Genomic DNA, 57,259 nt, shown 5'->3' with positions numbered 1-57,259 from the left:
AGCCGCGCAGAAGGACGGCTACCGCGCGCGCGCCGCCTACAAGCTCAAGGAGATCGACGAGCAGTTCGGCCTCATCCGGCCCGGCCACGTGGTGGTGGACCTGGGCAGCAGCCCCGGCGCCTGGAGCCAGTACGTGCGCCGCCGCCTCGCGCCGGGCGGTGCGGCCGCGGGAAGGCTCGACGGAGCCATCATCGCGCTGGACATCCTGCCCATGGAGCCCATCGAAGGCGTGACCTTCCTGCAGGGCGACTTCCGCGAAGAGGAGGTGCTCGCGCGCCTGCAGGAGGCGGTGCAGGGCCGCGCGGTGGATGTGGTGGTGTCCGACATGGCGCCCAACCTCTCGGGCGTGGAGTCGGTGGACGCGGTGCGCATCGCGCACCTGATCGAGCTGGCCGTGGATTTCGCCGTGCACCACCTCAAGCCCGAGGGGGCGCTGGTCGTGAAGCTGTTCCACGGCAGCGGCTATACGCAGCTGGTGCAGCTCTTCAAGGAGACCTTCCGCGTGGTCAAGCCCGTCAAGCCCAAGGCGTCGCGCGACAAGTCCTCCGAAACCTTCCTGGTGGGCATCGGCCTCAAGCACCCCGCCTGACCATGGCCCGGGGCGGGGTTAATCGCAGGGCCTGCCGGATTGAAAAGCCTAAAATGCGCCCCAAATGCCCTAGGACGCCGCCGTGACACTGTCGTGGCTGTCCATCCGTTTCTGAAATCTGGAGTTCCGCTTGAACAATCAGTGGTTTTCAAAAGTCGCCGTCTGGCTGGTCATCGCCATGGTACTGTTCACGGTGTTCAAACAGTTCGACACCCGTGCCACTGCGGGCGCCGGAGCCGTGGGCTATTCGGAATTCCTGGAAGAAGTGCGCAGCAACCGCATCAAGAGCGCCACCATTCAGGAAGGCCAGGGCGGCACCGAGATCGTCGCCACGACCAACGACGATCGCAAGATCCGCACCACGGCCACCTACCTGGACCGCGGCCTCGTGGGCGACCTGATCAACAACAACGTCAAGTTCGACGTCAAGCCGCGCGAGGAAGGCTCGCTGCTCATGACCTTGCTCGTGAGCTGGGGCCCGATGCTGCTCCTGATCGGCGTGTGGGTCTACTTCATGCGCCAGATGCAGGGCGGCGGCAAGGGCGGCGCATTCAGCTTCGGCAAGTCCAAGGCGCGCATGCTCGACGAGAACAACAACACCGTCACCTTCGCCGACGTCGCGGGCTGCGACGAGGCCAAGGAAGAGGTGAAGGAAGTCGTCGATTTCCTGAAGGACCCGCAGAAATTCCAGAAGCTCGGCGGCCGCATTCCGCGCGGCCTGCTGCTGGTCGGCCCTCCGGGTACCGGCAAGACGTTGCTGGCCAAGTCCATCGCGGGCGAGGCCAAGGTGCCGTTCTTCTCGATCTCCGGCTCCGATTTCGTGGAAATGTTCGTCGGCGTGGGCGCGGCCCGCGTGCGCGACATGTTCGAGAACGCCAAGAAGAACGCCCCCTGCATCATCTTCATCGATGAAATCGATGCCGTGGGCCGCCAGCGCGGCGCGGGCCTGGGCGGCGGCAACGACGAGCGCGAGCAGACGCTGAACCAGATGCTCGTGGAGATGGACGGCTTCGAGACCAACCTCGGCGTGATCGTCGTGGCTGCGACCAACCGGCCCGACATCCTCGACGCGGCCCTGCTGCGTCCCGGCCGCTTCGACCGCCAGGTCTACGTGACGCTGCCCGACATCCGTGGCCGCGAACAGATCCTGGGCGTGCACATGCGCAAGATTCCCGTGGGCCAGGACGTGAACCCCGGCATCATCGCGCGCGGCACGCCGGGCATGTCGGGGGCCGACCTCGCCAACCTCTGCAACGAGGCAGCGCTGATGGCCGCGCGCCGCAATGCGCGCACCGTGGAGATGCAGGACTTCGAGAAGGCCAAGGACAAGATCATCATGGGCCCCGAGCGCAAGACCATGGTCATGCCCGAGGAGGAACGCCGCAATACGGCCTACCACGAGGCGGGCCACGCGCTGATCGGCAAGCTGCTGCCCAAATGCGACCCGGTGCACAAGGTCACCATCATCCCGCGCGGCCGTGCGCTGGGCGTGACCATGAGCCTGCCCGAGAAGGATCGCTACTCCTACGACAAGGAGTACATGCTCAACCAGATCGCCATGCTCTTCGGCGGCCGCATCGCCGAGGAAGTGTTCATGCACCAGATGACCACGGGCGCTTCCAACGACTTCGAGCGCGCCACCAACCTGGCGCGCGACATGGTCATGAAGTACGGCATGAGCGAGGCCCTGGGCCCCATGGTCTATGCCGAGAACGAGGGCGAGGTGTTCCTGGGCCGCTCGGTCACCAAGACCACCAACATGAGCGAGCAGACCATGCAGAAGGTGGACGACGAGGTGCGCCGCATCATCGACGAGCAGTACGCACTGGCGCGCAAGCTCATCGAGGACAACCAGGACAAGATGCACGCCATGGCCAAGGCCATGCTGGAGTGGGAAACCATCGATGCCGAGCAGCTCGACGACATCATGGCCGGCCGCGAGCCCCGTCCTCCGAAGGACTGGACGCCGCGTACGCCGCCCTCTGGCGGCGACGGGACGAGCGGCGGCACGCCTGCCGTGAAGCCCGATCCCGCGCCTTCGGCGGCCTGATTCGCCGCCAGCACCATGGAAACGGGGCCTGCGCCCCGTTTTTCTTTCCTCCTTTTCCGACGACCATGCTCTGGCAGACCTCCCGCTTCGCCGTGGACCTGGCGCGCCCGCAGGTCATGGGCATCGTCAACGCCACCCCCGACTCCTTTTCCGACGGCGGGCAGCATGCCGGCGCGGCGGCGGCGCTGCGGCACTGCGAGCAGCTACTGGAAGAGGGCGCCGACATCCTGGACATCGGCGGCGAGTCCACGCGCCCCGGCAGCCCGGCCGTGCCTCTGCAGGAGGAGCTGGCCCGCGTGCTGCCGGTGGTCGCCGGCGCCGTGCGGCTCGGCGTGCCCGTATCGGTCGATACCTACAAGCCCGAGGTGATGCAGGCCGCGCTGGACCTGGGTGCCGACATCGTGAACGACATCTGGGCCCTGCGCCAGCCGGGCGCGGCCGAGGCGGTGGCGCGCCACTCCGCCTGCGGGGTGTGCCTCATGCACATGCACCGCGACCCGCAGACCATGCAGGCGGCACCCATGGAAGGCGACGTGGTGCCTCAGGTGCTATCGTTTCTGGAGCTGTCCGCGCAGTCCCTGCAAGCGCTAGGGGTCGATAAGGCCCGCATCGTGCTGGACGGCGGCATCGGCTTCGGCAAGACGGTGGCGCAGAATTTCGCACTGCTCGCCCGCCAGCGCGAGCTGCTGGACCTGGGCTACCCGCTGCTGGCCGGCTGGTCGCGCAAGTCGTCGCTCGGCGCGGTCACCGGCCTTCCGGTCGAGGAGCGCCTCGTGCCCAGCATCGCCGCCGCCGTGCTGGCGGTGGAGCGGGGCGCGCGCATCGTGCGCGTGCACGACGTGCGCGCCACCGTGGCCGCGCTGGCGGTGTGGCGCGCCATGCAGCAAGAAGAACCTACGACAACGACACGAGGAGCCCTCCCATGACACGCACCTACTTCGGCACCGACGGCATCCGCGGCACGGTGGGACAGCCTCCCATCACGCCCGACTTCGTGCTGCGCCTGGGCCATGCGGTGGGGCGCGTGCTGCGCCGCACGCAGGAGCGGCCCACGGTGCTGATCGGCAAGGACACGCGGGTGTCCGGCTACATGCTGGAGAGCGCACTGGAGTCCGGCTTCAACTCCGCCGGGGTGGACGTGGTGCTGCTTGGGCCGCTGCCCACGCCCGGCGTGGCCTACCTCACGCGGGCGCAACGCGCCAGCCTGGGAGCGGTCATCAGCGCCAGCCACAACCCCCATCCGGACAACGGCATCAAGTTCTTCAGCGCCCAGGGCACCAAGCTGCCCGATGCCTGGGAGGCGGAGGTAGAGGCCATGCTCGCGCAGCCGCCCGCGTGGGTGGACTCGGCTGCGCTGGGCAAGGCGCGCCGGCTCGACGACGCCGCAGGCCGCTACATCGAGTTCTGCAAGAGCACCTTCGCTTCGGATCTCACGCTGCGCGGCATCAAGATCGTGGTGGACGCGGCCCATGGCGCCGCCTACCACATCGCGCCCAAGGTGTTCCACGAACTGGGCGCCGAGGTGATCGCCATCGGCTGCGCGCCGGACGGCTTCAACATCAACGACGGCGTGGGTGCCACGCACCCCGAGGCGCTGGTGCGTGCCGTGCGGGCCAACCATGCCGATTACGGCATCGCGCTGGACGGCGATGCCGACCGCCTGCAGATGGTGGACGCCACCGGGCGCCTGTACAACGGCGACGAACTGCTCTACCTCATGGCCTCCGACCGCCTGGGCCGCGACGAGCATGTGCCCGGCGTGGTCGGCACGCTGATGACCAACATGGCCGTGGAGCAGGCCCTGGTGCGGCGCGGCGTGAAGTTTCTGCGCGCCAAGGTGGGCGACCGCTACGTGCTGGAGGAGCTGGCGCGCCAGCGCTGGCTGCTGGGCGGCGAGGGCTCGGGCCACCTGCTGGCGCTGGACCGCCACACCACCGGCGACGGGCTGGTGAGCGCGCTGCAGGTGCTGCAGGCCTGCGTGCGCAGCGAACGCACGCTGGCCGAGCTGCTGGCCGACGTGCCGCTGTTCCCGCAGGTGCTGCTCAACGTGCGCCTGGCGCCCAGCCAGGACTGGAAGGCCAACCCCGTGCTGGCCCAGGCCATCCGCGACGTGGAGGCCGAGCTGGGCGACCACGGCCGCGTGCTGGTGCGCGCCAGCGGCACCGAGCCGCTGCTGCGCGTCATGGTGGAGGCGCGCGATGGTGCGCAGGCCAGCCGGTGTGCTCAGCGCCTGGCCGACGCGGCAAAAGCCGGTTGATGCATCGCTCCTGAAAAGTGAGCTGCTTGCGCTTGCTGGATAAGCGCTAGAGGCCGATTTGGCTTGGATTCATCCGCGCCGCTGGAGCAGGTAGCTCTCCACGTTGGCGGCCGGCAGCGGCGGGCTGAAGTAGTAGCCCTGGGCCTCGTCGCAGCCCTGGCTGCGCAGGTAGGCCAGCTGGTCCGCCGTCTCCACCCCTTCGGCCGTGGTGCGCATGCCCAGGGCCTGGGCCATGCGGATGATGGCGCTGACGATGGCGCGGTCGTTGCCGTCGTGGTCCAGGTCGCGCACGAAGGACTGGTCGATCTTCAGCTTGTAGAGCTGGAAGCGCTTGAGCTGGCTCAACGACGAATAGCCCGTGCCGAAATCGTCCATGGCCAGGCGCACGCCCTTGGCATGGAGCTGCTCCATGGTGGACATGGCCGAATGCGGGTCGTCCACCGCCACGCCCTCGGTCAGCTCCAGCTCCAGCAGATGAGGCGGCACCGAGAATTCCTGCAGCAGGCGGTCCACCAGGTCCAGGAACTGGGGCTGGCGGAACTGTACGGCCGAGAGGTTGACCGCCATGGTCAACCAGGGCATGCCCGCCGCGTGCCAGGCGGTGAGCTGGGCCAGTGCGGTGCGCAGCACCCATTCGCCGATCTGCAGGATCTGCCCGCTGTCCTCGGCCACGGGGATGAACTCTCCCGGCGACACCTGGCCCAGGTCGGGGTGGTTCCAGCGCAGCAGGGCCTCCACGCTGCAAACCGAGCCCGTGGCGATGGACACCTGAGGCTGGTAGTGCAGCGTGAACTGCCCGCGCTCCAGCGCGCGGCGCAGGGCGTTGTCCAGCAGCAGCGCGCGCGTGGACTGGGCCTGCATCTCGGGCGTGAAGAAGCGGAAGGCGTTGCGCCCGTCGGCCTTCGCGCGGTACATGGCCGTGTCCGCCGCCTGGATCAGTGTCTCGAAGTCGCTGCCGTGCTCGGGGAACAGCGAGATGCCCATCGAGGGCGCCACGCACAGCTCGTGGTGCGCGATCTGGAAGGGCTGGCGTGCCGCCTCCTGCACCTTGGCCGCCACGCGGGCCGCGCCCTGGGCGTTGGCGCCGGGCAGCAGCAGCACGAACTCGTCGCCGCCCAGGCGCGAAACCGTGTCGCGCTCGCGCACGATGCCGCGCAGGCGCTTGGCGATCTCCACCAGCAGCGCGTCGCCCACCCGGTGGCCCAGCGAATCGTTCACGTGCTTGAAGTTGTCCAGGTCCAGGAACATCACGGCCAGCGGGCTGCAGCTTTCCTGCGCGCGGCGGATGGCCTCCTGGCTGCGCTCGGCCAGCAGCACGCGGTTGGGCAGCTGGGTGAGCGCGTCGTAGTGCGCCAGCCAGTAGATGCGCTCCTGGTCCTGCTGGCGGTCGTGGATTTCGCGGTGCAGGTCGCGCACCGTCTCGCTCAGCTCGCGCGTGCGGTCGCGCACCTGCTGCTCCAGGTCGCCGTGCATCTGCGCCAGCGCGGCCTGGATGCGCAGGCGCTCGCTGATGTCCATGGCGATCCAGATCGAGCCCTGGGCCACGTTCTGCGGGTCGATGGCCTTGCTGCGCACCTCGCACACGATGGCCCGGCCGTCCTTGGCGCGCAGCGTCATCTCGCCCTCGAAGCTCAGGCCCTGGGCCAGGGGCGCGTAGCACTTGCGGCCGGCCTCCTCCCAGTCGGCGTCGCTCAGATACCAGCGCCGCGTGGACAAGCCCAGCAGCTCGCCCGGCGCGTAGCCCAGCATCTGCTCGAAATGGCGGTTGCAGCGCGTGAGGCGTCGCTCGCGCAGGAACACGATGCCCACCATGGCGTGGTCGAACAGCACCTGCTTTTCCCGCAGGGCGGCATGGAGCAGGGCCTGGGAGCGCTTCTGCTCGTCGACGTCATCGACGATCCAGATCGAGCCTTCGGAGGTGTCCAGCGGGTTGATCAGCCGGCCCGTGAGGTGGGCCCAGAACAGCTGCCCGTTGCTGCGCCGCATCTGGCGCTCGGTGCGGAAGGCTTGCCCCTGCGACAGCACCGCGAAGGCGGCCCGCCCCAGTTCCCGGAAGGCGTCGCGGTTGGGATGCATGCCCTCGCTGCTGCGCCCCACGGCCTCGGCGGTGCAGGACAGCCCGAAGATCTCCGCATAGCGCTGGTTGCAGCGCACCACCACGCGGTGGCGGATGAAGACGATGCCCACCCCCGCGCTGTCCAGCAAGGTCTGCTGCTCGCGCAGGATGCGCTGCAACGCCATCGTGGAAGACTGCTCTGGCTCCAGCGCCAAGGCGTCCGGCAGGAGTGACATGGACCGGGCGTCCGTGAAAAGGAAAGGAATGGGGGAGGGTGGAGGAAAACATTAATTTGTACCAAATTGTTGCATCCGAGGCAAGAGGATTTACACCTTCCGCCGCGCGGCGCGGGCGGTCATCGAACGGACATGCGGCCGACACCGCCCTGTCACGCCCGCCCGGCACAGTCCCTGGCAAGAGGTGCGGGGCCTGGCGGACCGAGGGTCCGGGAGCGCCGGCCTTGCACACAAAGGAGTGCTGTATGAGTGACTTGCCCAATCCCACCATGCCCCTGAGCCCCGTCAGCCTGCCCAGGGGGTCGCTTCACCGCCCATGCGGCACGCCGGGTCTGGGCGTCGGTGCGCAGCCGCACGGCGGCGTGGAGGTGGCGTGGGCGCGGCACCTCGATGAAGTCCGCGAAGCGCAGCGGCTGAGGTTCCAGGTCTTCGCCCAGGAGATGGGCGCGCGGCTGCAGACGCCGCTGCCCGGGCACGACGTGGACCTGTTCGACGAGTACTGCGAGCACCTGCTGGTGCGCGACGCGGCATCGCGCCAGGTGATCGGCACCTACCGGGTGCTCACGCCCGCGCAGGCGCGCCGCGTGGGCAGCACCTACAGCGACACCGAGTTCGACCTGACCCGCCTGCGCGGCCTGCGCGAGCGCATGGTGGAGCTGGGCCGCAGCTGCGTGCACGCGGAGCACCGCCAGGGCGGCGTGATCATGGCGCTGTGGGGCGCGCTGGCCGACTTCATGGTGCGCAACCGGCTCGACACCATGATCGGCTGCGCCAGCATTCCCATGCTGCACGGCGGCATCGTGAGCGGCGACGTGGCCGCCAGCCTCTGGCGGCAGCTGCGCCAGACGCACATGGCGCCCATCGAGTACCACGTGCTGCCGCGCCTGCCCCTGCCGGTGGAGCGGCTGGACGACAGCCTGCACGTCGAGCCCCCCGCGCTCATCAAGGGCTACCTGCGGCTGGGCACCAAGGTGCTGGGCGCCCCCGCGTGGGACCCGGATTTCAACACCGCCGACCTGCCCATGCTCATGCGCCTGGCGGACCTGCCGCCGCGCTACCGCCGGCATTTCCTGGGCCAGTGAACCGGCGCCCGGCGGCGCCCTGTATGACAAACAGAAGTCCGTGTCATGAAGCTGTCACCAGAACGACCAATACTGGCGGCATCGCCCGTCCTCCGGTTTCCGACATGATGCCCCTGCTGCCCTCCTTGCCCTCCACTGAACATGCCGTGGATGCCGAGGCGGGCGCGGGCCCCGTGGCGTCCAAGCCGGCCCTGTCCACCGCGCGCGTGGCTCTGCTGGACCGGGACCGCAGCATCCTCGCCTTCAACGAACGGGTGCTGGACTGGGCGGTGCGCGAGGACGTGCCGCTGCTCGAGCGCCTGCGCTACCTGTGCATCGTTTCGTCCAACCTCGACGAGTTCTTCGAAGTGCGGGCGGCGGCCCACCTCGGCGCGGCTCAGGAGGGCAGCGCCAAGGGCGGCTACAGCGCCGGCTCCTTCACGGCGCTGGCGGCCCAGGCGCACGAGCTGGTGGCGCGCCAGTACGCGCTCTACAACGATTCGCTGGTCCCGGCGTTCGCGGCGCGCGGCATCCGCATCGTCTCCCACGGCGAGCGCACGGCGGCGCAGCGGCGCTGGGTGCGCGAGTATTTCCGGCGCGAGGTGCGCCCGCTGCTGATCCCCGTGGGACTCGACCCGGCGCACCCGTTCCCGCAGGTGGCCAACAAGTCGCTGAACTTCATCGTGCGCCTGCGCGGCGGCGACGCCTTCGGGCGCGAGAACGAAATCGCCATCGTCAAGGTGCCCCGGGTCCTGCCGCGGCTCATGCGGCTGCCGGCGCCGGCCGGCCGGCAGTTCGTCAGCCTGTCGAGCATCATCCGCACCCACCTGGCCGACCTGTTCCCCGGGCGGCAGGTGTATGAGTTCTCGCAGTTCCGCGTCACGCGCCACTCGGACCTGGCGGTGGACGAGGAGGACGTGCGCAACCTGCGCACCGCGCTGCGCCAGGGGCTGCAGCACCGCCACTACGGCCAGGCCGTGCGGCTGGAGGTGTCGGCCGGCTGCTCGCGCTTCCTGGCGGACTTCCTGCAGTCGCAGTTCGGGCTGCCGGCGGAGGCGCTGTACCGCGTGCACGGTCCCGTCAACCTGGTGCGGCTGGGGCAGCTCGTGGACCTCGTCAATGACCCGGCGCTGCTGTTCCCTCCGTGGCGGCCCGCGTGGCCCGCGCAGCTGCCGCAGGCCGGCGCCATCCTGGCGCGGCTGCGCCGGCGCGACCTGCTCATCCACCAGCCGTTCGAGAGCTTCGACGGCGTGCTGGCCTTCCTGCGCGAGGCAGTGGGCGACCCGCAGGTGCTGGCCATCAAGCAGACCATCTACCGCACCGGCGCCGATTCCGAGCTGATGGAGCTGCTGCGCGAGGCCGTGCGCCGCGGCAAGGAGGTGATGGCCGTGGTGGAGCTGAAGGCCCGCTTCGACGAAGAGGCCAACATCAACTGGGCCGAGGCGCTGGAGTCCATTGGCGCGCAGGTGGTCTACGGCGTGGTGGGCCTCAAGACCCACGCCAAGATGCTGCTGGTGACCCGGCGCGAGGGCGGCGGCCTGCGCCGCTACGGGCACCTGTCCACCGGCAACTACAACCCCCGCACCGCGCGCTTGTACACCGACCTGAGCTACCTCACCGCCGACGAGCAGACCACGGCCGACATGGACGCGGTTTTCGATCACCTGGCTAACCAGAACCGCCTGCCGCAGCTGCGTCGGCTGGTGCTGGCGCCCTTCGACCTGCAGCGCAGCATGATCGAGAAGATCGACGCCGCAGGGCTGGCGGCCGAGCGCGGCGAGGGCGGGCGCATCGTCGCCAAGATGAACGCGCTGACCGATGAGGCGCTGATCCACGCGCTGGTGCGCGCCGCCCGGCGCGGCGCCAGCGTGGACCTGATCGTGCGCGGTGCCTGCATGCTGCCGGCGCAGGTGCCCGGCGTGACCGACAACATCCGCGTGCGCTCCGTCATCGGCCGCTTCCTGGAGCACACGCGGGTGTTCTATTTCCGCAGCGGCGTGCAGGAGGATCTGTACCTGTCCAGCGCCGACTGGATGAACCGCAACATGCTGCGCCGCGTGGAGATCGCCTGGCCCGTCACCGACCGCAAGCTGCGCCAGCGCATCATCGACGAGTGCCTGGTGGCCTACCTGCACGACGACCGCGACGCCTGGACGCTGCAGAGCGACGGCCGCTACACGCGCGCGCCGCGCGCCCTGGACGGCACGGGCGCCCAGAACGCGCTCATGGCGCGCTACGCGCCGCCGCCCCTGAACCACGGACAACCATGATGGATCTCATACTCTGGCGCCATGCGGAGGCGGAAAACGCACCCGACGGGGGCGAGGACCTGGAGCGGCCCCTCACGCACCGCGGCGAGAAGCAGGCCGCGCGCATGGCCGTCTGGCTCGACCGCCAGCTGCCCGACGGGCTGCGCGTGCTGGCCAGCCCCGCGCGGCGCACCGAGCAGACGGCGCGCGCGCTGGGCCGCAAGGTCAAGCTGCGCGCCGAGCTGCTGCCGGGCGGCAGTCCCGACGAACTGCTGGAGCTGGTCCAATGGCCGCGTGCCCGGGGCGCAGTGCTCGTCGTGGGCCACCAGCCGCTGCTGGGCCAGACCGCCGCGCGCCTGCTGGGGCTGCAGGCGCCCCTGTGTGCCATCCGCAAGGGCTCCGTCTGGTGGCTGCGGCACCGCCAGCGCCAGGAAACCGAGGAAACCCTGCTGATGGCGGTGCAGTCGCCGGACTTCCTTTAGCTACTGAAAAAATAGCTGCTTGCGCTTGCTGGACAAGCGCTAGAGGCTATTTTGGCTGTTATTTGCGCGACGCCTTGGGGCGGCCGGTCTTGATCGCCGGCACGGCCTGCAGGGCTGCCAGCAGCGCCGCATCGTCCAGGCCGGACAGCAGCTTCAGGCCCGCGCGCAGCAGCTCGCTCTTTTTCGCGGGATGGGCCTGCGCCGTCGCGCGCTGCTTGAGCGTGTCGATGGCCGCGTACTCGTCCTTGGGGATCGTGAAACTGTCGCGCACCAGCTTGGGCTTGCGGGGCTTGGCGTCCTTGTCGGCGGGAGCGGGGGCCGGGGCCGGTGCGGGCGGGGCAGCCTTCTTGGCCGCAGCGCGCGGGGCGGCCTTGGGTTTCGCCCGGGTCTTGGCGGCAGGGCTCTTGGCTGCAGGGGTTGCGGGAGTGGCCGGCGCGCGCGGCGTTTCGGGTGTGGCGGTGGACATGGTCGAGGTGTTGAAAACGATATAAACAGTTTATACCGTTTTCAACCGGCGCGCCATCACGCCAGCTCGGCCACGAACTCCCAGGGCGTCTTCTGCCAGGCCTGCGCCTCCTCGCGCAGCAGGTGGGCCGACTGCGGATAGGCGGCAGCCCAGCCCTGGCGCGAGCGCACGGTGCAGCGGTTGCCGTCCAGCCGCAGGGCCAGCCCTTCCACGTCGGGCGCGCGGCGCGCGTGACACAGGGCGATGGCGGTGCGCAGGCACATGAGTTGCAGCGCGAACACCGCGTCGCCCAGGTCGGCCTCCAGCTTGCGCACCTTGCCGCGGTGGCCCAGCACCAGCAGGCTCAGGCGGTGCAGCTCGGGCAGGGCGAAGCCGGCGGCGTCGGTGTGGTCGAGGATGTAGGCGCCGTGGCGGTGGTAGTCGCTGTGCGAGATGCGGCAGCCGATCTCGTGCAGCCGGGCCGCCCATTCGAGCTTGCGCGCGGCGCGCTCGCTGCCGGCGGGCGCGGCCTGGACGAAGAGGCTGCAGGCCAGCTGCGCCACGCATTCGGCATGCGCCTCGTCCACCGCGAAGCGCAGCATGAGCGCGCGCACGGTGGCCGTGCGCAGGTCGGTGCCGGGCTGCTCTCGGTCCAGCAGGTCGTAGAGCGCGCCCTGGCGCAGCGCGCCCTGGGCCACCGTCATCTGGTCGATGCGCAGCAGGCCGAAGATCGCGCGCACGATGCTCACGCCGCCGCCGATCACCGCGCGGCGGTCCTCCTTGAGGCCTTCCATGCGCACGCGGTCGGCATGGCGTGCGCGCAGGAGCTGGTCGAGCAACCAGTCCAGCCCGTCACGCGTGATGCGCCCTTCCTCCCAGCCGGCCGCGGCGAGCACGGAACCGACGGCGCCCACCGTGCCCGACGAGCCATAGGCCACGTCCCACAGGTCGCTGCGGTAGGCCTGGGCGGCCTCGTCCAGCACCGCCTGGGCGGCGATCTCGGCGGCCTGGAAGGCCTCGCGCGTGAACGCGCCGTCGGCGAAATAGCGAGCCGACCAGGCCACGCTGCCCACGCGGTAGGAGGCCACGGCGCTGGGCGTGAACTGCTGGCCCAGGATCAGCTCGGTCGAGCGGCCGCCGATGTCCACCACCAGCCGGCGCTCGTCCGACTGCGGCAGCAGGCGTGCGACGCCCTGGTAGATGAGCCGCGCCTCCTCGGGGCCGGAGACCACGTCGATGGGAAAGCCCAGGATCTCGCTGCCGCGGCGGATGAAGTCCTCGCGGTTGCGGGCCTCGCGCAGCGTCTGCGTGGCGACGGCGCGCACGTGGCCGCGTTCGAAGCCCGACAGGCGCTCCGCGAAGCGGGCCAGGCAGTCCCAGCCGCGCTGCATGGCGGCGGGGGTGAGGTTGCGGTCTTCGTCCAGTCCGCCGCCCTGGCGGACGGTTTCCTTGAGGTATTCGACGCGGAGGATGTGCCCGTGGTCGAGGCGGCCGATTTCGAGGCGAAAGCTGTTGGACCCGAGGTCCACGGCCGCCAGCAGTGTTCCGTCTTGCATGGGTAGGCTGGTTGATTGCGGCGCAGCATAACGCAAGAAAAAGACGGTGCCGCGCACGCCGGCAGGCAAAAAAAAGCCCAGTCAGGCGACTGGGCTATGAAAGGATCCCTGAAACGGTGTTTCGAGAGGATCCAAGGAGACAACCGGAGTGCCTTGCGGGAACGCCGCAAGGCAGTTGATCAAATTATAGGGGTAAACCCTCGCGAATCAAGGTCCGCGGGGTTAACGCGATCAGCGCTTGCGGGGAGCGGCGGCAACGGCCGTCTTGGCGGCGTTGGCAGCGCTGCTGGCCACGGCGTTGAAGTTGGCTTCGGCCACATCGCTGGCTTGCTTGACGGCCTTCTGCACCGACTCCAGGGCGTTGTTGGCGGCGGAAACGGCGCTCTTGAACACGGCCACGGTGGTTTCGGAACCGGCGGGTGCGTTCTTGGCGGCGGTGTCCACCAGGTTGCCGAAGGTGCGCTGGGCTTCAGCGGCCTGGGCTTCGAAGGCCTTGCCGAACTCGGCGCCGGTGCCGGAGGCGATTTCGTACAGGTGGCGGCTGTAGGCCAGGGTCTTCTCGGCCAGGGGCTGGAACAGGTTGGCTTGCAGCGACAGCAGCTCTTGTGCGTCCTTGGCGGACAGCACGGCCTGGGTGTGGGAAGACACTTCCGACAGGGCGGCGCGGGAGGCGGTCACGTTCAGCTCGACGAGCTTTTCGACGCCTTCGAAGGCCTTGTTCGTCAGGCCGAACAGGGTTTCGAGGTTGGCTTTGTGGGCGGCCAGAACTTGTTCAGGGGTCAGCGACATGTCAGATCTCCAGATGGAAGGCCCTCGCGGGCGGGTTGAGACTTCTGCCCTGACTGACCTCTTGAGTCATGTTGCAGTGCAGCATGGAGCGAATTTTAGGGAAGCGGCCCGCAGATGCAAGCTCTTTTTGTTGCATTGCAGCATTTTTAGGGGCGACACCCCAATATGGCCCCTATGCCTGCTGGCGCAAGGCGGGCGGCCGCGCATGTCCGGCGCTGGCAGAATCCAGGGCCCATGAATGCGCCCCTCGCTCCTTCGCCCGCCGCGCCGCGCCCCATGGCGCAGCCGCGCGACGCCTACCGCGTCTTCCGCGCCATCGGCACCCGCTGGATGGACAACGACGTGTACGGCCACGTGAACAACGTCGTCTACTACAGCTGGTTCGACACGGCCGTGAACGCCTACCTGATCGAGCAGGGGGCGCTGGACATCCACCAGGGCGAGACGATCGGCCTGGTCATCGAGACCCAGTGCAACTATTTCGCGCCGCTGGCCTTCCCGCAGACCATCGAGGCGGGCCTGCGCGTGGCGCGGCTGGGCGAGAGCAGCGTGCGCTACGAGGTCGGCCTGTTCGCGCAGGGCGCGCCGATGAGCGCCGCCTGCGGCCATTTCATCCATGTCTACGTGGGGCGCGACGACCGCCGCCCGCGCCCGCTGCCGCCCCGGCTGCGCGAGGTGCTCGAAGGGTTGCGCATGCCCGCCTGAACGGGGGTTATGCGTTGGTGACAGAATCGGGGCAGAGAGACAAATCCCCTACAGCACCGCGGCCGCCGGCACGCGCGTATCCATGATCATCACCAGCCTGCTCGACACCGACCTGTACAAATTCACCATGATGCAGGTGGTGCTGCACCAGTTCCCCGGCGCCCAGGTCGAATACCGCTTCAAATGCCGCAACCCGGGCGTGCAGCTCGCGCCCTACGTGAGCGAGATCCGCGACGAGATCCGTGCGCTGTGCAGCCTGCAGTTCCAGGACGCCGAGCTGGCCTACCTGCGCTCCCTGCGCTTCATCAAGAGCGACTTCGTCGATTTCCTGGGGCTGTTCCGCCTCAACGAGAAGTACATCCGCGTGAGCGCGCTGCCCTCGGGTGAGATCGACATCACCATCACCGGGCCCTGGCTGCACACCATCCTGTTCGAGATTCCGGTGCTGGCCATCGTCAACGAGGTCTATTTCCGCAACACCCAGAAAGTGCCGGCCTTTCCCGAGGGCCGCCAGCGGCTGGACGCCAAGATCGCGCAGCTTCACGAGCACGGCCTGGAAGACCTCAAGATCGCCGACTACGGCACCCGCCGGCGTTTTTCCCGCGCCTGGCACGAGGAGGTGCTGCGCGTGTTGTGCGCGCGCCTGGGCGTGCACGAGCAGCGCAGCGGCGCGCCGGGGCAGTTCGCGGGCACGAGCAACGTGCTCTACGCGATGAAGCTGGGCCTGACGCCGCTGGGCACCATGGCGCACGAGTACCTGCAGGCCTGCCAGTCGCTGGGCCCGCGCCTGCGCGACAGCCAGGTCTTCGGCTTCGAGATGTGGGCCAAGGAATACCGCGGCGACTTGGGGATCGCGCTGTCGGACGTATACGGCATGAGCGCCTTCCTGCGCGATTTCGACCTGTACTTCTGCAAGCTGTTCGACGGCGCGCGCCACGACAGCGGCGACCCCTTCGCCTGGGGCGAGCGTCTGCTGGAGCACTACCGCAACAACCGCGTCGACCCGCTGACCAAGACGCTGATCTTCAGCGACGCGCTCACCGTGCCGCGCATCGTGGAGCTGCACCGCCAGTTCCACGGCCGCTGCCAGCTCGCCTTCGGCATCGGCACCAACCTGACCAACGACCTGGGCTACGAGCCGCTGCAGATCGTCGTCAAGATGACGCGCTGCAACGGCCAACCCGTGGCCAAGCTCTCCGACGCCCCTGGCAAGAACATGTGCGACGACGAGAAATACCTGGCCTACCTGCGCCAGGTGTTCGACATTCCCACACCCGCCTGAGGCTATTGTTTTCATAGCTACCCGCGCTTGCTGTGCGGGCGCTGCAAGCTTTTTTTCGAAGAATATGAAGACACTCCGTACCCCGCTGCTCGCACTGGCCGGCATGGCGCCCGCCCTGGCCCTGGCCGCCGACATCGACGGCAGCCAGCTCTCCGTACTGTGGGGCGTGCCCTTCGCCGGCATCCTGCTGTCCATCGCGCTGATGCCGCTGCTGGCGCCGGTGTTCTGGCACCACCATTTCGGCAAGGTGGCGGCGGCCTGGGCGCTGGCCTTCCTGCTGCCGTTCGCCGCTGTGTTCGGGCCGGGCGCGGCCGGCGCGGGCCTGGCGCATGCGCTGGTGGCCGAATACATCCCCTTCGTGATCCTGCTCACGGCGCTGTTCACCGTGGCGGGCGGCATCTACATCCGCGGCAACCTGCACGGCAGCCCTTTGCTGAACACCGGCATCCTCGCCATCGGCGCGGTGCTGGCGAGCTTCATGGGCACGACGGGTGCTTCGATGCTGCTCATCCGCCCGCTGATCCGCGCCAACGACAACCGCAAGCACGTGGCGCACGTGGTGGTGTTCTTCATCTTCATCGTCTCCAATGCCGGCGGCTCGCTCACTCCGCTGGGCGATCCGCCGCTGTTCCTGGGCTTCCTCAAGGGCGTGGATTTCTTCTGGACGGCGCGCTACATCCTGCCCGACACGCTGTTCCTGGTCGGCGTGCTGCTGGCGCTGTTCTTCGTGCTCGACACCTGGTTCTACCGGCAGGCGGGGGAGGTGGGCCGCAGCGATCCCACGCCCGACACGGCGCCCCAGGCCCTGGGCTTCGATGGCAAGGTGAATTTCGCGCTGCTGCTGGCCGTGGTGGCGCTGGTGCTGATGAGCGGCCTGTGGAAGTCGCCCGTGGAATGGTCCATCGCCGGCACGCCCGTGGGCCTGCCCGGCCTGGTGCGCGACGTGGGCTTGATCGCGGTTACATTGGCTTCGCTCGCCCTCACGCCGCGCCAGGTGCACGAGGACAACCAGTTCAACTGGGGGCCCATGCAGGAAGTGGCCAAGCTGTTCGCGGGCATCTTCCTGACCATCATCCCCGTGATCGCCATGCTCAAGGCAGGCGTGAACGGCCCCTTCGGCGCAATCGTCTCTGCGGTCACGCATGCCGACGGCTCGCCCGATCCGGCCATGTATTTCTGGGCCACCGGCGCGCTGTCGTCCTTTCTGGACAACGCGCCCACCTACCTGGTGTTCTTCAACACCGCCGGGGGCGACCCGGCCACGCTCATGACCACGCACGCGGCCACGCTGGCGGCGATCTCGGCCGGCGCCGTGTTCATGGGCGCCAACACCTACATCGGCAACGCGCCCAACCTCATGGTCAAGGCCATCGCCGAAGACCGCGGCGTGAAGATGCCCAGCTTCTTCGGCTACATGCTGTGGTCGGGCGCTGTGCTGGTGCCGCTGTTCGTCGCCATGACCTTCCTCTTTTTCTAACATCGCAAACACGCTCTAACCAGGAGACCTCCATGTCCAAGCCCCGCATCCTCGTCACGCGCAACGTGTTCCCCGAAGTGATCGACCGCCTGGCGCAGCACTTCGAGCTGGAGACCAACCCGCAGGACGACCTGTGGTCGCAGGAGGAACTGGCCCGGCGCCTGGCCGACAAGGACGGCGCCTTCACCACCGGCAGCCACCGCATCGACCAGGCCGTGCTGGCCGCCGCTCCGCTTCTCAAGATCGTCGCCAACATGGCCGTGGGCTACAACAACTTCGACGTGGAGGCCATGACCGCCGCCGGCGTGCAGGGCACCAACACGCCCGACGTGCTGACCGAGACCACGGCCGACTTCGGCTTCGCGCTGCTCATGGCCACGGCTCGCCGCATGACCGAGAGCGAGCACTACCTGCGTGCCGGCCAGTGGACGCGCTGGAGCTACGACATGTTCGCGGGCGGCGAGGTGCACGGCAGCACGCTGGGCATCCTGGGCATGGGCCGCATCGGCCAGGGCATCGCCAGGCGCGGCGCGCACGGCTTCGGCATGAACGTGATCTACCACAACCGTTCGCGCCTCTCGCCCGAGCTGGAGCAGGAGTGCAAGGCGCGCTACGTGGGCAAGGACGAGCTGCTCGCGCAGGCCGACCACCTCGTGCTGGTGCTGCCTTACTCGGCCGCGTCGCACCACGCCATCGGCGCGGCCGAGATCGCGCGCATGAAGCCCACGGCCACGCTCATCAACATCGCGCGCGGCGGCATCGTCGACGACGCGGCGCTGGCTGCGGCGCTCAAGGACAAGCGCATCGCCGCAGCGGGCCTGGACGTGTTCGAGGGCGAGCCCAGCGTGTACCCCGGCCTGCTGGAGGTGCCCAACGTGGTGCTCACGCCCCACATCGCCAGCGCCACCGTGCCCACGCGCCTGGCCATGGCCAACCTCGCGGCCGACAACCTGATCGCCTTCTTCGAGAAGGGCGCGCCGCTCACGCCCGTGAACACGCCGGCCAAGGTTTGAGTGAAATACGCCTCCAGCGCTTGTGCAGAAAGCGCTGGCAGCTACTGAAAAGATAGTGACCGAATGACCCTGGAGATCTACGCCGCGCTGGCCCTGCTGGTGCTGATCGCGGTGCTGCTCATCGTGCTGCTGCTGCGCCGCCCGCGCGTGGAGCTGCCGCCCGAGTGGCCGCAACGCCTGCAGGCGCTGGAAGCGGCAGTGCAGGCCACGCAGCTGGCCGTGGCCAAGAACGACGGTGCGCTCGACGGCATGGGCCAGCAGCTGCGCGGCTTCACCCAGGCCACGCAGGCCACGCTGGACGAACGTCTGGCGCAGTCCGCGCAGGAGTCGCGCACCAGCCGGGGCGAGCTGCAGGCGGCGTTCTCGGCCCTGCAGGCGCGGCTGGAGCAGCACCTGGCGCAGGCGCGCGTGGACGCGGCCGAGGCGCGGCGCGAGCAGTCCGAGCTGCTGGCGGCCTTCCGCGCCGACCTCACGCAGACGGCGCAGGCGCTCACCGCCGACAGCCTGAAGTCGCGCGACGCCATGGCCGACAGCACGCAGCTCTTCGGCCAGCGCATCCAGGAGCGCTTCGAGGCCCTCACCGCCGCCACGCGCGGCACGCTCGATTCGCTCAAGGGCGACCTGCACGGCCAGCTCGCCGCCATGTCGGCCGCGCTCAAGGACCAGCTCGACGCCAACACCCGCCAGCTCACCGGCCTCGTCGCCAGCCAGCAGCAGGACGCGCAGGCGCTGCGCGGCGCGCTCAACGAGCGCCTGGCCGCCATCCAGCAGGACAACGCCGCCAAGCTGGAGGAGATGCGCCGCACGGTCGATGAAAAGCTCCACGCCACGCTGGAGCAGCGCCTGGGCGAATCCTTCAAGCTCGTCAGCGACCGGCTGGAGCAGGTGCACAAGGGCCTGGGCGAGATGCAGACCCTGGCCGGCAGCGTGGGCGACCTCAAGCGCGTGATGACCAACGTGAAGACGCGCGGCACCTGGGGCGAGATGCAGCTGGGCGCCATCATCGACAACGTGCTCACGCCCGAGCAGTTCGCGCGCAACGTCAAGACCCAGCCCGGCAGCGACGAGCTGGTGGAGTTCGCCATCCGCCTGCCGGGCAAGAGCGACGAGCAGCCCGTGTGGCTGCCCATCGACTCCAAGTACCCCGTGGAGCACTACCAGCGCCTGCTGGACGCGCAGGAGGCGGCCGACAAGGGCGCCATGCAGGCGGCCGGCAATGCGTTCGAGGCCTCGATCAAGTTCGAGGCGAAGAAGATCTTCGCCAAGTACGTGGCCCCGCCGTACACCACCGACTTCGCCGTGCTCTACCTGCCCACCGAGGGCCTGTTCGCCGAGGTCATGCGCCGCCCCGGCCTGGTGGAGGCCGTGCAGAACGACTGCCGCGTGATGATCACCGGGCCGGCCAATCTCGCGGCCATGCTCAGCAGCCTGCAGATGGGCTTCAAGACGCTGGCGATCGAGAAGCGCTCCTCCGAGGTCTGGAGCGTGCTGGGCCAGGTGAAGACCGAGTTCGCCAAGTTCGGCGACGTGGTGGAGGCCACGCGCAAGTCCATCGACGCGGCGGCCAAGAAGTTCGAGCAGGTGGACGTGCGCACGCGCGCCATCCAGCGCCGCCTGCGCGGCGTGCAGGAGCTGCCGGCGCCGCAGGAGCAGGAGCCGCCGCCGCCCCAGTCCGGCCTGCTGTTGGAAGACGAAGGCGATTGACGTGGGCTGGACGCTCGCCCGCCTGATCGCGGCCCAGGTCTGCATCCACGCCACCATGGCCGGAATGCGCATGGCCGCGCCGCTGCTGGCGCTGCGCGAGGGCTACAGCGCGGCGGCCGTGGGCGTGCTGCTGGCGCTGTTCGCGCTCACCCAGGTGTTCCTGGCGCTGCCGGCGGGGCGCTATGCCGACCGGCACGGCCTCAAGCGCCCGGTGCGCCACGCGGTGGTGGCGGCCTGCGTGGGCGCGGGCGCGGCGCTGGTGTGGCCCACCTTCGCGGTGCTGTGCGCGGCGGCGCTGCTCACGGGCGGCGCCACGGGCGTGGCCACCATCGCGCTGCAGCGCCACGTGGGCCGCGCCGCGCACGACGCCACGCAGCTGCGCCAGGTGTTCAGCTGGCTGGCCATCGGGCCGGCGGTGTCCAACTTCCTCGGGCCGTTCTGCGCCGGCATGCTCATCGACCATGGAGGCGCGTTGTGGGGCATGCCCGCGGGCAGCGACGCGGGCTACCGCGCCGCGTTCCTCTTCATGGCCGTGCTGCCGCTGGCCACCTGGTTCTGGGTGCGCGCCGTGCAGGACATGCCCAGCGTGATCGCCGCCGGCGGCCCGCGCCCGCGCGCGTGGGATTTGCTGGCCGAGCCGGGCTTTCGCCGCCTGCTCATCGTCAACTGGCTGCTGTCCTCGTGCTGGGACGTGCACACCTTCGTCGTGCCGCTGCTCGGGCACGAGCGCGGGCTGCCCGCCTCGGTGATCGGCACCATCCTGGGCGCGTTCGCCGTGGCCGCCGCGGTGATCCGCGTGCTGATCCCGCTGGTGGCCGAGCGCCTGCGCGAGTCCACCGTGGTGGCCTGGGCCATGGTGGCGGCGGCGCTGCTGTTCGCCGTCTACCCGCTCATGCCCACGGCGCTGCTGCTGGGCGCGTGCTCGGTGCTGCTGGGCTTCGCGCTGGGCTCGGTGCAGCCCATGGTCATGAGCATGCTGCACCAGCTCACGCCGCCGCAGCGCCACGGCGAGGCGCTGGGCCTGCGGCTGATGACCATCAACGCCTCCAGCGTCGCCATGCCCATGCTGTTCGGCACGGCCGGCGTGCTGATCGGGGTGAGCGGCCTGTTCTGGATCGTTGGCGCCGCCGTGGGAGCGGGCTCACGGGTCGCGCGGCGGCTGCAGGATGCGCCGCCCCTTGCGCATCACAGCTCGTAGAAGGTGCGGATCAGCGACCAGGCTTCTGCCGGGTTGTCGGTGTAGTGGAAGAGCTTAAGGTTCTCGGGCGAGACCGTGCCTTCCTCCACCAGCGCCTCGAAGTTGATGAGGCGCTTCCAGAAGGCCGTGCCGAAGAGCACGATGGGCACCGGCTTGGCCTTGCCCGTCTGCACCAGGGTGAGCACTTCGAACAGCTCGTCCAGCGTGCCGAAGCCGCCGGGGAACACCACCAGGGCCTTGGCGCGCATCATGAAGTGCATCTTGCGCAGCGCGAAGTAGTGGAACTTGTAGCACAGCGATGGCGAGATGTAGCGGTTGCCGCTCTGCTCGTGCGGCAGCGTGATGTTCAGGCCCACGTTCAGCGCACCGGCCTCGTGCGCGCCGCGGTTGGCCGCTTCCATGATGCCGGGGCCGCCGCCGGTGCAGATGTACATGCGCTCAGGCAGAGGGCGGCTCTCGCTGTACTCGGCCACCAGGCGCGCGAACGTGCAGGCCTGCGCGTAGTAGTGCGCGTTCTTCACGGCGCGCTCTGCGCGCGCGATGCGCTCGGCGTCGCCGCTGGCCTGCGCGTCGGCCAGCTGCTGCCGGGCGTCCTCGGGTGCCACGAAGCGCGCGCTGCCGTACACCACGACGGTGTTCTCGATGCCCTGCGCCGTCTGGCCCAGGTCGGGCTTGAGCAGCTCCAGCTGGAAGCGGATGCCGCGCGTCTCGCGGCGCAGCATGAATTCGGGGTCGGCGAAGGCCAGGCGGTAGGCGTCGGCGTGCAGCGGGTTGCCGGCGACGGCGAAGTTGTGCAGCTCGGCCCAGGCGTCGGCCAGGCGGCTTTCTCGGAGGTTGGTATTGGCGTCCATGGGGAGAATTCTAGTGAAATTGGCCGCTAGCGCTTATGGAGCAAGCGCAGGCAGCTACGCAATTGATAGCTTCTTCAGGCGCGGCGCGCGAAGGTGGCAAAGCAGTAGGGCAGGCCGCCCGCGCCCACGTGGCGGCTGCGCGCCGTCTCCACCCATTCGGGGCCGAGCACCGGGGCGTGGGCGTCGCCCTCGTAGTCGCGGCCGATCTCGGTGACCTCCACGCGCGCGGCCAGCGGCAGGGCCTGCGCGTAGATCTGCGCGCCGCCCATGATCCAGGCGGTGGCTGCGCCGGACTGCTCCGCCAGCGAGAGCGCGTCATGCAGGCTGGCTGCGCGCTGCGCTCCGTCCGCATGCCAATCGGCCTGGCGCGTGACGACGATGTTCGTGCGTCCCGGCAGCGGCCGCAAGCGCGCGGGCAGCGAGTCCCAGGTCTTGCGCCCCATGATGACCGGGTGGCCCTGGGTGAGCGCCTTGAAGTGCGCCAGGTCTTCCGGCAGGTGCCAGGGCATGGTGCCGTTGGCGCCGATCACGCCGTTGGCGGCGCGGGCGTAGATGAGGGCGAGTTCCATCGGTGGCCTAGGTTGCGTCGGGGATGACGGCCAGCAGGTCCGTGACCCCGACATCCACCCCGGCCTGGAACAGCAGCGTGCTCGCCTGGCCGCGGTGGTGGGTCTGGTGGTTGAAGAAGTGCTGCACCAGCGCGCCCAGGGGCTTGGAGTGCGCCTGGCCCGCCATGTTGCGGTAGGTGAGCGGTGCGGCGAGCTGCTCCGGCGTGAGGGCATGGGCCCACCGGACGATGACCTCGTCCAGCGCCGCGCGGTAGGCCTGCAGGCCGTCCAGGGCCGGGGCCATCTCCTGCCGCAGCGAGGTGGGCGCGGGAAAGCGCGCCAGCGCCTCGCGTAGCGCTCCGGCCTCGGGATGCTGGGCGAAGCGGTGCAGCCAGATCGTGTCCCCGGCCGCGATGTGGTTCAGGGTGTGGAAGACCGAGCCGAAGAAGGCGCCCCGGTCGCGCATGGCCTCCCGCGGCGGCAGCGTGCGCGCGGCGTCGTACATCCGCTGGTTCATCCAGCGGTTGTAGCGGGCCATCAGCACGGCGGTCCCGGGCGTCATGGCGTGTGCGGCTACACGGCCACCGGCGCCTTGATCGCCGGATGGTGTTCGTATTCCAGCACCTCGAAGTCTTCGTAGGCGTAGTCGAAGATGCTGGGCGGACGGCGCTTGATGTGCAGCGTGGGATAGGGGTAGGGCGCGCGCGCGAGCTGCGTGCGCACCTGGTCGAAGTGGTTGCTGTAGATGTGGCAGTCGCCGCCGGTCCAGATGAAGTCGCCCACCTCCAGGTCGCACTGCTGCGCGAGCATGTGGGTGAGCAGGGCATAGCTGGCGATGTTGAAGGGCACGCCCAGGAAGATGTCGGCGCTGCGCTGGTAGAGCTGGCAGGAGAGCCGCCCCTCGGCCACGTAGAACTGGAAGAACGCGTGGCAGGGCATGAGGGCCATCTGGTCCAGCGCCGCCACGTTCCACGCACTCACGATGATGCGGCGGCTGTCGGGGTTGGCCTTGAGCTGCTCGACCACCCGCGCAATCTGGTCGATGTGCCCGCCCTCGGGGGTCGGCCAGCTGCGCCACTGCACGCCGTAGACGGGGCCCAGGTCGCCGTCGGGCCCGGCCCATTCGTCCCAGATGGTCACGCCGCGCTCCTGCAGCCAGCGCGCGTTGCCGCTGCCCTGCAGGAACCACAGCAGTTCCAGGATGATGGACTTCAGGTGCACCTTCTTCGTGGTGACCAGCGGGAAGCCCTCGCGCAGGTCGAAGCGCATCTGGTGGCCGAACACGCTGCGCGTGCCGGTGCCGGTGCGGTCGCCCTTCGGGCAGCCGTGCTCGTACACGTGGCGCATGAAGTCTTCGTACTGGGTGCGGATGGGGCGTTGCGTCATGTCGTGCATCGAAAATGGCTCCGGCGCTTGCAGAGAAAGCGCTGGCAGCTATGGTTATGGGAGCATGCAGCCCGGGTTCATGAGGCCCTGCGGGTCCAGCGCGCGCTTGATGGCGCGCATCATCGACAGCGCCACAGGCGACTTGTACTGCGCCAGCTTGTCGGCCTTGAGCGTGCCCACGCCGTGCTCGGCCGAGAACGATCCGCCGAACTGCGCCACGGCGTCGTACACCAGTTCGTTGACGCGCGCTTCCTGGGTGTCCAGGAAGGCCCGCGCGTCGCCGTCCTCGGGCGCCTGTACGTTGTAGTGCAGATTGCCGTCGCCCAGGTGGCCGAAGTTGACCAGGCGCACGCCGGGGATCTCGCGCTGCAGGAGCGCGTCGGTGTGCTCCACGAAGGCGGGGATGCGCGACGCGGCCACGGAGATGTCGTGCTTGATATTCAGCCCCTCCTCGGCCTGGGCCAGGGGGATGTTCTCGCGGATGTGCCACAGCTCGTGGGCCTGCGACAGGCTCTCGGCCACCACGGCGTCGAGCACGCAGCCGTCCTCGAAGGCCAGCTCCAGCAGCGTCTCGAAGCGCTGGCGCGCGTGCTCTTCGGACTCGCTGTCGCTGTTTTCCAGCAGCACGTAGTAGGGCGGCGCGCCCTCGAGGCCGGCGAAGGGCACGCGCAGCTGCGGCATGTGCTTGGTGACCAGCGACAGCGCGAATTGCCCCATCACCTCGAAGCCCGTGAGGCCCGCGCCCAGGTACCGGTGCGCCAGGCCCAGCAGGCGCACGGCCGCCTCCATGGACGGCACGGCGGCCCAGGCCGTGAGCTGCGCCGCTGGCTGGGGAAAGAGCTTCATGGTGGCGGCGGTGATGATGCCCAGCGTGCCTTCGCTGCCGATGAACAGGTCACGCAGGTCGTAGCCCGTGTTGTCCTTACGCAGGCCCGACAGCCCCTCCCACACCTCGCCCTGCGGCGTGACCACCTCCAGGCCCAGGCACAGCTCGCGCGTGTTGCCGTAGCGCACCACCTGCGTGCCGCCGGCGTTGGTGCCCAGGTTGCCGCCGATGGTGCAACTGCCCTCGGCTGCGAGCGAGAGGGGGAACAGCAGGCCCTCCTTCTCGGCCGTCTCCTGCAGGCTCTGCAGGATGCAGCCGGCCTCCACCGTCATGGTGAGGTTGTCGCGGTCGATGGTGCGTACGCGGTTCAGGCGCGTGGTGGACAGCACCACCTGCGTGCCTGTCTCATCAGGCGTGCTGCCGACCGACAGGCCGGTGTTGCCGCCCTGCGGCACGATCGAGGCCCCGGCCAGCGCGCAGGCGCGCACCACGGCGGCCACTTCGGCCGTGGAGCCGGGGCGCACCACGGCCAGGGCCTTGCCCATGACGCGCTTGCGCCAGTCCTGTTCCCAGGCGGTGAGGTCGCCCTCGCTCAATACGTGGGCAGCGCCGACGATGGAGCGTAGTTGTTCGACGAGGGTGTGTTGCATGTGTATTTAGGCCGGTGCGAGAAATTCATCTAACAGTTTATAGACAGTGGCGGGCGCATCCTGCATGGGGTTGTGGCCCACGCCGGCAAGCACCTTCAGCCGTGCTCCGGGAATGCGCCTGGCCAGTGCCGCTGCAGCCTCCAGGGGGCATTCAGGGTCGGCATCACCGTGGATGATGAGCAATGGGCCGGATAGAGGCGGGAGATCCTCAAGAAAGTCATAGGGTTTGGCGCCCAGCCACGCCGCCGCCACGGCGAAGGGCGATGCCGTGTCCTGCATGCCCTTGGCCTGGGCCCGGGCGATGGCTTCCTGTTCGGCCTCGGCCAGCGATGGCCCGCGGAACCAGCCGGCCGTCCCTGCGGACGAAGGCGAGCCGGAAACCAGCACCCAGCGCCGCACGCACTGTGCGGCCGGCCTGCGGGTGAAGGCCAGTGCGACAGAGACACCCATGCTCCAGGCCACAATGTCCAGCGGCTGGGCTGCGGCGAGTACGACGGCTTCCAGGTCGTCGGCTAGGCGCTCAAGTTGATAGTCTTCGGGGCGAACTGGCGCGCCCGACAAGCCGCGGCCGCGCAGGTCTGGTCGCAGCACCGTATGGCGTGCGGCCAGGTGTGCTGCCGCACCGGCCCAGACCTGCCCAGTGCGCTGAATGCCATGCAGCAGCAGTACGGCAGGGCCGCTGCCTTCTTGTCGGTAGCCGATGGCGGTGCCATCGCGTGAAGTGACGCAGGGGTGATCAATGACGGCCATGTGCTCAATCCAGTCGGATGCCGGCCTGGCGGATCAACGCGCCCCACTTGGCTGATTCGGCTCTGATGTGCGAGCCAAACGCCTCGGGCGTTCCGCCCGCCGCATCGGCCCCCAACTCGCGGTAGCGCTGGCGCACCTCGGGTTGAGCCAGCAGCGCGCTGCTTTCGCTATTCAGTCGCCGGATGGCCTGCGCAGGTGTGCCGCGCGGAGCCATCAGGCCCACCCAGGCGGTCACGTCGAAGTCCGCCATGCCCGCATCGGCGAAGGTGGGCAGGCCGGGCAGCAGCGGGTCGCGCTGCGGCGAGGCCAGCGCGATGGCGCGCAGCCGCCCGTCTTTCAGATAGGGCAGCGCGCCGGTCACGTGATAGAACATGAATTGCAGATTGCCTGCCAGCAGGTCGGTGATGGCCTCCGGGCCGCCACGGTAGGGCACGTGGGTGGCGGTGATGCCTGCGCGGTGCTTGAGCATTTCACCGGCCAGATGCGGGGACGTGCCGTTCCCCGACGAGCCGAAATTCAGGCGGCCTGCGTTCGTTTGGGCATAGGCGATCAACTCGGGCAGCGTTCTGACGGGCAGGCTGGGGTTGACCAGCAACAGGTTGGGCACACGGGCCACTTCCACCACGGGTACGAACTGCCGCTCCACGTCGTAGGGAATGCGGGCATACAGATGTTCGTTGATTGCCAGCACGCCAATCGTGCCCATCAGCAGCGTGTGGCCGTCGGCTGGGGCGCTGGCGACGGCTTGGGCGCCGATGCCGCCGCCCGCACCGGTGCGGTTCTCCACCACCACGGGGTTCTTGATGCGCTCGGCCAGGCGTTGGGCCAACTCGCGTGCCAGCACGTCGGTGCTGCTACCGGCGCCGGTGGGCACGATGATGCGGATCGGTTTGCCGCCAGGGTAGCCGGCGGCGGGAGCATGCACGCCGCACAGGGCACAGGCCAGGGCCAGGACGATTCGGAAGATGGGCATGGATCTTTTCCTTGTTGGACATGGAAGGCGTGCAGCGTAGGCGATGGCTAGAATTTGAACAATTTCAATAATTCGGATAGTTATGCCAGTTTTTCCGAATAGTCTCAGTCTTCGCCAGCTCCGTGCCTTCGATGCCGTGGCGCACTGCGGAGCGTTCGCGGCAGCGGCGCAGCAGTTGCACATCACGCAGTCGGCTCTGTCGGAGTCGATTCGGATGCTGGAAGAAGCCGTAGGCGTGCGCCTGTTCGACCGAACCACCCGCACCGTGGGCTTGACCGACGCGGGGGTCTCCTTTCTGCAGGACGTGCGCATGGCTCTGGAAGTGCTGGAGCGGGGCGTGCGCCGCATGGATGACCTGGGCGCGCTACGCGGCGGGCTGGTGCGCATTGCCGCCGCGCCATCGGTGCTTGCGGGCGTGGTGCTGCCTTGCCTGCCGGCGCTGCGGCGGCGCCACCCTGGCATTCAGGTGGAACTGCACGAGGATGGTGCGCAGGGCATTGCCGATCGTGTGCGCAAGGGGCTGGTGGACTTTGGCGTGGGAGCGTGGCGTGCGGCGTCTGGCGACGGGCTGGAAGGTGAGCCGCTCCTGAGCGACTGCATGGGCCTGCTGGCCCGCCCTGGCGATGCCCTGCTGGCCGAGCCGCATTTGTGCGCCAGTCAACTTGCCGAGCGCGCCTTCGTCGGTTTGACCGTGGATACCGCCATCAGCCAACTGCTGGAACATGCCGACGGCATGCCCGCCAGCGTGGTGCGGCCCGCGCTGCGCGTGTCCAACACCTTGCTGCTGTGTGAAGCGATCCGGCTGGGGCTGGGTATTTCCATCGTGCCCGCGCTGACGGCGCGCCACCCGTTGCTGCGCGATCTGCGTTTCTCGCCCCTGGCCCAGCCGCGCATCGTGCGCCGCATTATGGTGATGCAGCGGGCGCGTCGCTCACTGTCGCCCGCAGCCGGTCTGGTGCTGGAAGCGCTGCGGCGCAAGGCCCGCGGCGTTGGGCGCTACCCGGGCATCACTCTGGAGAGCGCCGGGGAGTGACACGGCTTGCCCGCAGGCGCAGGCGCACGTGCAGCGCGCAGGCGGTGAACAGCAGCAGGCACAGCGCGATCTCGGCGGCGGCCAGCCAGCGGCCGGGCGCGGGGTCGCTCCAGGCGCGCACCACGCCCTCGGTGAAGTACAGCCATACCATCAGGCTCACCCAGCGGTAGGTGTACATGCGCCGCTTGAGCAGGCCCGCCAGGGGCACGGCCAGGGGCAGCGCCTTCAGCGCCAGCCACGAGCCGCCGGGACGCAGGGGCGCGAGCCATAGCTCCCAGGCCACGCACAGCACGATCAGGCCCAGCAGGCTGCCCACGGCCAGCCAGCGCGTGGCCGCCACGTCGGGCGCGGGGGAGGGAGTTTGCGGTTGCATGGGGCTGGCATCATATCGGCCATGCCTTTGTCCCTACTGCCCGCCGCGCGCCGCCTCGAAGTGTGGCTGGTGGAGTTGTCGCATTTCCCCTGGCGCACCACCGCGCAGACGCTGCGCGAGCGCTACCGCGAGGACCGCCTGGGCCTGACGGCCAGCAGCCTCACCTTCACCACGCTGCTGGCGCTGGTGCCCTTCGTGACCGTGGCGCTGGCCGTGTTCACTGCGTTCCCCATCTTCGGGCAGATGCAGAGGGTGTTGCAGCGCTGGCTGGTCGACAGCCTGGTGCCCGACAGCATCTCGCGCCCCGTGCTGGGCTACCTGACGCAGTTCGCCGCCAAGGCCAGCGGGCTGGGCGTGGCCGGCTTTTCCATCCTGATGGTGACGGCGCTGGCGCTGATCCTGACCATCGACCGCACGCTCAACACCATCTGGCGCGTGCGCTGCCTGCGCCCGCTGGGCCAGCGCGTGCTGATCTACTGGGCCACGCTCACGCTCGGGCCGCTGATTCTGGGGGCGAGCCTGGCGCTGACCACGTCGGTGGCAGGGGCGGTGTCGCGCGGCCTGGGCGAGACGCTGCCCGGCGGCGCGCGCTTCCTGTTCGACACGATCGAGTTCACCGTGCTGGCCGCGGGCATGGCAGCGCTCTACCGCTACGTGCCCAACACGCAGGTGCAATGGCGCCACGCCTGGGCGGGCGGGCTGTTCGTCTCGGTGGGCATGGAGCTGGCCAAGAAGCTGCTCGCGCTGTACCTGGCCTCGGTGCCCACCTATTCGGTGCTCTACGGCACCTTCGCCACGTTGCCCATCCTGTTGCTGTGGGTCTACGTGGCCTGGGTGATCGTGCTGCTGGGCGCGGTGGTGGCCGCCTACCTGCCCAGCCTGCTGGCCGGTGTGGCGCGGCCTGCGGGCGGGCAGGGCTGGACCTTCCTGCTGGCCGTGGAGGCGCTGCAGCAACTGCACGCGGCGCGCGGCGTGCCGGCCCACGGCCTCACCGCGGTGCAGCTCGCGCAGCGGCTGCGCGTGGACGTGCTGCAGCTCGAGCCCGTGCTGGACGCCTTCACCGGCCTGGGCTGGGTGGTGCAGGTCAACGAGACGGCCGCCGGCGCACCCGGCTCGGCCGACGCGCGCTACGTGCTGCTGGCCGACCCCGCCACCACGCACATGGAGCCGCTGGTGCAGCGCCTGCTGGTGGAGCGCGCCGAGGCGCTGGAGCGCTTCTGGGGCAACACGGGCATGGAAGTGCTCAAGCTCGCCGACGTGCTGCAGCGTGGCGAGGCGCAACCACTGCCGCCTCCTTCGCTCTTGAAAAGATAGCTGCTTGCGCTTTCTGAATAAGCGCTAGAGGCCGATTTCATTCAAGTCCTGCGCGGCCGCCGCGCCGTGCAGCACCGCCCCCTCCAGCGTCGCGGGGTAGGGCCCGGCCACGTAGTCGCCGCAGGCCTGCAGGCCTGGCGCGATGCGGCGCGGCGGGCGCTGCAGGCCGGGCGTGCAGGCGAAGGTGGCGCGCTTTTCCACCACCGTCTGCACCACCCGCAGGCCGTGCAGGCCCAGGTCTTCGGCCGCCTGGGCAAGCACCTGCGGTTCCAGCGCGCCGCGCTCGCCCTCGAAGGCGCTGACCACGAAGGCCAGCACGCCGGCCGGGCCGCCGAGATGCGCGCGGTCGAACACGAACTGCGCCGGCCGCCCCGAACGGCTGCGCAGCGCGAGCATGGGATGCGGCAGCAGCGGGTCCTGCGCGCCTATGTGCTCGGCATACACGGTGGCGATGGCGCCAAAGCGCAGCGCCGCGGCGGTGGCGGCCCATGCGTGCGCCGCGGGCAGGCCGGTGCCGGCCGCGAGGCGCGCGGCCTCGGCGCTGCCGGTGGCGAGGATCACCGCGTCGAACGGTTCGCCGTCCACGCGCCAGCCGCCGTTGTGTGCAACGGCCTGCACGCGCCGGCCCAGGTGCACCGCGTGGCCGCGCGCCTGCAGCCAGCGCGCGGCGGGCTCGGGCAGCAGCGCGCCCAGGTCGGCGCGCGGCAGCAGCAAATTGGAGCCGCCGCGCCCGCTGAACAGGCTGTCCTGCAGCACGCGCAGAAAAGTCTGGCCGCAGGCTTCGTGCGCGGGCGTGTTCAGCGCCGATACGCACAGCGGCGCGATGAACTCGTGAACCAGCCGGTCTGGCAGGCCTGCGCACAGATCGGCCACGCTGGCGGCTGGTGCGCAGCGGAATCCCGCCAGCCGCCAGCGTGCCGCGCGCGCGAGCAGCGCCAGGCGCTCGCCCACGCTCCAGCCGCGCGCGGTGGCGATGCCGGCCAGCGCGTCCCACGGCGGCGGCGCATCGGGCAGGGCCAGCCCGGTGCCGTCGGGGAACATGAGCGCCAGCGGCAGGCGCAGCAGCGCGGCATCGGGGTCGGCGCCCACCTCGCGCATCAGCCGCAGGCATTCGGCGTAGGCGCCGATGAGGATGTGCTGGCCGTTGTCCAGGGTGGCGGAGCGGCCGTCGGCCAGCTGTGCCGGCACGGCGCGCGCGCGCCCGCCCGGCGTGCGGCTGGCCTCGAACACGGTCACGCCGTGGCCCGCCTGCGCCGCGCGCACGGCGGCGGCCATGCCGCCCCAGCCCGCGCCGATGATGGCGGTCTTCACAGGATGCCCAGGGCCTGCACCTTCCACGCCAGCCAGAACTTGCGCAGCGGCGTGAGGCTGGTGCGCTGGTGCAGCACCTGGAAGCCGTCGGCCTCGATCTCGCGCAGCAGCGTGCGGTAGATGCTGGCCATCATCAGGCCGGGTTTCTGCGCGCGGCGGTCGGCTTTGGGCAAGGTTTGCAGCAGGGCGATGGCCTCGTCGTAGAGGCGGTGCGCGCGTTCGGCCTGAAAGCGCATGAGCGCGGTGAAGCGCTCGGAATACTCGCGCTTGGTGATCTCGTGCGCGCGCACGTCGAACTGCTGCAGCTCGCTGATGGGCAGGTAGATGCGCCCGCGCATCGCGTCCTCGCCCACGTCGCGGATGATGTTGGTGAGCTGGAACGCGAGGCCCAGCTTGTGCGCGTATTCGGTGGTGCGTGCGTCGGTCTGGCCGAAGATGCGCGCGGCCACCTCGCCCACCACGCCGGCCACCAGGTGGCAGTAGCGCGCCAGGCCCGCGAAGTCGAGGTAGCGCGTCTGCTCCAGGTCCATGCGGCAGCCCTCGATCACCGCCTGCAGGTGCTGCGCCTCGATGCCATGGAGCGCGGCGTGCGGCATCAGCGCCTGCATCACCGGGTGCGTGGGCTGGCCCGCGAAGGCCTGGGCCACCTCGCCCTGCCACCAGGCGAGCTTGGTGGCGGCCACGCCCGGGTCGCTGACCTCGTCGACCACGTCGTCCACTTCGCGGCAGAACGCATAGAAAGCCGTGATGGCCGCGCGCCGCTCGCGCGGCAGGAACAGGAAGGCGTAATAGAAGCTGCTGCCGGAGGCGGCGGCTTTTTGCTGGACGTACTGCTCGGGGGTCATGTGGGGCGTGATTGTCCCATGGCGCGCAGGCGGCTCGGGCCCGCGCAGGTTATGCATGAAAAACGGCTCCAGCGCTTATGCAGCAAGCGCAAGCAGCTATTGTTTGAGGAGCTACATGCGCACGGCCCGCGCCAGCATGCGCAGCCAGTCCAGCGGGCCCAGCACGGGGCGCCGGCACAGGTTGCCGCCTTGCAGCGCGTCGATCCTGTCGAGGATGCGCAGGCCGCCCTGCACCACCAGGCGCAGCTCCCAGCCCGCGCGGCCCGGAAGGCGGTGCACCAGCGGCGCGCCGGACTGCATGAGCGCGCGCGCCCACCGGGCGTTGTCCTGCAGCAGCCGCGTGGTGGCGGGCGTGGGCCGCAGCGCAGCCAGATCCGCGCGCGACACGCCGTGCGCGGCGCAGTCGGCGTCGGCGAGGTAGTGGCGCCCGCGCGGAATGTCCACGCTCAGGTCCTGCCAGAAGTTGATGAGCTGCAGCGCCGAGCAGATCGCGTCGCTCTCGCGCAGCGCCGCTTCGCCCTGCACGCCGTACAGGTGCAGCAGCAGGCGCCCCACGGGGTTGGCCGAGCGGCGGCAGTAGTCGAGCAGCGCGGCGCGGTCGGGGTAGGTGGCGGCGCGCGCGGTCGCCTCCACGTCCTGCGCGAAGGCGCTCAGCAGGTCGTGCAGCAGCGGCACGGGCAGCGCGTGGCTGCGCAGCACGCGCTGCAGCGGCAGGAACACGCCCGCCCAGCGCGGGGAGGGCGCGCGGCCCTCGGCGATGGCCTGCAGGTCGGCGCCGTAGGCGGCCAGCGCGGCCAGGCGTTCGGAGGCGGGTGCGTCGCCTTCGTCGGCGATGTCGTCCGCCGTGCGCGCGAAAGCATAGAGGGCGGCGATGGGCTGGCGCAGGTGCGGCGGGCACAGCAGCGAGGCGACGGGGAAGTTCTCGTAGTGCGTGACCGGCGCCGCTGTGGCGTGGAGCGGTTCGGGGGAGGAAGGCACGGGGCGCAATGTACCCGATGGCTCCTTAGAACGTGTTTACGATCTTTTCATGGAGCCCGTTGCCCCGCCAAGGGGGCAGCTGTTAGGCGCAAAGCGCAGCCGGGCTGGTGGCCCGGCGAGCATTTGCGCGGCCGGCCAGGCAACGCGGCAGATGCCCCCTTGGCGGGGCAACCCTCCGGGCAAGGCAGCAAAGAGCCGCACTCGTCGTTGCGCACCTTGTCCAGGCCGCCAGCATGGCCTGCGGCGCGCGCCTAGATTGCGGCTCTTTGCTGCCTTGCGGGCGCCATGAAAAGATCGTAAACACGTTCTTAGGCCGGCGTGGCGCCGTGCACGGGCGGCCGCCTGCGCAGGGGGCGGCTGGCGGGCGCGCACTGGGTGCAGACGGTGGGAACGGTCACCGGCTGCGCGGCCATCTCCAGGCCGTGGTGCAGGGCCAGGCGGCGCATCTGCGCGTCGAGCGCGGCGTCGTCGATGCCGAGGACGGTGCAGCCGCATTGCGCGCACACGAAGCGCACGCCGCGCGCGCTGCCGCCAGGCGGGCGCAGCCCGTACACGGCCTTGCCGCCGCTGCGGCCGTTGCGCCATTCATGGTGCAGCAGGCCGCGGGCGGCGAGGTCCTTGAGCGCGCGGTACACGGTGCCCTGGCTCAGGGGCATGCCGCGCGCCAGCAGGTCGCGCAGCAAGGTGTCGGCGTCGCGCAGGCCGGGCGGGCCGTCCTCGAGCAGCTCCAGGATGCCCAGGCGGGCGAGGGTGGGGCGCAGGCTTGCGGCGCGCAGGCGCTGCAGGGGCGTGTCATCGGGGGGCATGGGGGTGTGTTGCACGCCGCTGCCTGGGCGGGGCCAGGCAGCGGTCTGGGCCCTTACTCGAAGCGGTAGGTGGCCGTGAGCATGTACGAGCGGCCGGCGCCGACGGTGGCGAACAGGCCGACGTGCGATGCGTCGTAGATTTCCGTATCGGAAATGTTGTTGACGTTGAGCTGCAGCGACAGCTGCTTGTTCACGTCATAGCGGGCCATGGCGTCGTATCGCACGTGGCTGGGCAACTGCAGCGTGTTGGCGTCGTCGGCGTAGCGCATGCCCATGTAGCTGGCGCCGCCGCCGAGGGTGAGCTGCGGCAGCACCTTGTAGGTGGTCCACAGGGTGGCGCTTCGCTTGGCGATGAACTTGATGCGGTTGCCGTCGTACACGCTGGTGCCGCTGCGGTAGGTGTCGATCTTCGGGTCGAGGAAGGAGACGCCGGCCCAGAGATTCCACCGGGGCGTGATGGCGCCGGTGGCGGCCAGCTCCAGGCCGCGCGTGCGGTTGTTGCCGTTCAGCGTGACGTCGCCCGTGGTCGGATCGGTGGAGCGGGCATCGGTCTTCCGGGTCTCGAACAGGGCGGCGGTCAGCGAGAGCGCGTGGTTGTCCATCACGTCCCACTTGGTGCCCAGCTCCCAGCTGCGGCTTTTCTCGGGGGCCAGGTCGCGCACCGTGGCCGCGCCGCCCACGCCGTCCGCGCCGCCGCCCTGGCCCAGGTTCTCCCCGGACGGATTGGACGAGGTGCCGTAGGACAGGTAGATGCTGCCGTTGGGCGCCGGCTTGAAGACCAGGCCGAGCTGGTAGTTCCAGAAGTCGTCCTTGCGGCTGAGGGTGTAGTTGTCCACCTTGAAGGATTCGCGGCGCAGGCCGGCGTTGAACGACCACCGGTCGTTGAATTCCATGGTGTCGAAGAAGTACAGCGAGTGCGTCTTGATGTCGCCGGCGGCTGTCTTGGGGCCGTAGGTGAGGTGGTAGGCGTAGCTCCTGCCGGGGTCGGGGTTGTGCAGGGAATCGACTTCGCTGGCGGGTGCGCCGCCCATGGCCTTGTTGAAGATCTTTTCCTTGCTGAACTCCAGGCCGGCGATGAAGGTGTGCTTCACGCTGCCTGTGGCGAACCTGCCGGACAGGTCGGTCTGGTTGACCAGCGACTCGCCGCTGCGCCACCAGGTGCGGTTGCCGCGCGTGAACTGGGCGTCCGGGTGGGTCGGATCGCAGGCGGGGGTGCCGACGGCAGGGTTGGGCCTCTGGTTGGCGCCGGTGCCGAGCTGGAGGGCGCAATTGTCGAACGTCGGGCGCGACAGCAGGTAGTGGTTCAGCGATTTGGCCTGGCGCAGCGTGTTGCGCAGCGTCAGGTCGGCGCTGAAGTCGTGCTCCACGATGGCCGTGGCGGTCTTCATCGTGTTCTCGCGGAAGTCGGTGTGGTGGCGACCGTAGAAGTTGTCGCGGTTCACCTGGGGCGGCCGGTTCTGCTCTGGGTGCGCCGCGTTGCTGAACGGGATGCCCTGGTCGGGCATGTCGTTGTTCTCGATGTGCGCATACGACAGCTTGACCCGTGTGGGCGTGCCCAGGCCGAAGGCGATGGAGGGGGCGATGCCCCAGCGGTCCACGTCCACGCCGTCGCGGCCGGGCACTTCGCCGCCCATCTTCATCAGGTTCAGGCGGAACGCGCCAGTGTCGGAGAAGGCGTAGTTGCCGTCCACCGTGGTGCGGTACTGCCCGGAGGTGCCGTAGCCGGCGCTGACCTCCATGAACCTGGCGAGCTTGGGCGACTTGGTTTGCAGGTTGATGCTGCCGCCCGTGCCGCCCCGGCCGGTGTAGGCGGAGCTGGGGCCGCGGATCACCTCCACGGATTCCAGGTTGAACGTCTCGTGCGAGCCGCGCGCGTAGTCGCGCACGCCGTCGACGAACATGTCCGTGCTGGCCTCGTAGCCGCGGATGAAGGGCCGGTCGCCATTGGGCGTGCCGCCCTCTCCGGCGCCCAGCGTGATGCCGGGCGTGGTGCGCAGCACGTCCTGCAGCGACGTGGCGCCGCGGTCCTTGATGAGTTCTTCGGGAATCACGGTGATGGACTTGGGCGTTTCCAGCAGCGGCGCGGTGACCTTCGTGTTGGCGGCCGCAGCGGGAGCCTGGTACCAGATGCTGCGGCAGATGCGCGAGGCCATGCAGCTGGCGACGCCGGTGCTGGTGTTGACGGCCCGCTCCGCGCTGGAGGACAAGTCGCTGGGGTTTTCCGGCGGCGCCGACGATTACCTGGTCAAGCCGTTCGCGCTGGAAGAGGTGGTGATGCGTGCCAGGGCGCTGCTGCGCCGCAGCAAGCAGCTGTCCGACACCGCCTTCGTGCTCAGCCACGGTCCGCTGCGCTATGTGGTGGCGCAGCAGCTCGTGACCGTGGACGGGCGGGAGGTCCGGCTGCCGCGCAAGAGCCTCATGGTGCTGGAGCTGCTGATGCGCTATGCGGGCCGCGTGGTGTCGCGCCAGCGGCTGGAGGACTACCTGTGGCAGGGTGAGCCGCCCTCGGCGGAGGCCCTGCGCGGCCAGCTCCATCTGCTGCGCAAGGCACTCAATGTCCACGGCTACGACGGCATCGAGACGGTGCACAACATCGGCTGGCGGTTGGCGAGTCCGGACAGATGAAGAACAAGTCCATCGCCGCGCGCACCACCTTCGTGCTGACCTGCCTGGTGAGCCTGGCCGTCTGCCTGTCGGCGCTGCTGGCGTACCTGGCCTACGTCCGCATCCAGGAAAACATGATCGACAAGCTCATGGAAACCGAATCCAGGCGTCTGGTGGCGCGGGTGACGCGGTTCGGCGGCGACTGGACGAAACCGTTCGAGCGCGACATGGGCCCCTCGATGTACGCCTGGGGCGAGTCGGACAGGCACCCCGCCGACAGCATGCCGGCCAAGCTGCGCTCCCTGCCCTTGGGGCTGCACCATCTGGACCAGGGCGAGAGCACCTGGCACGTGGCCGTGGCGGATGCCCTGGACGGGCGGCTCTACGTGCTCTACGACTCCATCGTCATCCGCCACCAGTTGAGGGATTTCGCGCTGGCCCTGGTGGCCATCGTGCTGGGATGCTCCCTGCTGGCGCTGCTCGTCAGCCGTTCCGTCGCGCGCTGGCTGGTCACGCCGCTCAACCAGCTGACGGAGCGGCTGACGCGCTGGGTGCCCAGCTCGGCCAGTGCCGTGGCCTGGCAGGGCAACGAGGCCGACAGGCTGGTGGAGGTCTTCAACCGGGTGCAGGACCAGGTGGATGCGGCCATCGCGGACCAGCGCGAGTTCTCCGCCAACCTGCACCATGAGATCCGCACGCCGCTCACCGTCATCCGCAGCGACGCGGAATTGATGCTCAGGGGCAGCGTCAAGGACCCCGAGGGCGTGCGCCTGCGGCTGGAGCGCATCGCCGGGCTGGTGCAGGAAATCAGCCAGTCGCTGGAAAGCACCTACAACCTGGCGCACGCGCGTTTCGAGGACGACGCCCGCGTGCACCTGCGCTCGTGCGTCGACGACGTCTTCGAGAACCTGCGTCTCGAAGCCGGGAAGGCCGGCCTGGCCTTTGTAAACGCGGTGCAGGCCGGGCACGAGGCCACGCTGAGCCGCCACGCGCTGATGACGGTGATGCGCAACATCATGCGCAACGCCATCCTGCATGCGGCGCCGGCCACGCTGGTGGTGGAGTCCACGGCGGAGGGCCTGCGCTTCACGGACACGGGGCCGGGCATCGAGCCCTCGGAGCTGGGCAGCGTCTTCGAGCGGTATTTCAGCAACCGCCGGGCCGACCAGCGCGGCGGCGAAGCGGCCGCCAGCGTGGACCAGACGGGCCTGGGGCTGGCGATCGCGCAGCGCGTCTGCGTCATGCAGTCGTGGCGCCTGGAGGTGCTCTCGCCCGTGGCCGAGGGACATGGCACCTGCTTCACCCTGGCATTCGCTTGACAGGCGTGGGAATGCTCTCGTAGATTACTAACCGGTCAGTCAGTAATATGCGGGACGGGTGCTGGCGTGCGGCGCCGTCCCCCTTCGTGCCACTTCCACGGTTTCTTCCATGCGCACACCTTCCGTATCGCGGCCTGCCTGCAGGCGTCTTTTGTCCTGGGGCGCGCTCGCGTTGCCGCTGCTGCTGGCGGGCTGCTCGCGCCCGGCGCCGCCACCCGAGCCTGTGCGCGCGGTGAAGCTCGTCACCGTGGGCGAGGTGCCCCTGCAGACGCATCTGGAATACGCGGGCGAGGTGCGCGCGCGCGTGGAGTCGCGCCTGGGCTTTCGCGTGGCGGGCAAGATCGTGCAGCGCCAGGCAGAGCTGGGCCAGCGCGTGCAGGCGGGCCAGGTGCTGGCGCAGCTCGACCCGCGCGACTACGCGCTGGCGGCGCAGGCCGCGCGTGCGCAGGTGGCGGCGGCGGCCACGCAGCGCGACCTGGCGGCGGCGGATTTCGAGCGCTTTTCCAAACTGCGCGCGCAGAACTTCATCAGCGGCGCGGAGCTGGACCGGCGCGAGGCCGCGCTGAAGGGTGCGCAGGCCACGCTGGACCAGGCGCGCGCGCAGCTCGCGGCGCAGGGCAACCAGGAGGAATACACGCGCCTCGCGGCCGACGCGGCGGGCGTGGTGACGGGCATCGACGCCGAGCCGGGCCAGGTGGTGGCGGCAGGCACGCCGGTGGTGCGCATCGCGCGCGACGGCCCGCGCGACGCGGTGTTCTCGGTGCCCGAGGACAAGGTGGGCCAGCTGCGCCCGGGCCAGCCGGTGCGGGTGCGTGCGTGGTCGCAGGGTACGGAGATGCCGGGCGAGGTGCGCGAGGTGGCCGCCAGCGCCGACCCGGTGACGCGCACCTTCCAGGTGAAAGTGGCGGTGCAGGGCGGCGACGTGCCGCCGCTGGGCGCCACGGTGTATGTGGCGCCGCAGGCGCTGGCGCGGGAGGGTGTGCAGGCGATCAAGCTGCCGACCAGCGCGCTGCGCCAGGAGGGCGGGCAGACGGCGGTGTGGGTGTTCGAGCCCGCGGGCGAGGGCGGCGGCACTGTGCGCTCGCAGCCCGTGCAGATCGCCACGGCCGACGGCAACGAGGCCGTGGTGGCCGCGGGCCTGGCGCCCGGCATGCGCGTGGTGGCCACGGGCGTGCACGTGCTGGCGCCGGGGCAGAAGGTGACGGTTTACCAGTCAAAATCGGCTCAAGCGCAGGCAGGACAAGCGCAAGCAGCTATCAATGCGGGAGCGAATGCCTCCGCAGCCGCACGCTGAGGGGCCGCCATGTCGATCGAGCCGAAGGGGGGCTTCAACCTCTCCAAGTGGGCGCTGGAGCACGCCGCGCTCACGCGCTACCTGATGGTGGTGCTGATGGTGCTGGGCATCGCCGCCTATTTCCAGCTGGGGCAGGACGAGGACCCGCCCTTCACCTTCCGCGCCATGGTCGTACGCACCTACTGGCCCGGCGCCACGGCGCAGCAGGTGGCCGAGCAGGTGACCGACAAGATCGAGCGCACGCTGCAGGAGGTGCCCTACGCCGACAAGATCCGCAGCTACAGCAAGCCGGGCGAATCGCAGGTGATCTTCGAGATCAAGGACTCCAGCAAGCCCGCCGAGGTGGCGAATGTCTGGTACACGGTGCGCAAGAAGATCGGCGACATGCGCTACCAGCTGCCGGGCAACATCCAGGGGCCGTTCTTCAACGACGAGTTCGGCGACGTGTACGGCGTGATCTACGCGCTGCACGGCGAGGGCTTCAGCTATGCCGAGTTGCGCGACTTCGCCGACGACGTGCGCCAGCGCCTGCTGCGCGTGAAGGACGTGGCCAAGGTCGAGCAGTTCGGCGTGCAGGACGAGAAGATCTGGATCGAGGTCTCGCAAAAGCGCCTGGCGCAACTCGGGCTCGATTTCAACGGCGTGCTGCAGCAGCTCGGCAGCCAGAACGCGGTGGAGAGCGCGGGCGCCATCCAGTCGCCGCAGGACGTGGTGCAGGTGCGCGTGGGCGGGCAGTTCGCCAGCGTGGAGGAACTGCGCGCCATGCCGATCCGCGGCGCTCAGTCGGCGGCGCAGCTGCGGCTGGGCGACATCGCCGAGGTACGGCGCGGCTATGTGGACCCGCCGGCGGTGAAAGTACGTTTCCAGGGCCACGAGGTCATCGGCCTGGGCATCTCCATGGCCAAGGGCGGCGACATCATCGCGCTGGGCAAGGCACTGCGCGCCACCGTGCAGGAGATCCAGGCGCAATTGCCCGCTGGCGTGCAGCTGGCGCAGGTGCAGGACCAGCCGGCGGCTGTGGCCAGCTCGGTGAACGAGTTCGTCAAGGTGCTCATCGAGGCCGTGGTCATCGTGCTGGGCGTGAGCTTCGTGTCGCTGGGGCTGCACAAGGGCGGGCGCTTCGGCTGGTACATCGACTACCGGCCCGGGCTGGTGGTGGCCATCACCATCCCGCTGGTGCTGGCCGTGACCTTCCTGGCCATGCACTACTTCGGCATCGGGCTGCACAAGGTGTCGCTGGGCTCGCTCATCATCGCGCTGGGCCTGCTGGTGGACGATGCCATCATTGCCGTCGAGATGATGGTGCGCAAGATGGAGGAGGGCTACGACAAGGTGCGCGCTGCCACCTTCGCCTACGACGTGACGGCCAAGCCCATGCTCACCGGCACGCTCATCACGGCGGCGGGCTTCCTGCCCATCGGCATCGCCAAGTCGGTGACGGGCGAATACACCTTCGCCATCTTCGCGGTGACGGTGATCGCGCTGGTGCTGTCGTGGATCGTGTCGGTGTACTTCGTGCCCTACCTGGGCACGCTGCTGCTCAAGGTGAAGCCGCACGACCCCGAGGCGCCGCCGCACGAGCTGTTCGACACGCCGTTCTACGCGCGCTTCCGCGCCATGGTGGACTGGTGCGTGCAGCACCGCTGGCTGACCATCGGCGCCACGCTGCTGATCTTTGCGCTGGGGCTGGTGGGCATGGGCAAGGTGCAGCAGCAGTTCTTTCCCGATTCGAGCCGGCCGGAGGTCATGGTGGACATCTGGTTCCCCGAAGGCACGTCCTTCCTGGCCAACGAGGCCGTGGCCCGGCGCCTGGAGCAGCGTCTGATGCAGGAAGAGGGCGTGGAGAGCGTGGCCACCTGGGTCGGCTCCGGCACGCCGCGCTTCTACCTGCCGCTGGACCAGGTGTTCCCGCAGACCAACGTGTCGCAGTTCATCGTGCTGGCCAAGAGCCTGCGCGAGCGCGAGGCCCTGCGACTGCGCCTGCCCGAGGTGCTGGCCCAGGACTTCCCCGAGGTGCGCAGCCGCGTGAAGCTGCTGCCCAACGGGCCGCCGGTGCCATACCCGGTGCAGTTCCGCATCGTCGGCAGCGACCCGGCGGCGCTGCGCCTGCGCGCCGACGAGGTCAAGGCGGCGATGCGCGCCAACACGCAGATGATCGGCGTGAACGACAACTGGAACGAGTCGGTGAAAGTGGTGCGCCTGGAGGTGGACCAGGAGAAGGCCCGCGCGCTGGGCGTGTCCAGCCAGTCCATCGCCCAGGCCGCGCGCACGCTGTTCAGCGGCACCGCCGTGGGGCAGTACCGCGAAGGCGACCGGCTCATCGAGATCGTGCTGCGCCAGTCGCCCGACGAGCGCGAGGCCATCTCCGACATCGGCAACGCCTACCTGCCCACGGCCTCGGGCCGCTCGATTCCGCTGACGCAGATCGCCCGGCCGGTTTTCACCTGGGAGCCCGGCGTGATGTGGCGCTGGAACCGCAACTACGCCATCACCGTGCAGGGCGACGTGGTGGAGGGCCTGCAGGGCGCCACGGTCACCGCGCAGCTGCTGCCCGGCCTGCGCGAACTGGAGGCCGGCTGGCACGCGGCGGGCGACACGGGCGTGCGCATCGAGGTGGCCGGCGCGGTGGAGGAGAGCAGCAAGGGCTCGGCCTCCATCGTGGCCGGGGTGCCGGTCATGCTGTTCATCGTGTTCACGCTGCTCATGCTGCAGCTGCACAGCTTCAGCCGCTCCGTGCTGGTGTTCCTCACCGGGCCGCTGGGCATCGCGGGCGTGGCTGCGGCGCTGCTGCTGCTGGGGCGGCCTTTCGGCTTCGTGGCGCTGCTGGGCGTGATCGCTCTCATGGGCATGATCCAGCGCAACTCGGTGATCCTGATCGACCAGATCGAGCTCAACCGCGCGGCCGGTGTACCCGCCTGGGATGCCATCGTGACCGCCACCGTGGGGCGCATGCGGCCCATCGTGCTCACGGCCGCCGCGGCGGTGTTGGCGATGATTCCGCTGTCGCGCAGCGTGTTCTGGGGCCCGATGGCCGTGGCCATCATGGGCGGTCTCATCGTCGCCACCGTGCTCACGCTGCTGGCGCTGCCGGCCATGTATGCGGCCTGGTTTCGCGTGCGCCGCGAGGAGCCCCCGCAGGCAGGTTAAAATCTGCTGTTTACCTATTTCACCGGGGTGGCCGTGCTGCGAGCCATCCGGGTGGCATGAGAGAAGCGCGGGTGGCGAAATTGGTAGACGCACCAGGTTTAGGTCCTGACGCCAGCAATGGTGTGGGGGTTCGAGTCCCCCCCCGCGCACCACAAGCGAAGGCCGAGGCGCAGCCCGGCACACATCCCCGACCCTAGGAATTACCATGGCCGTCACTGTTGAAACCCTTGAGAAGCTCGAGCGCAAGATCACGCTGAGCCTGCCCGTCGCCTCCATCCAGTCCGAAGTGGACTCGCGCCTCAAGCGCCTGGCACGCACCGTGAAGATGGACGGCTTCCGTCCCGGCAAGGTGCCGATGAGCGTGGTGGCCCAGCGCTACGGCTATTCGGTGCAGTACGAAGTGCTCAACGACAAGGTGGGCGAGGCCTTCTCCCTGGCCGCCAACGAAGCCAACCTGCGCGTGGCCGGCCAGCCCCGCATCACCGAGAAGGACGGCGCCCCTGAAGGCCAGGTCACCTTCGACGCCGTGTTCGAGGTGTTCCCCGAAGTCACGATCGGCGACCTGTCCACCGCCGAGGTGGAGAAGCTGTCGGCCGAGGTGACGGATTCCGCCATCGACAAGACCGTCGAGATCCTGCGCAAGCAGCGCCGCACCTTCGCCCAGCGCGCGCAGGGTGCCGCTGCCGAGGATGGCGACCGCGTGACCGTGGACTTCGAAGGCAAGATCGACGGCGAGCCCTTCCAGGGCGGCAAGGCCGAGGACTTCCAGTTCCTGGTCGGCGAAGGCCAGATGCTCAAGGAGTTCGAGGACGCCGTGCGCGGCATGAAGTCGGGCGAGAGCAAGACCTTCCCGCTGGCCTTCCCCGAGGACTACCACGGCAAGGACGTGGCCGGCAAGACGGCCGACTTCCTGGTCACCGTGAAGAAGATCGAGGCCGCGCACCTGCCCGAGGTGAACGAGCAGCTCGCCAAGTCGCTCGGCATCGCCGACGGCACGGTGGAAGGCCTGCGCGCTGACATCAAGAAGAACCTGGAGCGCGAAGTCAAGTTCCGCCTGCTGGCCCGCAACAAGCAGGCCGTGATGGAGGCCCTGCTGTCCAAGGCAGAGCTGGAGCTGCCCAACGCCAGCGTCCAGGCCGAGGTCGCCCGCCTGCTGGAAGCGGCCCGTGCCGACCTGAAGCAGCGCGGCATCAAGGATGCCGACAAGGCCGAGATCCCCGAGGACGTGTTCCGTCCCCAGGCAGAGCGCCGCGTGCGCCTGGGCCTGGTGGTGGCAGAGCTGGTGCGCGCCAATGAACTGCAGGCCAAGCCCGAGCAGCTCAAGGCCCACATCGACGAGCTGGCTGCCAGCTACGAGAAGCCCGAAGAGGTGGTGCGCTGGTACTTCGGCGACCGCCAGCGCCTGGCCGAGGTCGAGGCCGTGGTCATCGAGAACAACGTGGCCGAGTTCGTCCTGGGCAAGGCCAAGGTGAACGAGAAGGCCGTGTCGTTCGACGAACTGATGGGCCAGCAAGGCTGATTTCCCCCGCCTTCTGACATCTGGGGCTTGTGCCGGCGCGCGCAGGCCCCAATTCATTTCTGGGTACAGTACCGCGACAGAAATTGGAGAAACACATGAGCGCACTGGAAACGCAGGCCCTGGGCATGATTCCCATGGTCATCGAGCAATCGGGCCGCGGCGAGCGGTCCTACGACATCTATTCGCGCCTGCTCAAGGAGCGCGTGATCTTTCTGGTGGGCGAGGTCAATGACCAGACCGCCAACCTGGTGGTGGCGCAGCTGCTGTTCCTCGAGAGCGAGAACCCGGACAAGGACATCTCCTTCTACATCAATTCCCCTGGCGGCAGCGTGACGGCGGGCATGGCGATCTACGACACCATGCAATTCATCAAGCCCGACGTGTCCACGCTGTGCTGCGGCTTTGCCGCGAGCATGGGGGCCTTCCTGCTGGCTGCCGGCGCGAAGGGCAAGCGCTTCTCGCTGCCCAACTCGAAGATCATGATCCACCAGGTGCTCGGCGGCGCACGCGGCCAGGCGACCGACATCGAGATCCATGCGCGCGACATCCTGCGCACCAAGGAGCAGATGAACCGCATCCTGGCCGAGCGTACGGGCCAGCCCATCGAGAAAGTCAAGGCCGACACTGAGCGCGACTACTTCATGACGGCGGACGAAGCCAAGGACTACGGCATCGTCGACCAGGTCATTTCCAAGCGCCCCTGAGCGTCCGAGGCGCCTGCGCGCGGCGTTTCCCCTTGCGGGAAACGCCGTTTTTATTTCGTTATCATCTTGACAACATCCCCTGTCATAAGGCATTGCCCCCATGGCCGAGAAAAAAGGCTCCTCCAGCGAAAAAACCCTTTACTGCTCTTTCTGCGGTAAAAGCCAGCATGAAGTGAAGAAGCTGATCGCCGGTCCGTCGGTCTTTATCTGCGACGAGTGCATTGACCTGTGCAACGAAATCATCCGCGATGAGCTCCCCGCAGGCGAATCTACGCGCGAAGGGCGCGGCGACCTGCCCACGCCCGCCGAGATCAAGGCCAACCTCGACAACTACGTGATCGGCCAGGAAAAGGCCAAGCGCACGCTGGCCGTGGCTGTCTACAACCACTACAAGCGCCTGCGCCACAAGGACAAGGCGGGCAAGGACGACGTCGAGCTCTCCAAGAGCAACATCCTGCTCATCGGGCCCACGGGCTCGGGCAAGACGCTGTTGGCCCAGACGTTGGCGCGCATGCTCGACGTGCCCTTCGTGATGGCCGACGCGACCACGCTGACCGAGGCGGGCTATGTGGGCGAGGACGTGGAGAACATCGTCCAGAAGCTGCTGCAGAGTTGCAACTACGAGGTAGAGCGCGCCCAGCGTGGCATCGTCTACATCGACGAGATCGACAAGATCTCGCGCAAGTCCGACAACCCCAGCATCACGCGCGACGTGTCGGGCGAAGGCGTGCAGCAGGCGCTGCTCAAGCTCATCGAGGGCACCATGGCCAGCGTGCCGCCGCAGGGCGGGCGCAAGCACCCGAACCAGGACTTCTTGCAGATCGACACGACCAACATCCTGTTCATCTGCGGCGGTGCCTTCGCGGGGCTGGAGAAGGTCATCGAGAACCGCACCGAGGCATCGGGTATCGGTTTTGGCGCATCGGTCAAGAGCAAGAAGCAGCGCTCGCTGACCGAGGTGTTCCAGGACATCGAGCCCGAAGACCTGATCAAGTTCGGCCTGATCCCCGAACTCGTGGGCCGTATGCCCGTGGTGACGGCGCTGGCCGAGCTGGGCGAGGACGCGCTGGTGCAGATCCTCACCGAGCCCAAGAACGCCCTGGTCAAGCAGTACAGCAAGCTGCTCGCCATGGAGGGGGTGGACCTGGAGATCCGCCCCGCGGCGCTCAAGGCCATCGCCCGCAAGGCCATCGCCCGCAAGACCGGCGCGCGCGGCCTGCGTTCCATCCTGGAGCAGTCGCTGATCGGCACCATGTTCGATCTGCCCAATGCTTCCAACGTGGAGAAGGTGGTGGTGGACGAGGCCACGATCGAAGAAAACAAGGCGCCCCTGCTGGTCTATCGCGAGGCGGCCAAGACGGCCTGAGGCCGGGGCGCGGTCAGCGCCTCTTTTCCCACCGGGCGGCCGGCCATCGGCCGCCGGGTTGAAATTTCCCGCCCATGGACCATATTCCATGGAGCTTCTTGAGGATTGCCCATGTCCGGACACACGCCCCTGCCTGCCGACCCCATCGACCTGCCGCTGCTGCCGCTGCGCGACGTGGTGGTATTCCCCCACATGGTGATCCCGCTGTTCGTGGGACGCCCCAAGAGCATCAAGGCCCTCGAAATGGCCATGGATGCGGACCGCCGCATCATGCTCGTGGCGCAGAAGGCTGCCGCCAAGGATGAGCCGCAGGTGTCCGACATGTTCGATGTCGGTTGTGTTTCCACCATCCTGCAGATGCTCAAGCTGCCCGACGGCACGGTCAAGGTGCTGGTCGAAGGCCTGCAGCGGGCCCATGTGGCTACGGTGCATGACGGCGATACGCTGTTCACGGCCACGGTCACGCCCGTGCAGCCTGCAGGCGAGGAGCACCGTCCCAGCGAGATCGAAGCGCTGCGCCGTGCGGTGATGCAGCAGTTCGACCAGTACGTCAAGCTGAACAAGAAGATTCCGCCCGAGATCCTGACTTCGATCTCCAGCATCGACGATCCCGGCCGCCTGGCCGACACCATTGCCGCGCACCTGCCGCTCAAGCTGGAGAACAAGCAGCTCGTGCTCGACTTGGCCGACGTCAAGGGCCGTCTGGAAAACCTGTTTGAGCAGCTCGACCGCGAGGTGGACATCCTCAACGTGGACAAGCGCATCCGTGGCCGCGTGAAGCGCCAGATGGAAAAGAACCAGCGCGACTTCTACCTGAACGAGCAGGTCAAGGCGATCCAGAAGGAACTGGGCGAGGGCGAGGAAGGCGCGGACATCGAGGAGATCGAAAAGAAGATCAAGTCCGCGCGCATGCCGGCCGAGGCGCGCAAGAAGGCCGAGGGCGAACTCAAGAAGCTCAAGCTCATGTCGCCCATGTCGGCCGAAGCGACGGTGGTGCGCAACTACATCGACGTGCTCACCGGTCTGCCGTGGAGCAAGAAGACCAAGATCCTGCACGACCTCGCCCATGCCGAGGACGTCCTCAACGAGGACCACTACGGCCTGGAGAAGGTCAAGGACCGCATCCTCGAATACCTTGCGGTGCAGCAGCGCGTGGACAAGGTGAAGGCCCCCATCCTGTGCCTGGTGGGGCCGCCGGGCGTGGGCAAGACCTCGTTGGGCCAGTCCATCGCCAAGGCGACGGGCCGCAAGTACGTGCGCATGGCGCTGGGCGGCATGCGCGACGAGGCGGAGATCCGCGGCCACCGCCGCACCTACATCGGTGCCATGCCGGGCAAGGTTCTGCAGAACCTGAACAAGGTCGGCACGCGCAACCCGCTGTTCCTGCTGGACGAAATCGACAAGCTGGGCACCGATTTCCGGGGCGACCCTTCCAGCGCTCTGCTGGAGGTTCTGGACCCCGAGCAGAACCACAAGTTCGGCGACCACTATGTGGAGGTGGACTTCGACCTGTCCGACGTGATGTTCGTCGCCACGTCCAACTCGATGAACATCCCCCCGGCGCTGCTCGACCGCATGGAGGTCATCCGCCTGTCGGGCTACACCGAGGACGAGAAGACCAACATCGCCATGAAGTACCTGCTGCCCAAGCAGATGGCCAACAACGGTGTGAAGGACGAGGAACTGCACGTGGCGGAAAGCGCCGTGCGCGACATCGTGCGCTACTACACGCGCGAGGCGGGCGTGCGCTCGCTGGAGCGTGAGCTGTCCAAGATCTGCCGTAAGGTGGTCAAGGGCCTGCAGCTGAAGAAGCTGGAGCCGCGCGTGGAAGTGACGGCGGACAACCTCGCGGATTACCTGGGGGTGCGCAAGTACAACTACGGCCGGGCGGAACAGCAGAACCAGGTGGGCCAGGTGGTGGGCCTGGCATGGACCGAGGTCGGAGGCGATCTGCTCACCATCGAAGTGGCCACCATGCCCGGCAAGGGGAGCATCATCCGCACGGGTTCGCTGGGCGATGTGATGAAGGAGTCGGTCGAGGCCGCGCGTACCGTGGTGCGCAGCCGCGCCAGGATGCTGGGCATCAAGGACGAGGCCTTCGAGAAGCGCGATCTGCACATCCACGTGCCTGATGGGGCCACGCCCAAGGATGGACCGAGCGCTGGCATCGCCATGACCACGGCCATCGTCTCTGCGCTCACGGGTATTCCGGTGCGCGCCGACGTGGCGATGACGGGGGAGATCACGCTGCGCGGCGAAGTCACGGCCATCGGCGGCCTGAAGGAAAAGCTGCTCGCCGCGCTGCGCGGCGGCATCAAGACCGTGCTGATCCCCGAGGAAAACGTCAAGGACCTGCAGGAGATTCCGGACAACGTGAAGAGCGGCCTGGACATCGTGCCCGTCAAGTGGATCGACAAGGTGCTGGATGTGGCGCTGGAGCGCAAACCCGTGGCGCTGACCGATGACGAGATCGCGCCTGCGGTGGCGGCGCCCCAGGCTGACGCGGCGCAGCAGCGCTCGGTGAAGCACTGAGGCACGAAGAAATCTGGAATTTTCCTGAGAGCCTCCAAAAATAGGCTACAATTCATTCCATCGATGCGGAACGTTGTAGAATGTAAGGCTTCGGTAAATGCGGGAATAGCTCAGTTGGTAGAGCGCAACCTTGCCAAGGTTGAGGTCGTCGGTTCGAGACCGATTTCCCGCTCCACTTTCCAGGAAAAAGGGAGGCGATTGCTTTCCTTTTTCGTCAGGAGTGGTGCCGGTTACGGCGCGATAGCAAAGCGGTTATGCACCGGATTGCAAATCCGTTTAGCCCGGTTCGACTCCGGGTCGCGCCTCCAGGTTCAGGCATTGCATGGAAATGCAGCGCTTGGCAGTGAGGGCGGCACCAGGGCATCAATGCCAAGCATATTGTCGATGTGCTATAATTGAAATCTTGCCAAAAGGCAAATGCGGGAATAGCTCAGTTGGTAGAGCGCAACCTTGCCAAGGTTGAGGTCGTCGGTTCGAGACCGATTTCCCGCTCCAAGATTCGAAGGGAAGCCCAGGCTTCCCTTTTTTATTGGCCGCTTGGAATGCCCGTGTTTGCGCTGCGGCGCCGGCCCGGTTACGCTGTCCGGAAGACCGATATGCAGCCGAGCCCCGATGGTGAAATTGGTAGACACTGCGGACTTAAAATCCGCCGCTTTCCTGCAAAGGGGCGTGCCGGTTCGACCCCGGCTCGGGGCACCATGAAGATTCGATATGTCACATTACAACGCTCCCTTTGAGATCCATGTCCACGGCCAAGTGCAGCTGCGGGCCGATGTGGGATTCGACCAGATTCAGGAGGCGCTGCGGCCGCTGTGGAAGTACGCGGGGGCTCGCTCGCTGGCCGATGGTGCAGCCAGCGCCTATGAGGAAGAGCCGGGCATCCAGTTCGACGCCAAGGAGCATGTGCTGCAGGTCTGCTGGACGGTGCCTGGCGACGAAGATTTCCGCCAGTCTCTCGACGAAATGTGCATGGGACTGAACGAACTCGCAGAGCAGGGCGCGGCGATCGAGGTCACTTTCTACGACACCGAGTTCGATGAGGACGAAGCGGACGACGATGCCGAGGCGCGCGACGATTTCGTGATGTTGTTCGTCGGCCCCACGCCGGCGGCGATCATGCAGGTGCAGCGCGACCTGCTGGTGCAGGACGTGGTCAATCTCATGGAGCGCCATTTCGATGGTTCCGAACTCGGCGGTGTAGTGTCCGAAATCGACAAGTTGTTCTCGCAGCGTTTCGATGCCCTGGTGAATTCGCTGGAGATCGGCAAGCCGCCGCGCGGCACGGGCGGGCAGGGCGGCAGCGGCCATGGTGGCGGCGGACGCCGCCCACGTCATCTGCATTGATATCGGAAGTCCGCTGCCTTTGCCGCGGATTCTGAATAAAAAGCGCCTCTAGCGCTTATTCCACAAGCGCGGCCAGCTATCAATGAGATAGCTGGCCGCTCTCGCATTCCCTCAGTCGGTTTCCTCGAACACCAGGGAGGGCGGCGCCATCACCCGCGCCGTGTCGGCCAGATTGGCGATGAGGCGGTTCGCAAAGTAGCTGCTTTGCGTATCGGGCTCCAGGGCGGCCACGGCCAGGTTGGACAGGGGCTGGTTGAGCGACACAAAATAGCTGCCCGCCGGGACGTCGATGGCGCTGCGCACCGGCGTGACCTGCGCGCGGATGATCTGCCCGCCACCCGCCACCGTGCCACGCACGTCCTGGCGCTCGGCGGTGTCGCGGCTGTTTTCCTGGTAGATGTCGGCCAGCACGGAACCGGGCTCGGCCACGCGCATCACCTGAAGTCCCAGCAGCTTGAGGCGTTCCACGGCATCGGCTGCGCCGGCACCCAGCCAGTAGCCGCAGGGGCGGGCGCGGTGCTTGAGGGCGCGCAGGCGCAGCGACGAATCCCAGTCCACGCGCACGGTCTTGTCCGCTCCGGTATCCGGGTCCAGCATGAGCAGGTCGTGCTGCGTGGACGTAGGGCCGGCTTCGACCACCACTTCGCCGCGGCAGGCCTGCGCGGCGGTGTCGCGCGCGACGAAGGAGCGCACCTGTTCCAGGTTGCCGGCGCGCTCCACGGTACTGCGCAGCGTGCTCGTCAGGGCAGTGACCTGCGAATGCACGCGCCGCTGGATGTGGGTGCGGCCGATGCCCACGCCGCGGGTTTCCACGAGCAGGCTGACGGCATTCTTGAGCCCGTTCACGTTGCGGCCGGTGTCGGGCCGGGTGCCGCCCATGGAGACCCGCAGGTCGTCGGGTCGGGTGGAGGTGGTGTAGTACCACTCCTGGCTCAGGCCGGCGTCGCCCAGCGCCTTGACCAGAGGCTGGTGGTACCACTCCAGCGCGGCCTTGGTCATGAATTCCGGCACGTTGGCCGTGGTGGCATGCTGCAGCAGCACGTCGTAGCGCTGGATGGCTTGGAATTTCTCCAGGAACCGGCCGGCCACGGTGTATTCGTGCGCATCCACGATGGCGATGGGGCGGTAATTGCGCACCAGCCGCGCCAGCGCCCGGGCCTCGGGGGTTTGCAGCAGCAGGTGGTCGCGGTTCATGTCGATGCCGTTGGCCGTGGTGCGCTGGCCGGCGTCTGCGCCATCGGGGTTGGCGCGCGGAACGAGGATGACGTTGATGCGCTCCAGCATGGGTTCGAGCAGGCCTTGCGCCAGCTCGCGCGCCAGCACCAGCAGGGCCTCGCTGCCTGCGGGCTCGTCACCGTGCTGCTGGCCGACGAGCAGCACCGTGGGACGGCCGCTGGCATCCAGCGCCGCCACGTCGGTGCCCTTGGCCCGGGTGAGCACCAGCGCGTGGATGGGTTCACCCCGCTGCGACAGTCCCAGGTCGATCATCTGCGCGCGTGTCGTGCCGCGTTGCGCTGTCGCCAGCTGGCGCAGCCACTGGGTGAGTTCGGCGTTGGTGGTGAAGGCGCGGCGTCCATCGGCCAGGCCGGGGGTGTCGTAGCGCACCGGCGGGTCGGGAAAGCGGGCCGCGACGGCGGCACCGTAGGGCAGCTCGGCCGCCGGGGCGTCCACTGCGCCGGGGGTGATGGGACTTTCCGAGACCGGAGCGGTGACCACCCCGGGGCGCGGTGCCGTACCCAGCGGCGGCGGCACGGTGCGTGTCGCAGGAGGCTGCGAGATGGTTCCAGGTGACGTGGAAGCGTCGGGCCAGGGCGGCAGCGGCGTGCTGGAGCACGCCGAGAGCACCGCCGCGGCCAGCAGCGCCGCGCCGCGCCGCAGCGCGGGGCGTGAGGGAGGGGTGTCCATGAGGCTGCGCGGGGAGGTCGTCGGCATCATCGTATGGCGTGGAAGTGGGTTGCTTGGGCGATGTTAACCACCTAGAAAAAAAGCCCGGCGCTGCCGGGCTCGTTCAGAAGAGGCGTTTTCAGCGGCCGAAGCCGCCGCCACCACCACGCGGGCCGCGTGAACCGCCGCCGCCTCCGCTGCGGAAACCACCGCCGCCGCCACGACGGCCGCGGTCGGCCATGCTGTCCACGCTGGTGCGCATCGGGTCGGGCTGGCTGCCGCGGCCGCCCGCGCCATGGCGCGGGCCGATGCCGATGTGGCCCAGCTGGGTGCCCAGGTGGGCGTTCTCGCTGCGCGGCTGGCTGTCGTCGAAGCGACGGTTGCCGCCGCCGTTGCCACCGGCATTGCCGTTGCCGCCGCTGCCGCCGCGGCGGCGCCCGCCGCCGGCGTTGGGCTGCTGTTGTTGCTGGGCGCGCTGGCCGGCAGGGCGGTTGCCGCTGCCCTGCGGGCCGCCGGCGCGCTGGCCCTCGCCATTGCCCCCATTGCCGCTGCCTTGGCGGCCACCGCGCGGCGAGCCCGGGGTGGCCTTGTTGGTACGGATGCGCTCCATCATTTCCTGGCGCGCGGCCTTGGCGGCGGCCTGCATGACCTCGCGGCCCGGCGGCTTGCCGGCGCCGCCCCAGATGGTCTGGCGTCCCATGGCGATGGGCTCGGCCTTCTCGCCCTCGTCAGGCCCGAAGCCCTCGATCACCTGCACGGGGATCTCCTGCTTGGTGAAGCGCTCGATCTCCATCATGAAGCCTTCCTCGTCCATGCAGACCAGGCTCACGGCCTGGCCTTCCTTGCCGGCGCGGCCGGTGCGGCCGATGCGGTGCACGTAGTCCTCGGGCACGTTGGGAATTTCGTAGTTGACGACGTGCGGCAGGTCATCGATGTCGATGCCGCGCGCGGCGATGTCGGTAGCTACCAGGGCGCGGATCTCGCCGCTCTTGAAGCCCGCCAGCGCCTGCGTGCGGGCGCTCTGGCTCTTGTTGCCGTGCAGCGCCATGGCCGTCACGCCGTTCTTGGTCAGGTAGTCGGCCACGTTGTTGGCGCCGAACTTGGTGCGCGTGAAGACCAGCACTTGGCTCCAGTCGTGCTGCTGGATGATGTGCAGCAGCACCTGTTTCTTCTTGGCGCGGCCCACGGGGTGGATCACCTGGCTGATGCGCTGCACCGTAGTATTGCGCGGCGTGACCTGGACGCTCTGCGGGTTCTTGAGCAGCGTGCCCGCCAGCTCGCGGATCTCGTCGCTGAAGGTGGCGGAGAACAGCAGGCTCTGCTTGGAGGCGGGCAGCAGGGCCAGTACCTTCTTCACGTCGTGAATGAAGCCCATGTCGAGCATGCGGTCGGCCTCGTCGAGCACGAGGACCTCGACCGTGGACAGGTCCATGAAGCCCTGCTGCTGCAGGTCGAGCAGGCGGCCCGGCGTGGCCACGAGCACGTCCACGCCCTTCTTGATGCGGTCGATCTGCGGGTTCATGCCTACGCCGCCGAAGATCACGGTGGAACGCAGGTCGAGGTATTTGCCGTAGTCGCGCACGGACTCTTCCACCTGCGCGGCCAGCTCGCGCGTAGGCGTGAGCACCAGGGCGCGCACGCCCTTGCCGCCGAACTTGCTGGTGGGAACGCTGCCGCCGGCCAGGCGCTGGAGCAGGGGCAGGGTGAAGGCGGCGGTCTTGCCGGTGCCGGTCTGTGCGCCGGCGAGGAGGTCGTGTCCTTCCAGGACGATGGGGATGGCCTGGGCCTGGATCGGGGTCGGGGTCTCGTAACCCTGTTCGTGCACGGCCTTCAGGATGGCCGGAGCCAGCTTCAGTTCTTCAAATGTCATGTAGTCAAGATGCGCCCATCCGGGGCGCTGGGGTATCGGTCTGTCGTGGCGGCTTTGCGGGCCGCCGAGCCAGTGCGTCAGGCCGATAGGTTCAAGGGCGGGAGCCCGGAAGGCGAGCTTCCATCGTCCCCAGCTTCTGTGCTGATGCCCCGGGCGACTGGAGCCCAAGACGGACGCTATTGTCGCATGCGCCGATAATCTCTGTTTGCGCGCCCGTTTACGGCGCCTTCTTTTCCACAGTTCCCCTGAAGAAATCCATGGCCCAGTACGTTTTCTCGATGAATCGCGTCTCCAAGACCGTGCCGCCCAAGCGGCAGATCTTGAAAGACATCTCGCTGTCCTTCTTCCCCGGCGCCAAGATCGGCGTGCTGGGCCTGAACGGCTCGGGCAAGTCCTCGCTGCTCAAGATCATGGCCGGGGTCGACAAAGAGATCGAGGGCGAGGCCATTCCCATGCCGGGCCTGTCCATCGGCTACCTGCCGCAGGAGCCGCAGCTCGACCCCGAGCACACCGTGCGCCAGGCCGTCGAGGAAGCCATGGCCGAGGTGAACAACGCCCGCGCCCGCCTGGAGGAGGTCTACGCCGCCTATGCCGAGCCCGATGCCGACTTCGACGCGCTGGCCGCCGAGCAGGGCCAGCTGGAAGCCATCATCGCCGCCGCCGGCACCGACTCCGAGCATCAACTCGAAATCGCCGCCGACGCGCTGCGCCTGCCGCCGTGGGATGCGGTGATCGGCCAGCTCTCGGGCGGCGAGAAGCGCCGCGTGGCGCTGTGCAAGCTGCTGCTGTCCAAGCCCGACATGCTGCTGCTGGACGAGCCCACCAACCACCTGGACGCCGAATCCGTGGACTGGCTGGAGCAGTTTCTGCACCGCTTTTCCGGCACCGTGGTGGCCATCACCCACGACCGCTACTTCCTGGATAACGCGGCCGAGTGGATCCTGGAACTGGACCGGGGCCACGGCATTCCTTACAAGGGCAACTATTCCGACTGGCTGATCCAGAAGGGCAACCGCCTGGAGGCCGAGCAAAAAGGCGAGGAAGCCCGCGCCAAGGCCCTGAAGAAGGAGCTGGAGTGGGTGCGCCAGAACGCCAAGGGCCGCCAGGCCAAGAGCAAGGCGCGTATCGCCCGCTTCGAGGAACTGAGCGACTACGAATACCAGCGCCGCAACGAGACGCAGGAAATCTTCATCCCCGTGGCCGAGCGCCTGGGCAGCAAGGTGATCGAGTTCAAGAACGTCTCCAAGGCCTTCGGCGACCGCCTGCTGATCGACAACCTGTCGATGAACATTCCGGCCGGTGCCATCGTCGGCATCATCGGCCCCAACGGCGCGGGCAAATCCACGCTGTTCAAGCTGATCGCGGGCAAGGAGCAGCCGGACTCCGGCGTGGTGGAAGTGGGCCAGACGGTGAAGATGGCCTTCGTGGACCAGCACCGCGACGCGCTGGCCAACGACAAGACCGTGTGGGAAGACATCTCGGGCGGCCTGGACATCATCAACGTCGGTAAGTTCCAGATGGCCTCGCGCGCCTACGCCGGCCGCTTCAACTTCAACGGCCAGGACCAGCAGAAGAAGGTCGGCAATCTCTCGGGCGGTGAACGCGGCCGCCTGCACCTGGCCAAGACGCTGATCCAGGGCGGCAACGTGCTGCTGCTGGACGAGCCCTCCAACGACCTCGACGTGGAAACCCTGCGCGCGCTGGAAGACGCGCTGCTGGAATATGCCGGCACGGTGCTGGTCATCAGCCACGACCGCTGGTTCCTGGACCGCATCGCCACCCACATCCTGGCCGCCGAGGGCGACAGTCAGTGGGTTTTCTTCGACGGCAATTACCAGGAATACGAAGCCGATAAGAAAAAACGATTGGGCGAAGAGGGCGCCAAACCGAAGCGTATGCGCTACAAGGCGCTCAAGTAATCGCTTACAGGTAGTAGCATCGGGCGGCTCACTCCGCCCATTTCTTGCATTCCCTCACCATGTCCCTTCCAGCGTCCCGCGCCAGAACGGTTTTTCGCGCATGCGTCGTCAATGCCGTCCGGGAAAGCGAGACACTCATCGGGAAATTGATCGAAGTCACGCGCAACGCGCTGACCGGGGAGGAATCGAACGGCCGCGACGTCCGCCAGCGTGCGCTGGTGGGCGATGCGCTGCGCCAGCTCCAGGGGCATGCGGCGGCGCTGGTTAAGGGCTACCCCACGGCGCTGCTGGAAATCTTCGCCGAGGGGCCGTCGCAGCCCAAGGCGCGCCAGGGCCGGGATGGCGGCATGGATTTCGGCGAGCTGGCCTTGATGGACGACGCCGATGTCATGGCCCAGGTGGAGCTGTCGCGCGCGCAGCAGATCGCCGTGCATGCCACCGAGGCCTCGCTGGCCGAGCTCAACACGCTGGTGAGCGCCGCGCAGGGCCTGCACAGCGTGCAGCCGGAAAGCAACCCCTTCCGCCCCGAGAACTACATCCGCGCGCTGCAGCAGGTGGTGGGCGAGACCGGCGTGTCCGGCGACGTGCGCCAGCTCTGGATGCGGCACATGCGCGAGCAGCTGGGCGCGCTGCTGGTCGACACCTACCAGCGCGCCGCCGAGAGCCTGCGCCAGCATGGCGTGGAGCCCGTGGGCTATGCGGTGGCGGGCGCTGCGGGCGTTCCGCGCAGCGCCTACGGCGGCTATGCCGGCGGCGGCGCTGCTACGGGCTACCCGGCGACGGCCTACGGCGCGGAGGCGGGCGCGCGCAGCGTCTATGGCGGCAGCTATGGGTCGAGCTGGGGCTCTGCCTCCGCAGGCGTGCCCCTGGCGCCCGAGGCCGAGGAGGCCCTGCTCACCGTGGGCATCCTGCGGCAGATGCTGGCCGGCGGGGGTGACCCGTTCGCCTACGACGCCATGCGCAGCGGCCACGCACCGGTGGGCGGCGTGCCGGCGATGGTGCCCGTGGCGCCTCCCAGTGGCTACCTGCCGCCTGCCGCAGCGGAAGCCATGGAGGACATCGCGCAGCTCGAACGCCTGGTGGGCCGCCTGTCGGCCGCGCAGGCGGCACCCGTGGCCACCGGCTGGAACAGCGGCATGGCGCCGGCTGCCGCCGCGGTGCCGGCCTCGCCCGCGCGCACGGCGCACGAAGTGGTGGGCCGGATGATGGAGAACATCGCCCAGGACTCGCGCCTGCTGCCCTCGGTGCAGCGCGCGGTGCAAAGCCTGGAGCCCGCGCTCAAGCAGCTCGTGCTGCACGACACGCGCTTCTTCTCCGACGACCAGCACCCTGCGCGGCGGCTGCTCGACGAGCTGACCCAGCGCAGCCTGGCGTTCCGCAGCGAGGATGCCCCCGCGTTCAGCCGTTTCATGCGGCTGGTGGATGAGGTGGTGGGCCATCTGTCCGCCGTGGAGATCCGCGACGCCGCGCCATTCGACCACGTGCTCAAGGCCCTGGAAAAGGCCTGGACGGCCCAGGAGCGCCAGCAGCGCGAGCGCCGCGAGGCCAAGCAGCGCGAGCTGTTGCAAAGGGAGCAGCGCGAGTTGCTGGCCGAGCAGTTCGCGGCCGGATTCCGTGCGCTGCCCGATGCGGTCGGCGCGCCCGAAGACTGGCTGGCCTTCGTCACCGGCCCGTGGGCTGATGTGGCAGCGCTGGCGCGGAGCAGCCAGCAAGGCGGCGAGGGCGACCCGGGCGGCTACCAGGCCCTGGCGCCCCTGCTGCTGCGCTGCGCACAGCCCGACCATCTGCGCGCCGACCCCGACGGCCTGGGCGCCGCCCTGGCGAACATGGCGCCTGCCGTGCGCCAGGGGCTGGAAAGCATCGGCCAACCTGCCGAACGCATCGCCCAGGTGCTGGAGCGCCTGGCGCAACTGCAGCAGCAGGCGCAGGAATACGCGGCCGCCGTGCCTGCGGACGAGGCGCAG

At 68.6% G+C, this 57,259-nt stretch carries 45 protein-coding genes and 5 tRNA genes (1 of these 50 cut by a window edge); 31 read left to right on the top strand and 19 right to left on the bottom strand.

Annotation, left to right across the window (positions count from 1 at the left end):
• The 4 genes from AVS7_RS22540 to glmM all read left to right on the top strand — a co-directional run.
• Positions 1-589: the 3' portion of an RlmE family RNA methyltransferase gene (locus AVS7_RS22540; protein ID WP_034691994.1), read on the top strand. Its footprint begins 74 nt before the window's first position; the window shows 589 of its 663 coding nt (coding positions 75-663); the start codon falls outside the window, past its left edge; it ends in the stop codon at positions 587-589.
• Between the two features lie 130 nt (positions 590-719).
• Entirely contained in the window at positions 720-2,639 is a 1,920-nt protein-coding gene (gene ftsH, locus AVS7_RS22535) for an ATP-dependent zinc metalloprotease FtsH (RefSeq protein ID WP_020231022.1), read from the top strand.
• A gap of 65 nt (positions 2,640-2,704) precedes the next feature.
• Entirely contained in the window at positions 2,705-3,565 is an 861-nt protein-coding gene (gene folP, locus AVS7_RS22530; protein WP_020231021.1) for a dihydropteroate synthase, read from the top strand.
• Positions 3,562-4,896 (top strand): phosphoglucosamine mutase, encoded by a 1,335-nt coding sequence (gene glmM / locus AVS7_RS22525; RefSeq protein ID WP_020231020.1) that lies wholly within the window; start codon positions 3,562-3,564, stop codon positions 4,894-4,896. The genes folP and glmM overlap by 4 nt, the downstream gene beginning before the upstream one ends.
• Positions 4,897-4,965: 69 nt before the next feature.
• On the opposite strand, the gene AVS7_RS22520 is transcribed toward glmM, so the two are convergent.
• On the bottom strand, positions 4,966-7,188 hold the full coding sequence (locus AVS7_RS22520) for a bifunctional diguanylate cyclase/phosphodiesterase (protein ID WP_024002120.1): 2,223 nt from the start codon (positions 7,186-7,188) through the stop codon (positions 4,966-4,968).
• 245 nt (positions 7,189-7,433) lie between these two features.
• On the opposite strand from AVS7_RS22520, the gene AVS7_RS22515 reads away from it, so the two are divergent.
• From AVS7_RS22515 to AVS7_RS22505, 3 genes are all read left to right on the top strand, one after another.
• Entirely contained in the window at positions 7,434-8,270 is an 837-nt protein-coding gene (locus AVS7_RS22515; RefSeq protein ID WP_020231018.1) for a GNAT family N-acetyltransferase, read from the top strand.
• A 104-nt stretch (positions 8,271-8,374) separates the two neighbouring features.
• A complete protein-coding gene (gene ppk1 / locus AVS7_RS22510; RefSeq protein WP_020231017.1) occupies positions 8,375-10,519 on the top strand; it encodes a polyphosphate kinase 1 in 2,145 nt (714 codons plus the stop codon).
• Positions 10,516-10,980 (top strand): histidine phosphatase family protein, encoded by a 465-nt coding sequence (locus AVS7_RS22505; RefSeq protein WP_020231016.1) that lies wholly within the window; start codon positions 10,516-10,518, stop codon positions 10,978-10,980. Before ppk1 ends, AVS7_RS22505 begins: the two co-directional genes overlap by 4 nt.
• Before the next feature lie 58 nt (positions 10,981-11,038).
• On the opposite strand, the gene AVS7_RS22500 is transcribed toward AVS7_RS22505, so the two are convergent.
• From AVS7_RS22500 to AVS7_RS22490, 3 genes are all read right to left on the bottom strand, one after another.
• Positions 11,039-11,446: a hypothetical protein gene (locus tag AVS7_RS22500; RefSeq protein WP_020231015.1), complete on the bottom strand. Its 408-nt coding sequence runs from the start codon at positions 11,444-11,446 to the stop codon at positions 11,039-11,041.
• Between the two features lie 56 nt (positions 11,447-11,502).
• The gene (locus tag AVS7_RS22495; protein ID WP_020231014.1) at positions 11,503-12,981 is read right to left on the bottom strand and encodes a Ppx/GppA phosphatase family protein; all 1,479 of its coding nucleotides are present in this window, start codon (positions 12,979-12,981) and stop codon (positions 11,503-11,505) included.
• A 231-nt stretch (positions 12,982-13,212) separates the two neighbouring features.
• Positions 13,213-13,770, bottom strand: a complete 558-nt coding sequence (locus AVS7_RS22490; protein WP_020231013.1) for a phasin family protein — start codon at positions 13,768-13,770, stop codon at positions 13,213-13,215.
• A 234-nt stretch (positions 13,771-14,004) separates the two neighbouring features.
• Between AVS7_RS22490 and AVS7_RS22485 the strand changes: the two genes are divergently transcribed.
• The 6 genes from AVS7_RS22485 (at position 14,005) to AVS7_RS22460 (ending at position 21,149) form a co-directional block, all read left to right on the top strand.
• Positions 14,005-14,475, top strand: coding sequence for a thioesterase family protein (locus tag AVS7_RS22485; RefSeq protein ID WP_020231012.1), 471 nt, complete (start codon positions 14,005-14,007; stop codon positions 14,473-14,475).
• An 82-nt stretch (positions 14,476-14,557) separates the two neighbouring features.
• Entirely contained in the window at positions 14,558-15,757 is a 1,200-nt protein-coding gene (gene pncB, locus AVS7_RS22480; RefSeq protein ID WP_020231011.1) for a nicotinate phosphoribosyltransferase, read from the top strand.
• 64 nt (positions 15,758-15,821) lie between these two features.
• On the top strand, positions 15,822-17,234 hold the full coding sequence (locus AVS7_RS22475) for a sodium:proton antiporter (RefSeq protein WP_020231010.1): 1,413 nt from the start codon (positions 15,822-15,824) through the stop codon (positions 17,232-17,234).
• Positions 17,235-17,266: 32 nt separating this feature from the next.
• The gene (locus AVS7_RS22470; protein WP_020231009.1) at positions 17,267-18,247 is read left to right on the top strand and encodes a D-glycerate dehydrogenase; all 981 of its coding nucleotides are present in this window, start codon (positions 17,267-17,269) and stop codon (positions 18,245-18,247) included.
• A 63-nt stretch (positions 18,248-18,310) separates the two neighbouring features.
• Positions 18,311-19,951 (top strand): DNA recombination protein RmuC, encoded by a 1,641-nt coding sequence (gene rmuC / locus AVS7_RS22465; RefSeq protein ID WP_020231008.1) that lies wholly within the window; start codon positions 18,311-18,313, stop codon positions 19,949-19,951.
• A 1-nt stretch (position 19,952) separates the two neighbouring features.
• A complete protein-coding gene (locus AVS7_RS22460; protein WP_020231007.1) occupies positions 19,953-21,149 on the top strand; it encodes an MFS transporter in 1,197 nt (398 codons plus the stop codon).
• Here AVS7_RS22460 and AVS7_RS22455 read toward each other — a convergent pair.
• From AVS7_RS22455 to AVS7_RS22425, 7 genes are all read right to left on the bottom strand, one after another.
• A complete protein-coding gene (locus AVS7_RS22455) occupies positions 21,137-22,000 on the bottom strand; it encodes a TIGR00730 family Rossman fold protein (protein ID WP_020231006.1) in 864 nt (287 codons plus the stop codon). The genes AVS7_RS22460 and AVS7_RS22455 overlap by 13 nt on opposite strands.
• 74 nt (positions 22,001-22,074) lie before the next feature.
• Positions 22,075-22,569 carry a dihydrofolate reductase gene (locus AVS7_RS22450; protein WP_020231005.1) on the bottom strand — a complete coding sequence of 165 codons (495 nt, stop codon included), beginning with the start codon at positions 22,567-22,569 and terminating at the stop codon, positions 22,075-22,077.
• 7 nt (positions 22,570-22,576) lie between these two features.
• Positions 22,577-23,110: a DinB family protein gene (locus tag AVS7_RS22445; protein ID WP_020231004.1), complete on the bottom strand. Its 534-nt coding sequence runs from the start codon at positions 23,108-23,110 to the stop codon at positions 22,577-22,579.
• 11 nt (positions 23,111-23,121) lie between these two features.
• Positions 23,122-23,934, bottom strand: a complete 813-nt coding sequence (locus tag AVS7_RS22440) for a thymidylate synthase (protein ID WP_034692022.1) — start codon at positions 23,932-23,934, stop codon at positions 23,122-23,124.
• 54 nt (positions 23,935-23,988) lie between these two features.
• Entirely contained in the window at positions 23,989-25,410 is a 1,422-nt protein-coding gene (locus AVS7_RS22435; protein WP_024002117.1) for an FAD-binding oxidoreductase, read from the bottom strand.
• A 6-nt stretch (positions 25,411-25,416) separates the two neighbouring features.
• Complete coding sequence (locus AVS7_RS22430) at positions 25,417-26,160, bottom strand: alpha/beta fold hydrolase (protein ID WP_020231001.1); 744 nt, start codon at positions 26,158-26,160, stop codon at positions 25,417-25,419.
• 4 nt (positions 26,161-26,164) lie between these two features.
• Complete coding sequence (locus tag AVS7_RS22425; RefSeq protein ID WP_020231000.1) at positions 26,165-27,133, bottom strand: tripartite tricarboxylate transporter substrate binding protein; 969 nt, start codon at positions 27,131-27,133, stop codon at positions 26,165-26,167.
• An 82-nt stretch (positions 27,134-27,215) separates the two neighbouring features.
• Here AVS7_RS22425 and AVS7_RS22420 point away from each other — a divergent pair, with 82 nt between their 5' ends.
• A complete protein-coding gene (locus tag AVS7_RS22420; RefSeq protein ID WP_024002116.1) occupies positions 27,216-28,166 on the top strand; it encodes a LysR family transcriptional regulator in 951 nt (316 codons plus the stop codon).
• On the opposite strand, the gene AVS7_RS22415 is transcribed toward AVS7_RS22420, so the two are convergent.
• Positions 28,141-28,539, bottom strand: a complete 399-nt coding sequence (locus tag AVS7_RS22415; RefSeq protein ID WP_020230998.1) for a DUF2069 domain-containing protein — start codon at positions 28,537-28,539, stop codon at positions 28,141-28,143. The two genes, AVS7_RS22420 and AVS7_RS22415, sit on opposite strands and share 26 nt — an antisense overlap.
• A 21-nt stretch (positions 28,540-28,560) precedes the next feature.
• Between AVS7_RS22415 and AVS7_RS22410 the strand changes: the two genes are divergently transcribed.
• The gene (locus AVS7_RS22410; protein ID WP_020230997.1) at positions 28,561-29,853 is read left to right on the top strand and encodes a YihY family inner membrane protein; all 1,293 of its coding nucleotides are present in this window, start codon (positions 28,561-28,563) and stop codon (positions 29,851-29,853) included.
• 24 nt (positions 29,854-29,877) lie between these two features.
• Here AVS7_RS22410 and hpnE read toward each other — a convergent pair whose 3' ends face one another.
• The 5 genes from hpnE to AVS7_RS22385 form a co-directional block, all read right to left on the bottom strand.
• Entirely contained in the window at positions 29,878-31,164 is a 1,287-nt protein-coding gene (gene hpnE / locus AVS7_RS22405; protein WP_020230996.1) for a hydroxysqualene dehydroxylase HpnE, read from the bottom strand.
• Entirely contained in the window at positions 31,161-32,009 is an 849-nt protein-coding gene (gene hpnD / locus AVS7_RS22400; protein WP_020230995.1) for a presqualene diphosphate synthase HpnD, read from the bottom strand. The genes hpnE and hpnD overlap by 4 nt, the downstream gene beginning before the upstream one ends.
• Positions 32,010-32,120: 111 nt before the next feature.
• Positions 32,121-32,996, bottom strand: coding sequence for a squalene synthase HpnC (hpnC, locus tag AVS7_RS22395; protein WP_020230994.1), 876 nt, complete (start codon positions 32,994-32,996; stop codon positions 32,121-32,123).
• A 299-nt stretch (positions 32,997-33,295) separates the two neighbouring features.
• Entirely contained in the window at positions 33,296-33,793 is a 498-nt protein-coding gene (locus AVS7_RS22390; protein WP_020230993.1) for a Fur family transcriptional regulator, read from the bottom strand.
• A gap of 53 nt (positions 33,794-33,846) precedes the next feature.
• Positions 33,847-35,946, bottom strand: a complete 2,100-nt coding sequence (locus AVS7_RS22385; protein WP_020230992.1) for a TonB-dependent siderophore receptor — start codon at positions 35,944-35,946, stop codon at positions 33,847-33,849.
• Between AVS7_RS22385 and AVS7_RS22380 the strand changes: the two genes are divergently transcribed.
• From AVS7_RS22380 to AVS7_RS22315, 14 genes are all read left to right on the top strand, one after another.
• Positions 35,921-36,418 carry a response regulator transcription factor gene (locus tag AVS7_RS22380; RefSeq protein ID WP_200405947.1) on the top strand — a complete coding sequence of 166 codons (498 nt, stop codon included), beginning with the start codon at positions 35,921-35,923 and terminating at the stop codon, positions 36,416-36,418. The genes AVS7_RS22385 and AVS7_RS22380 overlap by 26 nt on opposite strands.
• Positions 36,415-37,716, top strand: a complete 1,302-nt coding sequence (locus AVS7_RS22375) for a HAMP domain-containing sensor histidine kinase (RefSeq protein ID WP_020230990.1) — start codon at positions 36,415-36,417, stop codon at positions 37,714-37,716. The genes AVS7_RS22380 and AVS7_RS22375 overlap by 4 nt, the downstream gene beginning before the upstream one ends.
• Positions 37,717-37,825: 109 nt before the next feature.
• Positions 37,826-39,010 (top strand): efflux RND transporter periplasmic adaptor subunit, encoded by a 1,185-nt coding sequence (locus AVS7_RS22370; RefSeq protein ID WP_049696994.1) that lies wholly within the window; start codon positions 37,826-37,828, stop codon positions 39,008-39,010.
• 9 nt (positions 39,011-39,019) lie between these two features.
• A complete protein-coding gene (locus AVS7_RS22365; RefSeq protein ID WP_020230988.1) occupies positions 39,020-42,157 on the top strand; it encodes an efflux RND transporter permease subunit in 3,138 nt (1,045 codons plus the stop codon).
• 65 nt (positions 42,158-42,222) lie between these two features.
• Positions 42,223-42,309 (top strand) — tRNA-Leu (locus AVS7_RS22360).
• 53 nt (positions 42,310-42,362) lie between these two features.
• Complete coding sequence (gene tig, locus AVS7_RS22355; protein ID WP_020230987.1) at positions 42,363-43,676, top strand: trigger factor; 1,314 nt, start codon at positions 42,363-42,365, stop codon at positions 43,674-43,676.
• Positions 43,677-43,771: 95 nt separating this feature from the next.
• A complete protein-coding gene (gene clpP, locus AVS7_RS22350) occupies positions 43,772-44,380 on the top strand; it encodes an ATP-dependent Clp endopeptidase proteolytic subunit ClpP (protein WP_020230986.1) in 609 nt (202 codons plus the stop codon).
• A 100-nt stretch (positions 44,381-44,480) separates the two neighbouring features.
• On the top strand, positions 44,481-45,746 hold the full coding sequence (gene clpX, locus AVS7_RS22345) for an ATP-dependent Clp protease ATP-binding subunit ClpX (protein ID WP_024002112.1): 1,266 nt from the start codon (positions 44,481-44,483) through the stop codon (positions 45,744-45,746).
• Between the two features lie 111 nt (positions 45,747-45,857).
• A complete protein-coding gene (gene lon / locus AVS7_RS22340; RefSeq protein ID WP_020230984.1) occupies positions 45,858-48,278 on the top strand; it encodes an endopeptidase La in 2,421 nt (806 codons plus the stop codon).
• A 99-nt stretch (positions 48,279-48,377) separates the two neighbouring features.
• A tRNA-Gly gene (locus AVS7_RS22335) sits at positions 48,378-48,453 on the top strand.
• 59 nt (positions 48,454-48,512) lie between these two features.
• Positions 48,513-48,586: transfer RNA gene (locus AVS7_RS22330), tRNA-Cys, on the top strand.
• Between the two features lie 111 nt (positions 48,587-48,697).
• Positions 48,698-48,773 (top strand) — tRNA-Gly (locus AVS7_RS22325).
• Between the two features lie 111 nt (positions 48,774-48,884).
• Positions 48,885-48,977, top strand: a tRNA-Leu gene (locus AVS7_RS22320).
• 12 nt (positions 48,978-48,989) lie between these two features.
• Positions 48,990-49,622 (top strand): DUF6806 family protein, encoded by a 633-nt coding sequence (locus AVS7_RS22315; RefSeq protein WP_020230983.1) that lies wholly within the window; start codon positions 48,990-48,992, stop codon positions 49,620-49,622.
• Between the two features lie 111 nt (positions 49,623-49,733).
• On the opposite strand, the gene AVS7_RS22310 is transcribed toward AVS7_RS22315, so the two are convergent.
• The gene (locus tag AVS7_RS22310; RefSeq protein WP_024002110.1) at positions 49,734-51,527 is read right to left on the bottom strand and encodes a M14 family zinc carboxypeptidase; all 1,794 of its coding nucleotides are present in this window, start codon (positions 51,525-51,527) and stop codon (positions 49,734-49,736) included.
• 118 nt (positions 51,528-51,645) lie between these two features.
• A complete protein-coding gene (locus AVS7_RS22305; protein ID WP_020230981.1) occupies positions 51,646-53,376 on the bottom strand; it encodes a DEAD/DEAH box helicase in 1,731 nt (576 codons plus the stop codon).
• A 257-nt stretch (positions 53,377-53,633) separates the two neighbouring features.
• Between AVS7_RS22305 and ettA the strand changes: the two genes are divergently transcribed.
• Together ettA and AVS7_RS22295 are read left to right on the top strand one after the other, a co-directional pair.
• Positions 53,634-55,295 carry an energy-dependent translational throttle protein EttA gene (gene ettA, locus AVS7_RS22300; RefSeq protein ID WP_020230980.1) on the top strand — a complete coding sequence of 554 codons (1,662 nt, stop codon included), beginning with the start codon at positions 53,634-53,636 and terminating at the stop codon, positions 55,293-55,295.
• A gap of 59 nt (positions 55,296-55,354) precedes the next feature.
• A partial coding sequence (locus AVS7_RS22295; protein ID WP_034692013.1) for a DUF1631 family protein occupies positions 55,355-57,259 on the top strand: 1,905 nt, incomplete at its 3' end.

The organism is Acidovorax sp. MR-S7, assembly GCF_000400995.2.
In the GTDB taxonomy this organism is placed as follows: Bacteria; Pseudomonadota; Gammaproteobacteria; order Burkholderiales; family Burkholderiaceae_C; genus MR-S7.
Note: the sequence above shows the minus strand (reverse complement) of the source record. Positions and strands in the feature narration are given on the sequence as shown.

Bases quoted from the DNA above. Each gene is read 5' to 3' on its own strand.
- folP (WP_020231021.1), top strand. From the start codon at position 2,705: ATGCTCTGGCAGACCTCCCGCTTCGCCGTGGACCTGGCGCGCCCGCAG.
- glmM (WP_020231020.1), top strand. From the start codon at position 3,562: ATGACACGCACCTACTTCGGCACCGACGGCATCCGCGGCACGGTGGGA.
- AVS7_RS22520 (WP_024002120.1), bottom strand. From the start codon at position 7,188: ATGTCACTCCTGCCGGACGCCTTGGCGCTGGAGCCAGAGCAGTCTTCC.
- AVS7_RS22515 (WP_020231018.1), top strand. From the start codon at position 7,434: ATGAGTGACTTGCCCAATCCCACCATGCCCCTGAGCCCCGTCAGCCTG.
- ppk1 (WP_020231017.1), top strand. From the start codon at position 8,375: ATGATGCCCCTGCTGCCCTCCTTGCCCTCCACTGAACATGCCGTGGAT.
- AVS7_RS22505 (WP_020231016.1), top strand. From the start codon at position 10,516: ATGATGGATCTCATACTCTGGCGCCATGCGGAGGCGGAAAACGCACCC.
- AVS7_RS22500 (WP_020231015.1), bottom strand. From the start codon at position 11,446: ATGTCCACCGCCACACCCGAAACGCCGCGCGCGCCGGCCACTCCCGCA.
- AVS7_RS22495 (WP_020231014.1), bottom strand. From the start codon at position 12,981: ATGCAAGACGGAACACTGCTGGCGGCCGTGGACCTCGGGTCCAACAGC.
- AVS7_RS22490 (WP_020231013.1), bottom strand. From the start codon at position 13,770: ATGTCGCTGACCCCTGAACAAGTTCTGGCCGCCCACAAAGCCAACCTC.
- AVS7_RS22485 (WP_020231012.1), top strand. From the start codon at position 14,005: ATGAATGCGCCCCTCGCTCCTTCGCCCGCCGCGCCGCGCCCCATGGCG.
- pncB (WP_020231011.1), top strand. From the start codon at position 14,558: ATGATCATCACCAGCCTGCTCGACACCGACCTGTACAAATTCACCATG.
- AVS7_RS22475 (WP_020231010.1), top strand. From the start codon at position 15,822: ATGAAGACACTCCGTACCCCGCTGCTCGCACTGGCCGGCATGGCGCCC.
- AVS7_RS22470 (WP_020231009.1), top strand. From the start codon at position 17,267: ATGTCCAAGCCCCGCATCCTCGTCACGCGCAACGTGTTCCCCGAAGTG.
- rmuC (WP_020231008.1), top strand. From the start codon at position 18,311: ATGACCCTGGAGATCTACGCCGCGCTGGCCCTGCTGGTGCTGATCGCG.
- AVS7_RS22455 (WP_020231006.1), bottom strand. From the start codon at position 22,000: ATGGACGCCAATACCAACCTCCGAGAAAGCCGCCTGGCCGACGCCTGG.
- AVS7_RS22450 (WP_020231005.1), bottom strand. From the start codon at position 22,569: ATGGAACTCGCCCTCATCTACGCCCGCGCCGCCAACGGCGTGATCGGC.
- AVS7_RS22445 (WP_020231004.1), bottom strand. From the start codon at position 23,110: ATGACGCCCGGGACCGCCGTGCTGATGGCCCGCTACAACCGCTGGATG.
- AVS7_RS22440 (WP_034692022.1), bottom strand. From the start codon at position 23,934: ATGACGCAACGCCCCATCCGCACCCAGTACGAAGACTTCATGCGCCAC.
- AVS7_RS22435 (WP_024002117.1), bottom strand. From the start codon at position 25,410: ATGCAACACACCCTCGTCGAACAACTACGCTCCATCGTCGGCGCTGCC.
- AVS7_RS22430 (WP_020231001.1), bottom strand. From the start codon at position 26,160: ATGGCCGTCATTGATCACCCCTGCGTCACTTCACGCGATGGCACCGCC.
- AVS7_RS22425 (WP_020231000.1), bottom strand. From the start codon at position 27,133: ATGCCCATCTTCCGAATCGTCCTGGCCCTGGCCTGTGCCCTGTGCGGC.
- AVS7_RS22420 (WP_024002116.1), top strand. From the start codon at position 27,216: ATGCCAGTTTTTCCGAATAGTCTCAGTCTTCGCCAGCTCCGTGCCTTC.
- AVS7_RS22415 (WP_020230998.1), bottom strand. From the start codon at position 28,539: ATGCAACCGCAAACTCCCTCCCCCGCGCCCGACGTGGCGGCCACGCGC.
- AVS7_RS22410 (WP_020230997.1), top strand. From the start codon at position 28,561: ATGCCTTTGTCCCTACTGCCCGCCGCGCGCCGCCTCGAAGTGTGGCTG.
- hpnD (WP_020230995.1), bottom strand. From the start codon at position 32,009: ATGACCCCCGAGCAGTACGTCCAGCAAAAAGCCGCCGCCTCCGGCAGC.
- AVS7_RS22390 (WP_020230993.1), bottom strand. From the start codon at position 33,793: ATGCCCCCCGATGACACGCCCCTGCAGCGCCTGCGCGCCGCAAGCCTG.
- AVS7_RS22380 (WP_200405947.1), top strand. From the start codon at position 35,921: ATGCTGCGGCAGATGCGCGAGGCCATGCAGCTGGCGACGCCGGTGCTG.
- AVS7_RS22385 (WP_020230992.1), bottom strand. From the start codon at position 35,946: ATGGCCTCGCGCATCTGCCGCAGCATCTGGTACCAGGCTCCCGCTGCG.
- AVS7_RS22375 (WP_020230990.1), top strand. From the start codon at position 36,415: ATGAAGAACAAGTCCATCGCCGCGCGCACCACCTTCGTGCTGACCTGC.
- AVS7_RS22370 (WP_049696994.1), top strand. From the start codon at position 37,826: ATGCGCACACCTTCCGTATCGCGGCCTGCCTGCAGGCGTCTTTTGTCC.
- AVS7_RS22365 (WP_020230988.1), top strand. From the start codon at position 39,020: ATGTCGATCGAGCCGAAGGGGGGCTTCAACCTCTCCAAGTGGGCGCTG.
- tig (WP_020230987.1), top strand. From the start codon at position 42,363: ATGGCCGTCACTGTTGAAACCCTTGAGAAGCTCGAGCGCAAGATCACG.
- clpP (WP_020230986.1), top strand. From the start codon at position 43,772: ATGAGCGCACTGGAAACGCAGGCCCTGGGCATGATTCCCATGGTCATC.
- clpX (WP_024002112.1), top strand. From the start codon at position 44,481: ATGGCCGAGAAAAAAGGCTCCTCCAGCGAAAAAACCCTTTACTGCTCT.
- lon (WP_020230984.1), top strand. From the start codon at position 45,858: ATGTCCGGACACACGCCCCTGCCTGCCGACCCCATCGACCTGCCGCTG.
- AVS7_RS22315 (WP_020230983.1), top strand. From the start codon at position 48,990: ATGTCACATTACAACGCTCCCTTTGAGATCCATGTCCACGGCCAAGTG.
- AVS7_RS22310 (WP_024002110.1), bottom strand. From the start codon at position 51,527: ATGGACACCCCTCCCTCACGCCCCGCGCTGCGGCGCGGCGCGGCGCTG.
- AVS7_RS22305 (WP_020230981.1), bottom strand. From the start codon at position 53,376: ATGACATTTGAAGAACTGAAGCTGGCTCCGGCCATCCTGAAGGCCGTG.
- ettA (WP_020230980.1), top strand. From the start codon at position 53,634: ATGGCCCAGTACGTTTTCTCGATGAATCGCGTCTCCAAGACCGTGCCG.